We start from the raw sequence: 55,863 nt of genomic DNA on the forward strand, positions 1-55,863 counted from the left end.
CCAGCACCCCGGACCACTCGTTGATGAACTCCACCAGCTTGTCGCGGCCCTCGGACCGCATCTCCTCGCGGATCTGCGCGCCCGGCGTCTTGGAGAGGTCCGTGCCGGCCGGCCACATCTCCTGCTGGAACACCTTGCCGTCGCGGAACAGCTGGTTGAGGCGGTGGCCCTCGCCGGAGTCCTCCGGGATCGACACCGTGTAGCCGCGGCCGGTGTAACCGGTCGCGATGTCCAGCGCGCCGCCCGGACTCGCGGACGCGCCGGAGACCTTCTCCAGGCTGTTCACGAACGGCATCAGCGGGCTGTTCTCGATCGCCGCGAAGTCGGCGGCGACCTTGATGTCGGTGTTCGTGTAGTCGGCCGCCACCTGATAGAGCGTCTGCCCGACGTCGTCGAAGCGCTCGCCGGCCAGGCTCGCCTCCTTGGCCCGATCGGCGACCGCCTCGGTCCACTGTGACTTCCACTTGTCCGACCAGGTCAGCCGACCCCAGGCGCCGTCCGGCACCGCGCCGACGTGGGTGACGTAGAACTTGATCGCGTCGCAGGCCATCGCGTCGCTGTATCGGCCGGACGCCTGCCGCACCAGCGCGGCGGCCTCGACGCTGAGCGTGGTCACCAGGCACCGCCCCAGCGCTGGAACAGCCGCTCCGACGTCTTCGCGTAGTCCGTCACCGCAGCCACCAGGGCGGCGCGGATCTCGGCGATCAGCTGGTCGCGGGTCAGCTCGCGGAAGGTGCCGGGCTCGATCGTCACGCTGATCTCGCCGCGCTGGTCACGGCGCACCTCGACGAACTCGCGGGGTGACCTCCCGCGGACCGGGCTGGCGTCGAGCTCCGCCCGGAACTGCTCGATCTGGCTGGGCATGGTCGGCATCTCCTCACAGCAGCCCGATGGCGGCGTTCGCCAGGGCGTTGGCCTTGTCCAGCGTCCGGGTGCGCAACTCGTCCGGGGTGGCGTCCTTGTCGGCCCAGTGCACGATCACGCTGACGGCGGTCTTCTCCGCATAGGCGCTCACCTGCATGGAGGCCTCCTGCTCGTTGCGCAGGGCGTAACACGACTGGCCACTGGGCAGCGCGGCGTCGGTGCCCGGGGTGCCCTCGCACTCGGTGGCCGCGCCGTCCTTGGCCCAGTCCGGCAGGGCGTCGCCCTCGGAGCTGTCGAAGTTCGGGCGCAGCAGATAGACATAGGCATAAGCCACCGCGGGCGGCTTCGTGCCGGCCGGCGGTGCGAAGGTGCACTCGACGCTGAGCGGGTCCGGTGAGGCCGGCCGCTCCGACGTGGCCGGTGCGGGCGCCGGCATGCCGAGGCCGGTGAGCGGTTCGACGAACGCGGCGCAGGCCGGGAGCGGCTGGTCGAAGGTCAGCTTCTCCGGCCCGTTGTCGCAGCCGGCGGCGACCGATGCCACCAGCAGCACGGCGGCGACGGCCGGAGCTCGGCGGATCACCGGTCCGCCTGGGCCCGAGCCTCCGCCACGGCCTCCTCGATGGCTCGCTTCTGCTCCTGCCGATAGGCCGCGAGGGTGACCCGGGCGGCCGCGGCGACCTGCCGGGCCAGCGCGGCCTCGTCGTGCGTGCGCAGGGCGTCGTCGCTCAGCTCGACCTCGACGCCGCCGCGACCGCCGAGGGTGATCGTCACCGACCGGTCCGGCGACCGGCCGACCGCCTTCATCGCGTCGTATGTGCTCGCAAGAGAGCTCACTGAACCCCCGCACCTTCGGCAAACATCCCGTCCACAGCCCCCGAGCATAGACATCGACGGACATCGCGGGTGCCCCGTGACCGCCGCGGGGGTCGACAGCAACAAGTACGCTGCCCGACTGGATCATGCGGACAGCGGAGGCGTGGGACTGTGATCGACGAGCGACCCGGCGGGCACACCCCGCAACATCGGCGCCGCGGCGAGGCCTTCCGGGCGGCCCTCAAGGTGTGCCTGGTGGCGGTCGTCGCACTGGTCTTCGCCGGCGGCATCTACGTGGTCAAGGGCCGCTTCGACATCCCCGACTTCGAGGGCGACGGCACGGGCGACGTGCGGGTCACGATCGCCGAGAAGTCGACGCTCACCGACATCGGCGAGACGCTCTCCGGCGCCGGTGTCGTGCGCAGCACCCGGGCGTTCGTCGCGGCGGCCGAGGACGAGCCCCGCGCGCAGAGCATCCAGGCCGGCACGTTCCGGCTGCGCAAGCAGATGTCCGGGACGGCGGCCGTGCTGCTCCTGCTGGACAAGAAGTCCCGCGTCGTCGACGGCGTCACGGTCGAGGAGGGCAAGACCACGTTCCAGGTGTACGAGATCCTGAGCAAGGCCACCGGCGTCTCCTACGACGACTTCACCGAGGCCGGCAAGGATCCGGTCGCCCGGGGCGTGCCGAAGTCCTGGTTCGCCGGCAAGAAGGGCGCCCCCTCGATCGAGGGCTTCCTCTTCCCGGACACCTACGAGTTCAAGGCCGGGATGACCGCCGAGAAGATGCTCGAGGAGATGGTCGAGCACTTCCTGGCCGTGACCAAGAAGATCGAGTTCAGCGATCGGGTGCGCGCGGAACGCGGGATCAAGCCCTACGAGGCGCTGACCGTCGCCTCGCTGGCCCAGGCCGAGGCCGGGAACAACGACGACCTCGGCAAGGTGGCGCGGGTCGCCTACAACCGCGTCTACGGCGACTTCCCGTGCAACTGCCTGGAGTTCGACGTCGGGATCAACTACTACTACCAGCTCACCGGGCGGCCGCCGAAGCCGTCGAAGGACATGACCCGCGCTGAGTTGCGGGACACCCGGAACCCGTACCGGTTGCACGGCAAGGCGGGTCTCACGCCGACGCCGATCAACAATCCCGGCGCCGCCGCGCTGAAAGCGGCGATGGACCCGCCGGACGGGCCGTGGCTGTTCTTCGTGGCGATCGACAAGGAGAAGCACTCGGCCTTCTCGACCACCGTCGAGCAACACGAGAGAGACAAGGCGCGCGCCCGCAAGAACGGTGTGCTTTAGGGTCTGCCGGGGTATTGAACCCGGAACCATCGTGCCCGTCGAGAGGACTCCGCTCGTGACCGACGAACCGCTGTACGCCCAGTGGGGCTTCACCGACTCCGAGTGGGGGCTGCTGGTCGGCCTGCCGCAGGCGGTGCTCACCGCGGCCAGCGCGGCCACCCCGGACGGCGCCCGCAAGACCCGGGCGGAGAACGAGGCCGGCCTGGAGAAGGTGTCCGAGGCCCGGGCGTCGGCCAGCCCCCTGGTGGCCGCGGCCGCCCAGGAGGCCCTGGCGGCGGCCGGCGACCCGGAGCTGGGCGAGGAGCCCCCGGTGATCCAGCCGGCCGACCCGATCGGCTACGCCGAGGACGTCCTCGACCGCGCCGCCGAGGCCGCCGCGCTGCTGGCCACCAAGGCGACTCCGGCGGACGCGGAAACCTACAAGCACTGGCTGGTCGAGATCACCGACACCGTGGTCGGCGCGGCCAGCAGCGGCGGCGTGCTCGGCCTCGGCGGCGAGACGGTCACCGACAGCGAGCGCAACTTCCGCGACCATCTGGCCAAGGCGCTGGCCGACTAGCCTGGGCTGATGGCGGTCAACGAGCATGTGCGGGGGCGGCCCTCGCCGGCGTTGCGGCCATATGTCGAGGGCTATTCCGGCTATCGCAGCAGCGGCAACCCGCCGGGCTTCCACCGCGGGTTGCCGTCACCCTTTCTGACCCTGATCGTCACGCTCGACGACCCGCTGGTGATCCGTGCGCATCCGGACGAGCGTCAGGCTCCGGGCCGCTACGACGCGCTGCTCGGCGGTCTGCACCTGCGCCCGGCGCTGATCGAGATGGGCGGCGATCAGTCCGGCATGCAGGTGTCCGTGCTGCCGCTGGGCTGCCGGGCGCTCTTCGGCCTGCCCGCCGGCGAGCTCGGCCACCTCGACGTGGACTGTGCCGCCCTGCTCGGGCAGCGGGTCACCGACCGGCTGCGCGCGGCGATCCTGGCCGAGAGCACCTGGCCGCGGCGGTTCGCCGCGCTCGACACCGCGCTGGCCGGCCTGCTCGACCACGACCGCCGGGTGCACCCCGACATCGGGTACGCGTTCCAGCGCGTGCTCGACTCCGGTGGCACGGCCACGGTCCGCGCGGTGGCCGCCGAGGTGGGCTGGAGCGAGCGGCACCTGACCAACCGCTTCCGCGCCGAGACCGGACTGGGAGTCAAGGAGGCGGCTCGCGTGGCGCGGTTCGACCGGGCCCGGCGGCGGCTGCGCCCCGGCGTGCGGCTGGCCGACCTGGCCGCCGCCACCGGCTACTACGACCAGGCGCATCTGGCCCGCGAGTTCACCGCGCTGGCCGGCGTCCCGGCGAGCCGCTGGCTGGCCGAGGAGTTCGATTTTGTCCAAGCGTCGGCCGCGATGCCGGACCACGATGAGTGACATGACTCAGCAACCGCCGCCGCAGGTGTGGCCGACATTGAGGGCGCAGGACGCCCGCGCCCTGATCCGATTCCTGGTCGACGTGGTCGGCTTCGAGGAGACCCTGGTCGTCCCGGACGGCGACCTGGTCAGCCACTGCCAGCTGAGCTGGCCGCCGGGCGGCGGCATCATGCTCGGCTCGGCGGGCGGACGCGGCAAGGACGACGCGTGGGCACTGCGGCCGGGCTCGTTCGGCTGTTACGTGGTCACCGACGAGCCGGACAAGCTCCACGAGCGGGTCAAGGCCGCGGGCGTGACGATCACGCAGGAGCCGCACGACACGGATTACGGCTCCCGGGAGTTCGCGATGCGCGACCCGGAGGGCAACCTGTGGTCCTTCGGCACCTATCGGGGCGAGCCGCGCGACGGCTGACTCCGGGGGCTGAGCAGGCCGCGCTCGAAGGCGGCCGCCACGGCCGCGGCGCGATCACGGACGCCCAGTTTGGCGTACACGTGAAGCAGGTGGGTTTTGACCGTCGCCTCGCTGATGAACAGCTTGGTGGCGGTCTCCCGGTTGGTGCCGCCCTGGGCGATCAGCGTGAGCACCTCGAGTTCGCGCTGGCTCAGCGGCTCCTGCGCGGGCGATCGCAGGCGGCCCATCAGCCGGCCGGCCACCGCCGGGGAGAGCACCGACTCGCCGCGGTGGGCCGCCGACACGGCTCGGAAGAGCTCCTCGCGCGGGGTGTCCTTGAGCAGGTAGCCGGTGGCGCCCGCCTTGATCGCGGGCAGCACGTCGCTGTCGGTGTCATAGGTGGTCAGCACCAGCACGTGGGCGGTCGAGCCCTCGGCCTTGAGCGCCTCGATGGTGGTGACGCCGTCCATGCCCGGCATCCGCAGGTCCATCAGCACCACGTCGGGACCCACCGACCGGGCCACGGCCAGCGCCTCGCGCCCGTCTCCGGCCTCGCCGACCACCTCGAAGCGGTCGTCCCCGGCGAACATGCCGCGCAACCCGTCCCGCACGACGGGGTGATCGTCGACGATCAGCAGCCGGATCGTGCCGGTCATGCCGCGGCTCCGCGCAGCGACATGGCCGGCACGCAGGCGGAGATCGCGGTGCCGCTGCCCGGTTCGGACTCGACCTCCAGCGTGCCGGCGATGCGCTGCAGCCGCTCACGCATCGCGGCCAGGCCGAAGCCGCCGGTCGCCGACGGGGTGCGCGGCGCCTCCGGATCGAAGCCGGCGCCGTCGTCGCGGACGTCCAGCGACACCAGATCCTCCATGTAGGACAGGGTGAGGGCGACCCGGGACGCGTCCGCGTGCCGGGCCACGTTCGCCAGTGCCTCCTGCGCGGTGCGCAGCAGGGTGGTCTCGATCTCCGGCAGCAGCCGCTGCGCGGTGCCGGTGGTGATCAGCTCGGCGCTGACCCCGCTGATCGTGGACCAGCCGTCCACCACCTCCGCCAGCGCTTCCGGCAGCGCCGCCTCGACCAGGGGTTGCGGGCTGAGCGCCTGCACCGACCGGCGCGCCTCGGTCAGGCTGTCCCGGGCGAGTTGCCGCGCCTGGCCCAGGTGGCGCTGCCAGTCGTCCGGCCGGGTGGCCGCCGCGTCCGCCGCCTCGAGCTGGGTGACGATGCCGGTCAGGCCCTGGGCCAGGATGTCGTGGATCTCGCCGGCCAGCCGCTGCCGCTCGTCCAGCGCGCCCGCCTCCCGGGCCTGGGTCAGCAGCTGCGCGTGCAGGCCGGCATTTTCGCGCATCGCCGCGGCCAGCCGGTCGTTCGCGTCGGCCAGCTCCTCGATGGTCTTGCGCCGGCGCTCGGACTCGTTCTCGGTGGCCGCGGCGAGCGTGGTCATCGCCACCCCGATGCCGACGTTGAAGGCCAGCACGATCGCGAAGATCGGCAGGATCGCCGGGTGGGTCAGCGCGGCGAAACCGCCGATCTGCGAGGTGGCGCCGAGGAAGGCGACCGCCGACGCGCCGAGGATCACCCAGCGGCCGGGCAGCGCCTGCGACACGAAGAGATAGCCGGTCCAGGCGAAGAACGCGAACAGCGGGTGGCAGACGATCAGCGCGGTGGTGCCGATCAGCAGGCCGGCGAAGAACAGGCCCATCATCGGCCGGCTGTGCGCCCAGCCGGGATGCAGCGTGATGAACCAGAACATCCACAGCAGAACGCCGGCCACCACCGCCAGCGCCACCGGCGTCGGCGCGGCGCCCGGCGGCACCCAGTCGCGGGACATCAGCACCAGCAGGGTGGAACCGGCCAGCGTCGCATAGGGCAGCCACTGCACCACGCGGTCGATCCTGGTCTGGTAGGTCGGCCCGTCCGCGGTCATGCTTCGAGCCTCGCACTCCCCCGCCCGGCGCGTATCAACCGGTTGGTGGATCAGACCTGCGCCACTGCCTCCTCGGCGGGCTTGCCGCGCCCGGTGACCGTCGCGTAGACCGAGCCGAGCTGCGCGGCCACCCGCTTCCACGAATAGGCCTGCCGCGCCCGGTCCACCGCCGCCGTGCCGTAGGCGAAGCGCCGCACCTTGTCGTTGACCAGCCGGCGCAATGCCCCGCCGAGCACGCGCGGGTCGCGGGACGGGACCAGATCGCCGGTCAGGCCGTCGACGACGGTCTCGGTGAGACCGCCTTCGGCACTGCCGATCACGGGTACGCCGCAGGCCATCGCCTCCAGCGCGTACTGGTCCTGCCAGGCCGCGGCGACGAGCAGGTCGGCGCTGCGGTACCACTTCGGCATGTCCCGGGCGGACACCCCGCCGACCAGCCGGACGCGGTCGGAGACCTGGAACCGCTCGGCCAGCGCGCGCAGCTTTGCCGACTGTGGATCGACGGCCGACGGCGGGCCGATCACCACGCACTCGGCGCCGGGCACGAATCGCATCGCCTGGATGACGTCGCCGAAGCCCTTGGGCTCGACCAGCCGGCCGACGGACAGGATGCGGGGACGATCGGGGTCGCGGTCGGCGGCCGGGCCGTCCGGGGTGAAGTGCTCGCTGTCCACGCCGGCCGGGACCACGGTGAGCTGGGTGCGGGGCACGCCGATGCGAACCAGGCCGCGCACCTCCTCCTGGCTCTGGGCGACCACCCGGTCGACCGCGCGGCCGAGGGCGCGCTCATAGCCGGCGCGGGACGGGCCCTTGCCGCTCAGGGACATGTCGCCGAGTTCGTGGAAGGACTGGACGACCGGGATGCCGACCTGGCGGGCGGCGGTGACCGCGGCGAGCCCGCTGGTCCAGAAGTGCGCGTGGGCCACCTCGGGCCGCCAGTCGCCGTTGGTCCAGGCGCCGCGCAGCCACTGGGCGAAGTCGCCCATGTGGGAGAGCAGCAGCTCGGGGGGCAGCAGCTCCTCGGGTCCGGCGGGCACGTGCACCACGCGCACGCCGGTGGTCATGCCGACCGTGTCGGCCAGCCCGGGCCGGTCCCGCCGGGTGTAGACCCGGACGTCGTGGCCGAGGCCGGACAGGGCGCCGGACAGGTCGGCGACGTGTCGACGCTGCACTCCGCCGGTGGCGTCACCACCGTCGGCGAGCGGGCTGGCGTGCTCAGAGATCATCGCGATGCGCAACGGGGTTCCTCCTCCAGCTGAGTTCCGGGAGAAAGATCCGGAGAGACTGGTGAATACGCGGTGGAGCATGCCCGACGCCCAAAACCGTAAACATGAGGGTTAGTTAGACCTGGTGGATCCGCGGGTATGGGCAGGTTGTGGCACTTGTGAAGCGTACCGTTCCGGCCGTTCCGAGCCGGGTGTTCGCCGTTCTCGCGGACGGCTGGACCTACAGCGACTGGGTGGTGGGCACGGCGCACATCGTCAATGTGGACGAGGGCTGGCCGGCCGTCGGCTCGCGCGTGCACCACAAGGCGGGGCCGTGGCCGTTCTCGCTGCGGGACAAATCGACGGTGGTGGCCGTGACGCCGGACCGGGAGCTGATCCTGGAGGCCGGGCTATGGCCGCTGGGCCAGGCGCGCGTGCGGATCACCCTGGAGCCGGTCGGCTCGTCCGCGACCCGGGTGTCGATGGAGGAGCAGTTCGACAAGGGGCCGTTGCTGCTGCTCCGCAACAAGCTCAACGACGTGGTCCTGCACCAGCGCAATGTGGAGGCCCTCCGCCGGCTGTGCGACCTCGCGGTGGGCAACCGGGTGGCTCAGCGATAGACGGCGCGGTGCGCGACGTCGATCACCGCCCGATACATGCCGCCGGTCAGCGCCCGGTCGCGGGCCAGCGCGGCGTGCGCCGCGTTCGCGCCGGGGGCGCCGTGCACGCCGCCGCCCGGATGCGCCGACGAGTTGGCCAGGAAGAGCCGGTCGACCGGGGTGTCCGGGCGGCCCAGGCCCGGGATCGGGCGGAGGAAGAGCTGCTGGAAGGCGGCCGCGGTGCCGCCGCCGAGCGCGCCGCCGACCAGCGCCGGGTTCTCCCGCTCCAGGTCGGCCGGGGCGAAGACGTTGCGGGCCGCGACCAGCTCGCCGAAGCCGGGCGCCTGCGCCTCGACCACCGCCTCCATCCGCTGCACGTGCGCGGCGATCTCGTCCTCGTCCCAGGACGCCCGGTGCGGCAGATGCGTGTAGGCCCACGCCGACTCGGTGCCGGCCGGTGAACGGGTCGGGTCGGCCGTCGTGGTCTGCCCGAACAGCAGGAACGGGTCCTCCGGGACAGTGTCGGTGGCCAGGTCCGCGGCATAGTGGGTGAGGCCGTCGAGATCCTTGGCCAGGTGCACGGTGCCGGCCGGGGCGGCGGCCGGGTTCGTCCACGGGATCCGGCCACGCACCGCCCAGTCGACCTTGACCGTGGCGCCGTCCCAGCGGAAGTGCTCGAGGTCCTCGACGACCCGCGGCGGCAGCCACCGGCTGCCGACCAGGTCCAGATAGAGCGCCGGCGCGGGGACGTCGGCGAGCACCGCCCGGGTGGCCCGCCGATCCACGCCGTCCGCGGTGCGCACACCCATCGCCCGTCCGCGCGCGACCAGCACCCGGGTCACCGGCGCGTTGTAGACGACCCGTCCGCCGCGCGACTCCAGACGGCGGACCAGCGCCGAGGTGATCTCCTGGGCGCCGCCGATCGGCACCGGCCAGCCGACCTCCTGCCCGAGCATGGCCAGCAGCCAGCCGTAGACGCCGCCGCCGGCCTCCTCGGGCGACAGGTCGGTGTGCAGCGTGCAGCCGGCCAGCGCGAGCTTCGCGCCCTCGCCGCGGAACAGCTCGGCGCCCAGCTCGCGGACCGACAGCACCAGGCGGCGGCCCATCCGCAGCGCGCCGCCGACGCCGAGCTGCCCGCCCAGCCCGAGGCCGCTCCGCACCGGCGGGAACGGGGTGAACAGGGTGTCCAGCAGCCGTGGCGAGAGGGCGCGCCACTCCTCGAAGGCCCGGCGCCAGCGCTCGCCGTCGCCCGGGGCGAACTGCTCCATCGAGGCCATCGTGCGGTTCAGGTCGCGGCTCACGGTGGCCGCGCGGCCGTCCGGCAACAGGTGCGTGAACACCTCGGGGGCGTGCGTCCAGCGCAGGCCGAACCCATCCAGTCCCAGGTCTCGCATGACCGGCGAGGCGTAGCCCAGGGGGTAGAACGAGCTGAAGAGGTCGGAGAGGTAGCCGGGGGCGGTCACGAAACCCGATCGGACGGCGCCGCCGGGGTGCGGGGTGGCCTCGACGACCTCCACGTCCCAGCCGGCGTCGGCGAGCAGGTTGGCGGCCACCAGGCCGTTGTGTCCGGCCCCGATGATGATCGCGTCTGCGGCAGTCACGCTGTGAACGTACCCAGGAAAGGCAGTTTGTCTCTGAGATGCGCGGGCAGTTCACAGTCATGGGAAACGACAAGAGCACAGTCACCGAGTCCATCGACGTGGAAGTCCCGGTGCGGACGGCCTACAACCAGTGGACCCAGTTCGAGGAGTTTCCGCGCTTCATGAGCGGAGTGTCGGAGATCCGCCAGCTGGATCCGACGACCACGCACTGGAAGACCGACATCGACGGCGTCAAGCGGGAGTTCGACGCCAAGATCACTGAGCAGTTGCCCGACGAGCGGGTCGCCTGGACCTCGGTCGACGGCGCCAGGCAGGCCGGGGTGGTCACCTTCCACCGGCTCAGCGACACGAACACCCGGGTCACGGTCCAGATGGACTTCGAGCCGGACGGCCTGGTCGAGAAAGCCGGCGCCAAGCTGGGCTTCCTGGACCGTCAGGTGAAGGGTGACCTGGAGCGGTTCAAGACGTTCATCGAGGAGCGCGGCGGCAACGAGACCGGCGAATGGCGCGGTCAGGTCGACCGGCCGGGCATCTGAGTCTCACCTGATCGTGAGGGTTCCCACGCCCGCCCTGAGGTGGATCGCGTAGCGGTCGCGCGCGTCGATCCACCCGGGCGCGGCCAGGATCTCCCCCGCCGCGGTGCCGTTGTTCGCGGTCCACGGCGTGACCACCGACCCGGCGCCCGCACTCAGCGACACCCGCATCGGCACACCGGCCGGCCCGGTCACCACGACCGCGCCGGCCCCGCCGCGTAAGACCACCGGCACGGTGCCGACCGGCTGCGGCAGTTCCATCTCGACCAGCCCGGAGGCGCCCAGCTCGACCCGGGCGACCCGGCCCGCGGCCAGATCGAGCCGCTGCTCGCCGCCGCCGGCCGGGAGCCGGATGTCCCACCGCACCGAACGGTTGAGCAGGATCTTCACGGTGTCCGGCCCGCTCTGCGCGGTCGGCTGCAGCCCCACCCGCACGAGCCCGCGGCCGCCGGTCACCCGAGCCGCCAGCCCGGAGTCCGCCGGGGTGCTGATCCGATAGAGCAGTCCGGGCAGCTCGACCAGTTCCACCTCGACCCGCGAGGCGGCGTTCGCGACCAGCAGATGCGCCCCGGTGCGGCCCCGCAGCGTTCCGGCCAGCACCCGTTCGGCGGCCGGCGGCACGTTCGCCGGCGGCGGACCGGGCGGCCGGGGCGGAAGTGGCGTGCAGGCGCTCACGGTGAGCAGGGTGACCAGCGCGATCGGTAGATACGCTCGAATGGTTGAGTGGCCTTGACTCAGCGCTGGGGGCACCAACGGTCAACTGAGAATCGGCCGAACGGGTGACGGCGTTGCGTCCGGATCGAGCCAGACTGTCCGGATGCGATCCGACGGTTTCCTCTCCGAGCGTCAGCGCCGCTTCGCCTGGCTGGGCTTTCTGCTCGTCGCGTTCCAGGCGCCACTGGCCGCGATCCTGATCGACGACGCGTCCTGGCTCTTCGCGGTCGTGGTCGCGCTGGTCGTCGCCACCGTGATCCTGGCCGACGACGCCGCCCGCCGGCGCCCGGAGCGAGCCGAGCCGGCGGAATAAGTTCAACCGGCCTGCACCGGTCGGGAGAACCGTTGGCTACCCCGGGCTCCCTACCGTTCTGTTCTATGAATGGCCTGTTCAGCGGCGCTGCCGCTCGCGCTGCCCTGCGCTCCGCCCACGCTTCCCTCGACGAGCTGATGGCTTCCGTCGGTGTCTCCGGTCTGGCCGCCTCGGCCGACTCGCCGGGGCTGCTGGCCACCATCGATCAGCACGCCGCCGGTGTCCGGGACAGCCTCTCCGCCGACGAGCGGGCGCTGACCCCGGTGATCCTGGCCGCCTATGCGGAGGGGGTCCGGGACGCCGCGTTCAAGCACGGCTGGACCCCGCCGGTCGGCGAGATCGACTGGACCGGGAGCGACTGGGTGCTGCGCCGCCTGCTGGCGGTGTGCTCTCTGACGCACACGCTGACCAGCTGACCAAGCCCACCTGACAGGCCGAGGGCCGGCACCCCGCGCGGGGTGCCGGCCCTTTCTCACCGCTTCTTCCCGACGCCCGGGTCGGTGGGCGTGTCGTCGTCCGGCAGCACCTGGGTCGCGTCGGGCGGCGGCAGCGGCGGGAGGACCTGCGTCTTCTCGCTCTCCGGCTCGTCCCGGTCGAACCCGGGGATCAGCGACGGCCGGCCGTCCACCGGCTCGACATCGAACGCGGTGTCGGTGGCCCGGCGCGGCCCGCTGGTCTTCGGCGACGAGATGACCTGCGTCTCCTCGGCGGCGGTGGCGTCCAGCGCGCGCTGCCGGGCGGCCTCGTCCTCGGCCTTGCGGCGGGCCGCGGCCTCGGCCTCCTTGACTCGCTGCGCGGCCTCGGCCTTACGCACCTCGTCGGCCTTGCGGGCCTCTTCGGCCTTCCGGGCCTCTTCCGCCTTACGGGCCTCCTCGGCCTTGCGAGCCTCTTCCGCCTTGCGAGCCTCTTCCGCCTTGCGCGCTTCCTCGGCCTTGCGCGCTTCCTCCGCCTTGCGAGCCTCTTCCGCCTTGCGGGCCTCCTCGGCGATCCGGGCCTCTTCGGCGCGGCGGGCCTCCTCGGCCTTGCGGGCCTCTTCGGCGCGGACCCGCTCGTCGGCATAAGTCCGGGCGTGCTCACGGATCACCGCCGACTCGGTGCCGGCCCGCTCGAGCCAGGTGTCCCAGCGCTGTTGCATCGGCTTGATCAGCCCGCCGCCGACACCCACGATGATCACCCCGGCCACGGTGGCGAGCACCGCGATCAGCACCGGCCCGGTCACCGCGGTGGCGATGTTCACCTGCTCCAGCGCCGCGATCACGCCGAGCGTGATGATCAGCACAGAGGCGATGCGGGCCAGCAGCCGGCCGTACGCCAATCCGCCCAGCGCGCTGGCGATCAGGTCGTGCGCGGCGTTCGCGATGGCCGCCGCGACCACGATGATCACGATTGCCACGAAGGCCCGCGGGAGCCAGCCGATCAGCGCGGACAGCAGATCACTGACCGGGTTGGGGCCCCAGACGCCGAACGCGAGTTGCAGCGCGAACAGCAGCACCGCATAGAACGCGATCTTGGCGCACAGGTCACTCGCCGTGATCTTGCTGCCGCTCAGCGCCTTGCCCACCGGGCCACGATCCACCGCGCGATCGAAGCCGACCCGCCGCAGCCCCTTGCCCACGAACGTGCGCAGCAACCGAGCCAGCACATAGCCGATGACCAGGATCACCACGAAGGCCAATGCGGCCGGCAGGAACAACAGCACGGAGCGCCACATGTCGCTCAGTCCTTGGCCGAGGCCGTCGCCGGTCATCGCCCCTCCTCGCGCTCGTCCGCCGGGTCGGCGAGCGCCGGCCCCCAACGACCATAGAGCCCCGCGCCACAACCCGCCGAACGAAACGGTCCGCCGTGGATCCGGGCACGGGGTACGCAACCGGCCTAGCCCCTCGTACAGTCAGGAATCGGACGGTCGGCCAGTGCGGCATCGTCCAAACGGACGAGGCGGGCTAGGCTCACAGCATGGTCGGCACGGGAGGCGGAACCCCTTCCGCAAGCACCGCGCTGTCCGCCCGGGCAGGCGCGGCGACCGCGCTGTGTGCCGATCTGGTGCGCGACTTCCCGTGGGAGCAGACCTCGCTGGGCCCCGCCGACCAGTGGGATCCGGTGGTCCGGGCCACTGTCGACCTGGTTCTGGCCTCGCCGGTGCCGATGGCGCTGGCCTACGGCGACACCTATCTGCTGATCTACAACGATGCCTATGCGGCGGTGCTCGGCGGCAAGCACCCGGACGCGCTGGGCCGGCCCGCCGCCGACGTCTTCGGCCGGCTCTGGCAGGCGCCCGGCGTGGGCGCGGTGATCGACGACGTCTATCGCAGCGGCCGGCCCTATCTCGAGGCGGAGACCCAGGTCAGCGTGCCGCGCGGCGTCTCCGGCGTGGAGCTGGCGTCGTTCACCCGCGGCCACTCGGTGGTGCGCGACCGAGACGGCCGGGTGGTCGGCGTGCTCACCGTCGCCGCCGAGACCACCCAGGTGACCCAGCGGCTGCAGAGCCTCGGCGAGCTGACCGCGCGGCTGGCCGGAGCGATGACCATCGACGACGTCACCCGCGTCGTGCTGTCCTATGCGATCTCCTCGTTCGGCGTCGACCACTGCGTCTTCGCGATCGACGACGGCGGGGCCTATCGATATGTGCGGCGGGTCCGCGGCGAGATGATCGACGAGGCGGACGAGCGTCTGCCGCCGGTGTGGAAACGGGTGCCGCACGGCCACCCGGAGGCGCCGCTGGTCGCCGCCGCCGAGTCCGGCCGGCCGTCATACGAGGCCGACGGCACGCCGCTGGCCGAGGTGGCCACCGACCGGCACGAGCGGCGGGTCCGCTCGCTGGCCGCGATCCCGCTGCGCGCGCCGTCCCTGCGCGGCGCCCTGACCATGGGCTTCACCTCCGCGCACGCCTGGCTGCCGGCCGAGCGGGCGCTGCTCAACGCCACCGCCGAGCTGGTCGCGCAGGCCGCCGAGCGGGCCCGCCGGTTCGAGGCCCAGCACGGCACCGCCCAGCTGCTGCAGCGCAGCATGCTGCCCGAGCACCTGCCAGAGCTTGAAACGTTCCGCATCGCCGCGCGCTACGACGTCGGCGTCGACGGCAATGCCGCGGGCGGTGACTTCTACGACGCGTTCGTGCTGAGCGACGGCCGGCTGGCCATGGTCCTCGGCGACGTGGCCGGGCACGACGTGCGGGCGGCCGCGGTGATGGGCCAGGTCCGGGCCGCGCTGCGGGCGCTGGCGCTGACCGACCCGGCGCCGCCGAGCGTGCTTGCCGGGCTCGATCGGCTGGTCGGCTCGCTGGGCGCAGAGTCGCGCAACGAGGAGATCTTCGTGACCGTGGTCTACGGTCTGCTCGACCCGGAGGACGGCACCATCACGCTGGCCAGCGCCGGGCATCCGCCGCCGGTGCTGCGCCGGGCCGGGGTCTCCGGCGAGGCGCCGACCGCCGAGCTGGTCAAGGTGCCACCCGGCGCGCCGCTCGGGCTGGGCGGACGCTGGCAGACCGGCCTGGTCACGCTCGAGCCCGGCGACACCATCCTGATGTTCAGCGACGGCGTGGTGGAGCGTCGTGGGCGCCCGCTCGCCGACGGGCTCGACGACCTGGTCGCCGCGGCGGCCGGCGCGTCCGGCGGCGACCCGCGCAACATGTGCGCGCTGGCCACCTCGGCGGTGGCCGGGCAGACCGACGACGACGTCGCGGTGCTGGCCGTCGAGCGGGCGCTGGCGCTGAGCCGGTCCGCGACCCTGCAGGCGGCGGCCGAGCCGACCAGCCCGAGCAAGGTGCGCGCCTGGATGACCGCCAAGCTGCGCGACTGGCAGGTGCCCGAGCCGGTGATCGGCGCGGCCATCCTGTGCACCAGCGAGCTGACCACCAATGCGCTGCTGCACGCGGGCACCCCGGCCCAGGTGCGCATCGACCTGACCGCCGAGCGACTGCTGGTCTCGGTGGCCGACACCGGCACCCGCGGCAGCGTGACCCGGGCACACACCGACGCGCTGAGCAGCCGGGGCCGCGGCCTGGGCCTGATCGAGGAGCTCAGCGACAGCTGGGGCACCGATCCGACGGTCCGCGGCTCGACCGTGTGGTTCGAAATGTTGATCCCGGCCTGATCGAGGGCACAGAAGGCCCGTGCAGACGTCCGACCTCGTATTTGCCCTTTTCGGTGTGGGCGCTCTGCTGGCCGGCATCCTCCCCCGCGTGCTCGAGCGCCGCCCGCTGTCCATGCCCATCGCGTTCCTCGCGCTCGGCATGATCGTCTTCGCGCTGCCTCTCGGCCTGCCCGACATCGACCCGCTCGCCACCCCGAAGCTGACCGAGCACCTCACCGAGATCGGCGTGATCGTCGCCCTGATGGGCGCCGGCCTCAAGATCGACCGGCCGCTCACCCGCCGCGGCTGGGCGTCCACCTGGCGGCTGCTGGCCATCGCGATGCCGGTGACCATCGCCGCCGTGGCCTTCCTGGGCTGGTGGTGGGCCGGGCTGGTGCCGGCCGCCGCGCTGCTGCTGGGCGCCGCGCTCGCCCCGACCGACCCGGTGCTCGCCTCGGACGTGCAGGTCGGCGAGCCCACCGACGAGGAGGACTCGGAGGACGAGGTGCGGTTCGCGCTCACCTCGGAGGCGGGACTCAACGACGGGCTGGCGTTCCCGTTCGTCTACGCCGCGATCGGCATGGCGACCGTGGCCGGGCTGGGCTGGGTCGGCGATTGGTCGCTCGAGCACGTGCTCTATCAGGGCGTGGTCGGGGTGCTCGGCGGGCTGTTGATCGGCAAGGGGCTGGGCCGGCTGTTCTTCCGGGCCAAGCGGGAGTCGCTGCGGCTGTCCCGGCACTCGGAGGGGTTCCTGGCGCTGGCCGCGACGTTCCTGGCGTACGGGCTGGTCGAGGTGGCCGGCGGCTACGGCTTCCTGGCGGTGTTCGTGGCGGCGCGCGGCATCCGGGCGGCCGAACGCTCGCACGACTTCCACCAGGTGCTGCACGACTTCGCCGAGCAGACCGAGCGGCTGCTGACCGTGATGCTGCTGTTGCTCTTCGGCGGCGCGGTGGTGAGTGGACTGCTGGCACCGCTCACCTGGACCGCCGCGCTCACCGGACTGGCCCTGATCGTGGTGGTTCGTCCGCTGGTCGGATTCGCGTCGCTGATCGGCGCGCCCGGGCGCCCGGCGGAGCACTGGATCATCGCGGCGTTCGGCATCCGCGGGATCGGCTCGTTCTATTACCTGGCGTATGCGGTGACACACGCCGAGTTCGCCCACGCCGATCTGCTCTGGGCGACCGTCGGATTCGTCGTACTCGTGTCCGTGGTTTTGCATGGAATCGCGGTCACACCAGTGATGCGGTTGCTGGATCGGTCGAACAAACGAACACGCACCGTCACTGAAACTCGATAATTTCCGACATTGAACCCTCAGATGGTGGCGGAGCGTATTGATTGCCGTAAGGTGTTCGGCAGTTGGCGACGTCCACGATGGAGCGATCATGCGGATCAGAGGTTTCGCGCCGGCGGCACCCTGCTGGGTCGAATTGGCCAGTGCAGAGCCGGGCCGGGCACAGGATTTCTACGCGTCCCTGTTCGGCTGGGAGCCCGCGGGCGATCGTTTCAAGCTGCGGGGCCGCGCGGTCGCCGGCCTGACCCGCACCCGCCCGGGCCGTCCGGCCGGCTGGCTGACCTATCTGGCCACCGACGCCCTGGGCGCCAGCGTGCAGCGCTTCGCCGCGGCCGGCGGCCGGTGCCTGAGCGGCCCGATGAACGGCCGCGGCGGCCAGGGAGCCGTGGTGTCGGACCCGTCCGGCGCGACGCTGGGCCTGTGGCAGGCGGGGGACTTCGCAGGCGCGCAGATGGCCGGCGAGCCGGGCGCGATGTCGTGGCCCGAGCTGCTCACCGATGACGCGGCCGCGGCCGAGCGGTTCTACGGCGAGGCGTTCGGCTGGTTGCTGCGCGACGGCATCGAGTGGCTGACCCCCGGGCACGACGCGGTGGCCGGCCTCGCGCCCGGCGGCCGGGTCGCCCGGTGGCGTCCGAGCTTTCAGGTGGCGGACTGTGCCGGCAGCGTCGCTGCGGCCTGTGACCTGGGCGCCGAGGTGGTGATCGCGCCGACCGACATGGGTCTCGGGCTGATCGCCGAGCTGCGTGACCCGTGGGGCACACAGTTCGCGGTGACCGCCCCGACCACCCGTCCGGTGGACCTGATGTTGTCCTTCAGCGCACTGGCCGGCATGGAGCTGACCTTCCCTGGGTAGTGGAACTGGTGTACGAAGACCAGGACCGAGGAAGGTGGCATCATGACTGAGCCCGGGTCGAACACGATCAAGGACCCGCAGGACTGGACGACCGGCGACGAGCCGGCCACCGGAGCGCAGGAGTCATATCTGCACACGCTCGCCTCGGAAGCACACGAGGACGTGCCGGACGAGCTCACCAAGGCCGACGCGTCCCGCATGATCGACGAGCTCCAGGAGAAGACCGGCCGAGGCCGGTAGAAGTTCTTTCGAAGGGCCGCCCGTGATGGGCGGCCCTTTTTCTGCGTCAACTTAGGTTGACATCACCGGTCACGTCAACGTAGGTTGACAGCCATGACCGAAGCAACCGACCTGGCCGCCGCCGCCGGCAGCGCCGATCCACGGGTCGGCCTGCGCGCGGTCGTGGCGCTGCGCCGCCTGCTCGAGGGCCTCGAGCATCTGCAGGTGGCGAACGCCCGACGCAAAGGCTGGTCCTGGCAGGAGATCGCGGACGCGCTCGAAGTGACCCGGCAGGGCGTCCACAAGAAGCACGCCGGCCGCATGCCGGCCGACGACCCACGGGGAGGTTGAGATGTTCGAGCGATTCACCCACGCCGCCCGCGAGGCGGTGGTCCGCGCCCAGGAGGAAGCACGCCGGCTGGACCAGAAACCGATCGGCACCGAGCACACGCTGCTCGCGTTGCTCGCCGACGCGGACGGCCCGATCGCGGTGGCGCTGCGGGTCGACGAGGTCGACGCGGACTATGTGCGCGCCGAGATCCTGCGCCGGGTGGGCGCCGGCCCGCGCGCCGCGAGCGATGTGCGCAGCGAGGCGGACGCCGAGGACGCGGCAGCGCTCAAGGCGATCGGCATCGACCTCGACGCGGTGCGCCGCGCCATCGAGGAGAATTTCGGCCCGGGCGCGCTGCGACTCCCCCGCGAGACCGGCCCGAAACGGAAAGGCCGCCTGTTCGGCCGCTTCTACGGCACCGGCGGCGGGCACATCCCGTTCTCGCCGCGCAACAAGAAGGTCCTCGAGTTGTCGCTGCGCGAGGCGATCCGGTTGAAGCACAACTACATCGCGCCCGAGCACATCCTGCTCGGCATGCTGCGCGAGGGCGAGGGCCTGGCGGTGCAGATCCTGGTGGAGAAGGGCGTCGACCTCAACCGCCTCCGCGCCGCCGCGACGACCTCGCTGCACGACCCGGCCGCTTAAGCCCAACCGCTTAGATTGGCGCCGCCGCGGGTACTGGGCGGCAATGAGTTACCGGGTGGAATACAACGGCGGTGACCTCGAGGTCATGACGCTGGACGCGGCGTTGGACAACGCGAAGAACGCGATCGCCGCGGACATCGGCCCGATCAGCGGCTGGAGCGTCGAACACGACGAGACGATCAACGACTGGTTCGTCCAGGGCGTGCTCAACGGCGAGGCGGTGGGCCCGACCGCGGTGATCTCCGGCCCGGAGCCGACGATGGCCCCGGTCGCGGCCCCGCATCACCCGTCGCGCGACACGGACGGCTGGGTGCAGCGGGTGTCGTTCGCCGGCCCGACCGCCGCGGACACGTTCGCGTCGGCCACGAACTGGCTCGCCAACCGCGCGTCGGTGGTCCGAGTCAGCGCCGTGAGCTGGGACGACGGCCGCCTGCGCATCTATTTCAACGACGGATCATAAAGACGATGTCGTAGCCGGGTGGGTGGTCCCGGCCCGCAGCTCACGCCGAGGACCGCGCGGGCACATCAAGGCCGCGACGCGTCCAAACCAATGCACCCGCACGGCGACGCCCGTGCCCACCACCCCCGCCGCTGCGCGGCCGCACCCCACCGCCCGGCCACACCCCACCTGGCCTGGCCCGGGCCGGGCCGGCTAGGGCAAGCCGGGCCGGGCCGAGCTGGGCCGGGCCGGGCCGAGCTGGGCCGAGCTGGGCCGGGCTGGGGTGGGCCAGGCCGGCTGGGCCGGCTCCGCGCAGGGGTGTTGGGTATGTGTGTGCAGAGCCGCTCTGCACACACATACGCAACACCCCCAGGCGACGGGCGTTCGGCTTATGGATGTCGCGGCGGTGCTAGGGACGGCCACGGAGGTGGTGGGGCGGTGGTGAAGAAATGCAGGAGGTCCAGCAGCCGCGCGAACGGCGGCGCGCTCCAATGCCGGCCGTCGTGGGGTGTCGGGTTCTCCAGGCGGCCCAGCGCCCAGGACAGGCGGTGCCACAGGACTCTTCGCTCCCACGGGGAGTCGGTCGCGCCCGCCTCTCGGTAGCCGGCCAGCGCGGCGGGGACCAGTGTGAACGGCAGCTTGGCGAAGTCGGTTGCCGGGTCGGCGATGGCCGCGTCACCCCAGTCGATCAGGCCGGCCAGGGTGCCGTCGGGGGCCACCAGCAGGTTTTGCGGGGCCACGTCGCCGTGCACGAGTGCCCGTGGCGGCTCGTCCGTGGCCAGCCTGGCGAACCACTCGCCCAGCCAGCCGGCCGAGTCTGCGTCGATCGATCCGTTGGCGCGCAGGCGATCCAGCAGCGCGTGCGGGTCGGCGGCCGCGTCGGTCGGGACCTCTGGCGGCGCGGACGTGATGCGGTGGAGCTTGGCGAGTTCCCGCCCGGCCTGCCTGGCGACGGTGTCGGGCACGCTCCCCGATGCCGTCGTGGTCTCCGACAGATGCCGGCGCCGGTCGGCCGGCTCGACGTGCCCGGAGACCTCGGTGGGCCGATTTTCGAAGTGGGCGTCGGATCCGGCCGCGGCCAGTTCGGTGCCGTGCACTCGTCTGGTCACCAGATAGTCGGTGCCGGAGGCGACCAGCTCGGCGGTCCGCACGCCGGCCGCGGTCACCAGTGGGAGGAGCGCCGCCTCCTTGCGCAGGTCGGCCGCGAACTCCGGCGATCGGGGCATGCGCAGCACCAGATCGGGGCCGAGACCGTAGGCCTCGTTGGCTGCGCCGCCCGGCATCGGGGTGAGCTGATCGGGGGCAAATCCCAGCGACGCCGCGATGGTTTGGGAGCGGAGCGACTGGGCGTTGGGATCACGCACGTCGCCGTGAGGACGGCCGCGGAGCGGAGCGTGCGGCCGCCCGGAGCGGCCCCGGCGGGAGCTGCGATTCGGGCCACCCACCCCGCTACGACCTGGGGCTCTTGATCGTGAAGGGGTGTTCGGCGGTGAAGCCGAGCAGCTCGCGGGCCGGGGTCAGGTCGATCGGGACCGTGCGGCCGGGGAAGTGCGGGCGCGGCACGCCCGGGTGGAAGCGGTCGAGCAGGTCCTCGGTCGGTTGCGGGGCGAGGGTTTCGGGGGCCGCCAGATAGAGTGCGTGGCTGCCCGGGGTCGCCGGGGTGAGGGCCAGGACCAGAGCGCGGGCGGCATCGCGCGCGTCCAGATAGGACCAGACGTCGTTGACGCCGCGTTCCGGATTGGTCTCGAAGACCTTCGCCGTCTCGCCCAGGCGGCCCTCGGCCGTGCCGACGAACGGCAGGCGCAGCGCCACCGTGGTCATCCCATAGCGCCGGTGGGCCATCGCGGCGGTCTCCTCGTCGGCGCGCTTGGACAGCGCATACGGGTCGGTGATCTGCAGCGGCATCGCCAGGTCGATCGGCAGATAGGGCATCCGCAGCCGCCGCACCGCGAACGGCAGGCCGCAGATCGCGTAGCTGCTGGCCAGCGCCACCTGGCGGATGCCGGCGCGGCCGGCCTGGTCGAGCACCGTGAAGGTGGCCAGCGTGTTGCGCCCGAAGACCACCTCGGCGGGATCGCTGAGCGGGGACGCGATCGCGGCCAGGTGGATCACCGCGTCGGCGTCGCGCAGGGCGTCGGCGACCACGGCCGGGTCGGTGGCGTCGCCGATGACCACGCGGTCGCAGGGCAGGTGGGCCGGTTCCAGGATCAGCGCGGTGACCGGGATCAGCGCGGCGGCCAGGTGCTCGACCACGGCCCGGCCGATGAGCCCGGCGGCGCCGGTCACCACCACTCGTCTCGTCACATCAACCTCGGGGTGCGCACCCGTCGCACGCTAGCCGAGGGATCCGGCACATCACTGGTATTTCAGATTTGAAAGAGTTATCGTCAGTGCCATGGCCGAGCCGTTGACAGAGCGCCAGCAGCAGAGCTGGCGGGCGTTCATCGAATCGTCGTGGGTGCTGCACGCGCGGCTCGACGACGAGTTGCGCGCGGCCACCGGTCTCAGCATGTCGGATTATCACGTGCTCGTGGTGCTCTCCGAGACATCGGGCCACCGCCTTCGGATGGGTGAGCTGGCCGACCGGCTGGTGTTCTCGCCGAGCCGGTGCACCTATCAGATCTCCGCGATGGTCAAGCGTGGCCTGGTCCGCAAGCAGGCCTGCGCGGACGACGGCCGCGGGCAGGAGGCCGTGCTCACCGAGCACGGCATGGCCGCACTGGTCGAGGCGGCGCCGCTGCATCTCGAGACCGTGCGGGACAGCTTCATCGATCACCTGGACGACGAGGAGCTCGCCGTCATCGGACGCGTCTTCACCAAGATCAGGAAGGTCTGACATGCCCGCCATCACCGTCGACGACGTTCTCGTCCTGCCCCGGCTGCCGAAACTCGACGAGGCCGCCACCAAGCACCGCCCGGTGCGCCGGCTGACCACCGCCCCGAGCGGGTTCGAGGGTGAGGGCTTCCCGGTGCGGCGCGCGTTCGCCGGCGTACCGGTCAATGAGCTGGACCCGTTCATCCACCTGGACCAGATGGGTGAGGTCGACTATGCGCCGGGTGAGCCCAAGGGCACACCGTGGCACCCGCACCGCGGCTTCGAGACGGTCACCTACATGATCGACGGCACCATGGACCACCAGGACTCGAACGGTGGCGGTGGCACGATCACCAACGGCGACACGCAGTGGATGACGGCCGGTGGCGGGATCCTGCACATCGAGGCGCCGCCGGAGAAACTGGTGATGAGCGGCGGGCTGTTCCACGGCCTGCAGCTCTGGGTCAACCTGCCGCGGGTGGCCAAGATGATCGCCCCGAAATACCAGGACATCCGCGGTCGCGAAGCGGCGTTGCTCACCACGCCGGACGGCGGCGCCCTGATCCGGGTGATCGCCGGCTCGATCGCCGGGCACGACGGCCCCGGCTCGACGCACACGCCGATCAACCTGGCACACGTCACGCTGCAGCCCGGCGCCCGCCTCGAACTGCCCTGGCAGGCCGACTACAACGCGCTGGTCTACATCATGTCCGGGCACGGCACGGTCGGCGCCGAGGCCCGGCCGATCCAGACCGGTCAGCTCGCCGTGTTCGGCGCGGGCGACGCGATCCGGGTCTCCGCTTCATCGGAGCTGGACCTCTTCGTGCTGGGCGGCAAGCCGATCCGCGAGCCGGTGGCGCACTACGGGCCGTTCGTGATGAACACCCGCGAGGAGCTGATGCAGGCGTTCGAGGACTACCAGAAGGGCCGCCTCGGCGTGATCCCGGCCGAGCGGCTGCCGCACACTGACTGAGTGCGTGTCCTCGTCCTCGGCGGCACCGGCTTCGTCGGCCGGGCCATCGCCGCCCTTTTGGATTCCCCGGCCTTGTTCAACCGCGGCACCGATCCGTCCATGCCCGGACTGGTCGGTGACCGCGACACCGGCGACTATTCAGCTCTGCGCTCCGGCGAATGGGACGCGGTGGTCGATTGCAGCGGCTACATCCCGCGGCACGTCTCCGGCGCGATCGACGCGCTGGGCGATCGGGTGGGGCGCTACCTGTTCATCTCGTCGCACGCCGTCTTCGACGGCGGTTCTTCTGGCCTGCGGCCGGCCATTTTCGATGCTTCGCCACCGCTCACGAACGACACCTACGGTCCGTCCAAAGTGGCCTGCGAGCAGATCGTCACTTCCCGGTACGGCGAGCGCGCGACGATCGTCCGTCCGGGGAAGGTGGCCGGTCCCGGGGACAACCAGCCCGGCCTGACCGACTGGGTCCGGCTCGCTGCCCGTGGTGGCGAGGTTCTCGTGCCAGGATCGGTCGCCCAGCCGGTGCAGCTGGTGGACAGCCGCGACGTGGCCACCTTCGTGGTGCGGTTGCTTGCCTCGTCGACCGGCGGCGCCTGGACGGCCGTCGGTGACACCACCACCCTGGGCTCGCTGATCCTCGCTTGCGCCGCGGCCGCCGGCACCTCGGTCGACCTACGCGAGGTTCCGCTGCGGCCCGGCCCGCTCATCAAGGACCCGGCGCTCTGGCCGACGCTGCATCGCGATCCGGCGCCGGCCCGCGCCGCGGGTCTCCCCAACACTCCCCTGGCGACCACCATCGCCGACGTGCTGGCGACTATCTGAGGTTCTCCGCGCACCACTCGCGGAAGGTGGTCGGGCTGGACGTCTCCGGGGTGCGGGGGACGGCGTTGTCCAGGCCGTCGTTCTTCGCCTCGGCCATCTCGAGCATGCTCTGCGCCATCGGCTCGGACATGCCCGCCTTGATCAGGTTGTCCCTGAAGGCCGCGCCCGGGATCTGCTGGAATCGGACCGGCCGGCCGAGCACCTCGGACATGATCCGGGCCATGTCGGCCGGCGAGAGGTCCTCCGGGCCGAGCACCGGCACCTCGGCCTGGCCGGTCCACGAGTGGTCGAGCAGCAGGGCGGCGGCCTTCACGGCGATGTCCTTGGTGGCGACCAGCGGCACCTTGCGGTCCTGCTGCTGCGGGCCGTAGAACACGCCTTGGCCCTTGATGGCGTCTGCCTGCCGCCGGGTGTTGTCCATGAAGGACGGCATGGTCAGGGCCCGGTAGTTCACGCCGGATGCGGTGATCAGGTCGTCCATCGCGAGCGTGGCGGTCACGTGGCCGGCGGGCTTGCGGTGGCCGCGGCCCAATTGACCGCGGCCCAGTTGACCGCGGCCCAGTTGACCGCGGCCCAGTTGACCGCGGCCCAGTGCGGAGATGCCCACCACCCGCTGCACACCGTGGTCGGCGAAGGCCGCGACGGCCGGGCGGGCGAAGCCGGAGTAGGCCGCCTCGGCGCTCGGCGCACGAGGGTCGGAGGGCACCAGCCAGAACACCGAGTCGGCGCCCTCGAAGGCCTTGTCGACGACGTCGGGATCCGCGTGCGAGCCGGGCACGATCTCGACGTCCGCGGTGACCGCCTCGGGGCGCCGGGCGATCACCCTGATCTCCTCGCCCCGGAGCTCGCGCAGGAGGTGGCGGCCGATCTGGCTGGTGGGTGCGGTGACAACGATCATGGGTCCAGTCAAGCCCCGGCGCCGGCAGACCTGAAGGACCGATCCGATCCGCATTGATACCGTGGGGATATGAGTGACCTGGAGGTCCGGCAGCTGCGGTACTTCGTGGCGGTGGCGGACGAACTGCACTTCGGGCGGGCGGCGGCGCGGCTGAACATGGCGCAGCCGCCGCTGTCCCGGGCGATCCGCGAGCTGGAGCACCAGCTGGGCGTCACGCTGCTGGAACGCACCACCCGCCAGGTCGCGCTCACGCCCGCCGGGGAGGTCTTCCTGCATGACGCGCGGATCGCTCTGGATGCGGTGGCCGCGGCCGGCCGGCGGGTCACCGCGGCCGGGAAGCTGCGGCTGGCGATGAAGGCGGACTACGACGCCGGGCTGCTGCCGAAGATCCTCGCGGCCTACCAGGAGGATGCGGCGGCGCTGCCGGTGGACCTGACGCTGGGCGGGCGCGGCGAGCAGGCGCCGGCGCTGCGGGACGGGCGCGCGGACGTGGCGATCCTGCCGCAACCGTTCGACGACCGCGGCCTCGACTCGGAGCCGCTGCTGGTCGAGCCGCGCCTGGTCGCGCTGGCCGCGGACGATCCGCTGGCCGCCCGCTCGTCGCTGCGCCTCTCCGACCTGGCCGGGCGGTTGCTGCCCGACGGCCGGCGCGCGGACCGCGAGGATCTGCCGCCGGCGCCCGGCGCCGGGCGCACCGGCCTCGACCTGGCGCAGATCTTCAACCTGGTCGAGCTGGGCACGATCGTCTGGTACGCGCCGCAGTCCCTCGCGCGGCTGCACCGCCGGCCGGGCATCGCCTATCGGCCGGTCCCCGAACTGGCCGCGTCCACACTGGTGGTCGCCTGGTCGGCCGGCTCACACTCGCCGGCCGTCGCGGCCTTCGTCCGCGCGGCCACCGCCGTCAGCGGTTCATACTCGACCCGTCGACCGGACCCGGCAGAGTCCGCCAGCCATCCTCATATGCCGTGAGCCGGCGGAGGATCTCGGCGATGTCGTAACGGGGAAACAGAACGAAGATCAGCCCCAGCTTGAACTTCGACTGGCGCTTCACGTCGAAGGTCGCGACGTCCATCGGCCGCGCCGAGACATCCCACGAGTCGGGCGCGGCCCAGTGGTTCATCCGCAGATAGAAGGCGTCCCGCGGGCCGGCCTGGGCGAGCGCCGTCAAAAAGGTGAGGCCGTCGTCGACCGGGAAATCGACATACGCCCAGTCGAGTTGCCTCTCCACGACCGCCCGCATGTGCGGCAGCCTCTCGCCCCAGCTCGCGTTGCTCTCTCCGGCGTTCTGGCAACTGGTCCAGGTGGTCAGCCCGAGCCGCCAGATCACCTCGACGACCGGCGCCAGGTCCTCATCGATGTCGGCGCTCTTTTCGCCGACGGTGACGCGGCGCACCGGGTGCAGGTTGTCCACGGCCCGACGCTACGCCAGGGGTTGCCCTCTTCGCGGTGGCATCCACAGCCGGGACCTTACCGTCGCGCTAGATCGTCGCGCAGTGAGTCCACCGCACGACGCACCACGTCATCGACCAGGCTGAGATCATGTTCCACCTGGAGAAGCAACGCCCGTGCGATGTCACGACCCAGGACGGGGTCCGCGGCTACCGCCGAGGTGATCTCCAGATAGGGAGCATGGTTGCGCTGGAAGTCGACGGCCTTCAGGCAGGCGACGATTGACTGCAGATCGATTGGTAAGAAGGTATGGGCTTCGGTGGCGAGCTGCCGGACCAGCAGATCACGCTGCCGTTGCGGCAGGGTGCCCAAAAACGACAGCTTGTAGAGCAGAGCACGCACGTCGACCAGATCGCCCTCCGGCGCCAACAAGAGCCGCAGGAAAGCAGCCGTGTCCGACACCGGAAACGGCTGGTCGAACGAGCGCAGACCGGACGATCGGTAATCCCGCCAGAGCGGAATCATGTCGTAGAGCAACTCGCGAATGTCATGGGTGGTCTGCACGAACGCCGAGCGACGCAGCGACCTGCCGAGCGCGCCTTCGGGTGCCACCTCGGCGTCCGGCGCCCACGCGGTTGCCCGGTCCTCCGCGCTCAGCGTGGGCGGACGCTCGTCCGGCGGCCATGGCAGCGACTCATAGACGCTTACGTCGGCGCCGTCCTCCGGACGGATCTCCAGCCGGGTCGGGTCGGTGTCCAAGCGCCACGCCACCCGCAGCCTCTGCCACAGCCGCTTGCGGTCCTCACCGTCGAGTTGGCTCTGCCACAGCAGTGCGAGCCGCCGCCAGTTGTCGACGACCGGCTCACCGACCAGCTCGGCCGCGTCCACCGGCTGGTCGCTCAGCAGCACCGCGAAGCAGACCAGGTTCGCCGAGAATGCCGCGTGCCGCACGGCAGGCGGCGTGCGCCGCGGCTCGTAGCTCGCTTTTGTCCAGGTGGGATGCGGATACCCGGCATCCGGCAAGAGCTCGAGGACCAGCTCGCGGCAGATTTGCCGCTGCCCGGCGTCGAGGTTGTCGAGCAGCCCGCGGCAGAAGTCCCACAGCGGCGCCCGCCGGCCGATCGTCACGAACGACGTGGCCGCATACAGGCCGCCAGGATCGATGACGCCGCGACGGCGGCGCTGGTGAACGCGCTCCTCAGCCAGGTCGACCAGCTCGCCGACGATGTGCCGGGCGGCCAGAAAGTCGCCGAAGGTGGCGTGCAGGAACTCGAAGCTGCGTTCGGGAGCTTCGGTGTCGCGGGTGGCCTGGGACTCATGGATGAAGAAGAAGCGCCCGACCATCAACTGCGCGGCGGTCAGGGCTCGATTCGCCGAGTCGGTCCCGGCCAGGCGCAGGTCGTCGGCCGCCAGCAACCGCGGGAGGTCGCTGTTCAGCTCAGCGTCGAGGATCACGTCGCCGCCGCGGTTCAAGATGGCCACCGCGACCGCGCTGAGCCGACGCCACTCCACGTCGATGTCCGAGGCGCGCTGGTCGTCGGTGCATCCGCGGCCCTGCTTGTCGACCTCTCGCTCCACGAAATCAGTGAACAGCCGCTCATAGAGGTCAACGCTTCGCAGGTCCGAACCCGCGGACTGAAGAGCGTTCGAGCCGGCGTCATAGAGCGCCAGCAGCAACAACAGCAGCGGCTGACGGGCCAGCTCGCCCTGCGCCAGCGCGGTCCCGGCGGACAGCGGCCGCAGACCCCGGGCGGCGAGACCGGCGGCGTTCAGACCGTTCCACACGTCGAGCCAGGCGTGCACCTGCTCTTCCGCGAACGGTTCCAGCCGCAGCACCACCGTCCACTCCGGAAAGCGTGCCCGGTCCGCCACTACGGTGCGGCTGGTGACCAGCACCGCGGCGGGCCGGTCAAGCTCGAGCTCCCGCTGCTGGAACTCGCGGATCTGTTCCAGATAGTCGGCCCGGTTCGTGCCGGTGGCCTGCAACAGCTCGTCGAACCCGTCGAGGATGATCACGGGCAGCGCGTCGCCCGCCCGGCGGGTCAGCTCGGGCCAGGAGACGCGTTCGCCGAGCACGTCCAGCAGCGCCGCTTCGATCTGCGATTGGATCGAGGCGTCCGCGGCCACGTTGCGCAGCTCGACCCGAACTACCAGGAAGTCCGTGGCGGGCAGCTTGGCGGCCAGCGTGCGGGTCATCGCGGACTTGCCGGAGCCCGGCTGGCCGAGCACCACCAGCGTACCGGTCACCGCGCCCGGCGTGGCCAGATGCGCCAGCAGGAAGTCCTGGACGTTCTCGACCGGCCGGGAATCCTCCCAGAAGGTCTCGGTGGCCGGCAGGTCGAACGGCCCGGCTTCGGCGACCCGGCCGTGCGGATCGAGGTAGCCCGCGCCGAGGCTGGGCAGCACGACATGCGCCGGCGCCTGAGCGGCCTCGAGGATCGGCCGGTCCAGTGCGGCCCGATAACGTTTGCCGAGTCCGGAGAGGACGGCGTCCACGGCCGCGGCGCCGGAGAGAGAGCGCAGGTCGTCCAGTTGCCGCGTCAGGTCGGCCACGGACTCTCGCAACAGCTCGCGAGTGGCCTCGGCGTCCACCATGCCGGCCCAGACCCCGAACTCAGACGCCTGCGCGATCAGCGAACGATAGGCCTCGGGATATCGGGTCATCGCCTCGTGCACCAGGTCGTCCTCGATGGCCGCCAGCCCGTCGACGCCCCGCTCCCGCAGGTAGTTCCGGAGTTTGATGGCCGCCGTGTCGTAGAAGCTGTAGACACTGTCAAGGTTCGACTCGAACGGCCGATGCGGCGCGGGCATCGGCGGTGGGGTGTCGACCAGCGTGGCCACGAGTTCGGCGTATCGCTGGGCCGGTTCGGTCGAGGTGGCGATCGCGACCTGCTCCGCGGCGGTCAGCGGGGTGTTGCTGAGATCAAGTTCGGGATGGGCCGCCACGACGATGTCGAGGGCCTCATAGAACGCCGTCACCACGACGATGCCGTGCGCCGCGACCAGCCGCTGCGTGCGATCGAACCGCTTGACTCCGGTCAACCGCTCACGCAGCCCGGTCACCACCGCGTTTCCCCAGTTGATCATCTCGCCCCGCAGGGCGAAGAAGTCGTTCCCACCGAGACTGCCGAGTGTGACCACCGAGGCGGCGGCCCCGCTGACCGCACCGAACGCCCTGGTAAACGGACTGTCGGCAACCCCGAGGAGTCGAGCGGCGTCGCGAAAACTGAGCGGCCGGTAACCCATCACCCGCCGCACGCTAGTGCAGCCGCCAGCCCGCGACAACGCACCGAACGTGCGGCTCTTCAGCACCGGATCGAGGGGGTGTGCGTCCGCAAGATCCCCTGAAAGAATCCATCCACGTCGGACAGAGTGGCCGGATCGGAGTGGCGATGGCTGCGGCATGGATGGTGCGCGCCGGGCGTGCGGGCGAGCGCGAGGACGAGGCGCTGACCGCGGGCCTGGTGATCGGCGGCTGGCCCGAGCTCGGTGATCTCTCCGGCGTGCGGTCACGCCGCACGTTGCAGGCGATGGTCCGCGAGGCCTACCCGCACCGATCCCGGACCGTGGTGGCCAACTGGACCGGTCAGCTGTGGCGGATGACCCGGGTCATGGAGATCGGCGACTACGTGATCACCCCGCTGCGGCACACGCCGGGGTGTGTCGCGCTCGGGCGGATCGCGAGTGATTACCGCTACCGCGCGGACGCCGAGCCGGGTCGGCGCCACGTTCGCGAGGTGTTCTGGAAGCGGCCGGCGCTGCCGAGAAGCGCCATCCAGCAGGACCTGCTCTACAGCCTCGGTTCGTTGCTGACGATCTGCGCGTTGCGCCGGAACGGCGCGGCCCGGCGGATCGAGGTGCTGGCCGAGACCGGCCGCGACCCCGGGCCGAGCGAGGACGAGTTGCCGGGCGGTGACCTGGTCACCCCGGAGGCGCTACTGGCCGAGATCGCCGAGTCACCGACCGGCCGGCACATGACGGTCCGCGAGTTGCTCAAGGCGTGGGGCGCGAACCGCCGGACCAGCCAGGCGGTGACCCGGATCAGCGACGATCTGGCCGAGCACGCGCTGACCACCGCACCGCCGTTCACCGAGGGCTGGATCGACACGGCCATCCTGGTTGCCAAGTCCGGTGCCGAGGCCGATGACTCCACCGTGGAGACCGTGCTCGAGAAGGTCGCCGAGGCGAGCGGCGCCGGCGAGGACGAAGAGGCCGAGGACGCCAAGCCGTTCACGCTGCGATTCGGCAATCTGCTGCCGCACGATGTCCGGCTGGCCGCGGTGAAGCCTGGCGACTCGATCGTCAGGGCGCGGACGATCATGTTGCAGCACAACTACTCACAGCTCGCGATCATCGATGCGGCCGGCGTCTACTACGGGGCCGTCAGCTGGGAGTCGATCGCCAAGGCGCAGATGGCACACTCCAGCACCCCGACCGCCCTGCAGGCCAGGCGTATTGCGCCGGAGGCTCAATACGACGACCTGGTGCTTCCGCGCATCGATGACATCGCCGGGCAGGGGTTCATCTTCGTGCGTTCCAAGGACCGGATGAGCATGGCCGGCATCGTGACCGCCGCCGACCTGGCGAATCGGTTCGGTGAGGTGGCCAAGCCGTTCACGATGATCGAGGAGTGTGAGCGCCGGCTGCAGCGGCGGGTGCGGGAGACCTTCTCGATCGAAGAGATCAAGAAGCTCACCAAGACGAAGGACGTCGAGTCGATGACGTTCGGCAGCTATGGCTGGCTGCTCAAGCAGCCGGACCACTTCGCGAAGCTGGACTGGCCGCTGGACCACGCGGCGTTCATGGCGCAGCTTGAGCAGGTGCGGCGGCTGCGCAATCGGATGATGCACTTCTCGCCGGACCCGACGCCCAGCGGAGAGTGGAACGCGATCGACGGGCTGCTCGCCATGCTGCACGCCGTGGATCCGCTCAGCTGAGGGCCTACTGCATGAGGAGCATGGCTCCGACGCCGAGCAGGACCAGCAGCAGGACGGCGATGAGCAGGCCCTTTTCGGCGGCCATGGCGGGGTCTGCGGTGATCGGCTGAGAGGTGATCGGCTCGGAGCTCATTGCGTACCTCCGGAGGGGAGCGGGAGTGATCACCGGCTTCCGGGGTGCGGAACCCGGGAACCCGGCTTACGGTGAGGGCTTCGTCGACCTCGGAAGGGCTGCTCGTGCCGCTGACGGACTGGTTTCTCACCGCAGAGGAGCGCGGCAACCCGGACACCTCCATACCCACCTGGACGGCCGGAAACACCGCCGAACCGCTGATACACGGTAAAACGTATTTCGACCGGTTGGTGGCCGAAGTCGAAAGCCTGGGTGCGGGGGATCTGCTCTTCTTCACGGACTGGCGGGGCGATCCGGATCAACTGATGCGCGACGACGGTCCGACGATCGCCGAGCTGTTCTCGGCGGCGGCCAAGCGCGGGGTGATCGTCAAGGGGCTGCTCTGGCGCTCCCACCTCGACAAGATGGCCTACTCCGAGGAGGAGAACCGCAATCTCGGCGACGATATCCGGGCGGCCGGCGGTGAGGTGCTGCTCGACCAGCGGGTGCGGCGCGGCGGATCGCATCATCAGAAGCTGGTGGTGATCCGGCGCAAGGACGATCCGAGCCGGGACATCGCGTTCGCCGGCGGCATCGACCTGTGCCACAGCCGCCGGGACGACGCCGACCATCGTGGCGACCGGCAGGCGGTAACGATGGCCAAGGCGTACGGCGAGCATCCGCCCTGGCACGACGTCCAGCTCGCGTTGCGGGGGCCGGTGGTCGGCGCGCTCGACCTGACCTTCCGCGAGCGCTGGCGCGACCCCGCGGACCTGGACCAGCACGGCCCGATCTCCACCGTCCAGGACAAGCTCCGGCACGCCGACATGAGCGCCGACAAGCTGCCCGACCAGCCGCCCGATCCGCCGGCCGACGGGCCGCTCGCGATCCAGGTGCTGCGGACCTACCCGGCGATGCGGCCGGCCTACAAATTCGCGTCGATGGGTGAGCAGACCGTCGCGCGCGGCTACACCAAGGCGATCAAACGGGCCCGGCGGCTGATCTATCTCGAGGACCAATATCTGTGGTCGACCGAGGTGGCCCAGCTCTTCGCCGACTCCCTGCGCCAGCACCGTGACCTGCATCTGATCGCCGTGGTGCCGCGGCATCCGGACGTCGACGGGCGGTTCGCGCTGCCGCCCAACCAGGTTGGCCGGCAGGAGGCGATCAGCCTGTGCGCGAAGGCGGCGCCGGACCGGGTGCACGTCTTCGACGTGGAGAACCACGAGGGCACGCCGGTCTATGTGCACGCCAAGGTCTGCGTGATCGACGACGTGTGGGTGAGCGTGGGCAGCGACAACTTCAACCGCCGCTCCTGGACCCACGACAGTGAGTTGTCCTGCGCGGTGCTCGACGAGCGGGTGGACGGGCGCGCGCCGGCCGATCCCGCCGGGCTCGGCGACGGCGCCCGGCGCTTCGCCCGGGAGCTGCGGTTGGATCTGCTGCGGGAGCACCTCGACGCGGGCGACGACGAGGGCTTGGTGGACCCCGCCGAGACGGTACGCACGGTGAACGCGAAAGCCAACGCACTGCGTGACTGGCACCGTTCCGGCCGCAAGGGTCCTCGCCCGCCGGGCCGCCTCGTGCCGCACGAGACCAAGAAGCTGCCGCTGTGGCAGCGGATCTGGGCGGTGCCGGCCTATCGCCTGGTGTACGACCCGGACGGCCGCCCGTGGCGGGCCCGCCGCGCCGGCGACTGGTAGTGCTGGGCATACCCCGTTCGTAGTGCTCGGCGGCTGGGATCGGATGCCGCGCCTTTCTACGGTGATGCACATGACCAGCATCTGGCCGGCCCTGAAATCCCGGCGCTTCCTGCTCACCGCCTGGCCCTGGCGCGTGCTGCTCCACGTGTTCAGCACCGCGATCGTGGCGGCGCCGGTGGCGGTCGCCGCGTGGCTCGTCGCGCTGCCCTGGCTGGTGCTCGCCGACGACCTGCGCTCAGGTGCCCTGCCGGACACCGCGCACCTGGTGTTCCTGGTGCTGAGCGTCGGCGTGCTGGCCGCTTTCGGACCACTGGTGGCGGTGCCGCTGGCCGTGCTCGAACGGCATCGGCTGGCGCTGCTCGACGGCCGCCCGATCCGGTCCGGCCACCGGCGCACCCCCGCCGACCCGGTCGCCTGGCTGCGGATCCGCTACACCGAGGCGGCCACCTGGCGCGAGGTGCTCTACGGCCTGCTGCTCTCGCTGGTCGCGCCGCTGGTCTACGGGGTGCTGGCGCTGATCGCGGGGCTGGTTGTCGGCCTGCTGTTCGCGCCGGTGCTGATCACGGCCGACGCGGCGGACATCCAGTTCGGCAACCTGACCGTCGACAGTCCGGCCGAGTCCTGGCTGGCCGCGCTGGGCGGCGCGCTCCTCGTCGTACCCGTCGTGTATTTGATCTCGGCGGTGGCCGGCGGGCACGCGACCGTCGCGCGGGTGCTGCTCGGCGACCGGGCCGACGGGGAGCTGCGCGAGGTGGCGCGATCGCGGGCCCGGCTGGTGGACGCGTTCGAGGCGGAACGCCGGCGCATCCAGCGCGACCTGCACGACGGCGCGCAACACCAGCTGACCAGCCTCACCCTGCAGCTGGGCATGGCCCGGCTGGACCTGCCGCCGGACTCCCCCGCCGCCGAGCCGCTGGACCGCGCGCACACCCAGGCGAAGGACCTGATGGTGATGCTGCGCGACATCGTGCACGGGATCCGGCCGCAGGCGCTCGGCGATCTGGGCCTGATGCCGGCGCTGCGCGAGCTGGCCGGTCGCGCCCCGCTGCCGGTGCTGGTGTCCGGCCCGGACGTGATCACCAGGCCGCCCGAGCAGGTGGAGACGACGGCCTACTTCGTGGCGTCGGAGGCGCTGGGCAACGTGGCCAAGCACGCGCTCGCCGGTGCGGCTTCGGTGCACGTGTCCTGGTCCGGAGCAGAACTGATTCTCGAGGTACGCGACGACGGCGCGGGCGGCGCGGATCCGGCGGCGGGCAGCGGCCTGACCGGGCTGGCCGACCGGGTCGCCGCCGCCGGTGGGCGGTTGCTGCTGGCCAGCCCGCCCGGAGGTGGCACCCTGGTGCGCGTGGAACTGCCGTGCCGATGGTGAGCGTCGTCCTGGCGGAGGACGGCGTCCTGCTCCGCGAGGGGCTGGCCGGGCTGCTCGACCGGTTCGGCTTCCCGGTGCTGGCCGCGGTCGGCGACGCGGACGCCCTGGTCGCGGCGGTCGGCGAGCACCGGCCCGGCCTGGTGATCACGGACATCCGGATGCCGCCGGGCAACACCGACGACGGCCTGCGCGCCGCGGTGGCCCTGCGCCGGTCGCAGCCGTCGCTCCCGATCGTGGTGCTCAGCCAGTACGTGCAGGAGGAGTACGCGTCCGCGCTGCTCGACACCGGCTCGGGTCGCGGCGTCGGCTATCTGCTCAAGGACCGCGTGGTGGAGGTGGCGGACTTCGTGGCCGCGCTGCACACGGTCGCGGCGGGCGGCACGGTGATCGACCCGGAGGTGGTGCGGCGGCTGCTCAGCCGGCCCCGGGATCCGCTGGACGCGCTGTCCGCCCGTGAGCGGGAGGTGCTGGCGGCGATCGCCGAGGGGCACTCGAACTCGGCGATCGCGGCGAAGCTCTTCGTCAGCGAGGCGGCGGTCGGCAAGCACGTCGGCAACATCCTGACGAAGCTGGATCTGCCGCCGGCCGAGGACACCAACCGGCGGGTGCTGGCGGTGCTGGCGTTCCTCAGAGCCGCCAGTTCGCCGGAACCCAGATCGGGGCGTCCGGGCGGCCGGTCAGCGCGAGGGTGACCTGCCAGCCGCGCATCGGCGGGCGGCCGGCGGCGTCCCAGCGCTTCAGGATGTCCGCGGCGTCGTTCGCGTATCGCTCCGAGTCGCCGCCGCCGGCCAGGATCGAGCCGTCCGGCAGGATCGTCGCGCCGCCGGTGCGGTCCTCGTCGAGCAGGATCAGGCCGCTCTGCTCCATGCCCGGGATGGCGCCGTAGGTGGCTCGGCGATGCCAGACGCCGGCCGCGTACCAGAGGTCGCGGTAGCTCGGCGCGTCCAGCGGTGGGTCGAAACGCGGCCCGTCGACCGGGTTGAACGCGGCCAGCTCGCCCGCGGCGACCGGCGCCGGATGCGCGAAGGGGTGCCCGGCGGTCAGCGCGCCGGCCGCGGTCATGAAGCTGGACGGGCAGATCACCGAGGCGGTCACCGGGCCGTCGGCGGCGCCCCGGACGGCGAGCACCGGGTGGGTGCCGGCGTGCTCGACCGGCACCACGGCGACACCGCCGGGGTCGAGCTGGCTGAGCCAGCGCGGGGACAGGCCGGTCACCCCGACCGTCACGATCACCCGGTCGAAGCGGTGCCCGGGAGCGCCCGCGTAGCCGTCGCCGTGCTGGACGCGTGCGCCCTCGATGCCGGCCCGGGCCAGCGCCTGGGCCGCGCGGTCGGCGACGTCGGCCTGGACGTCGACGCTGACCACGTCGGCGCCGAGCGAGCTGAGCAGGGCGGCGTTGTAGCCGGTGCCGGCGCCGATCTCGAGCACCCGCATGCCGGGCTCGACGGCCAGCGCGGTCAGCATGATCGCCATCAGCGACGGCTGGCTGGACGAGCTGATCGGGATCCGGTTGTCGAGCTTGGTGACCAGCACGTCGTCGCGGTAGACCGCGTCCAGGAAGCCGGCGTCGGTGGGCCGGATCCAGTGGCCGTCGCGGCCCTGGAAGCCGTGGCTGACGAACGCCTCCCGCGGCACCGCGGCGAACGCGGCCGCCAGCTCGCCGGTCAGCGGCACGGCGTGCGCGATCTCCTCGACGAATCGCTCGCGCCGATCACTCCCGGTCATCCGTCCACCCTACGGCGGCGACCGCCCGGGCCAGCCGATCGGGCACGTCACCGGCGTGATACGGGTGCTCGGCCGGTTCGATGTTGGCCAGGAAGTTCGCATAGATCACCGCGCGGCGCAGGTGGAAGATCGGGCGCATCAGCTCGGCGGCGAGTTGCGGATCACTCTCCGGGCATGCGGTGCGCCAGCGCAGCGCCCACGACGCGGTCAGCTCCTCGGCCTCGTTCGCCGTCAGACCCTCGGTGAGCCGCAGGATGTCGTCGGCCGGGTGCCCGACGGTGGCGTCGCCCCAATCCATGATCACCGGCTGGCCGGCGCCGATGCGCGCGTTGCCCGGATGCAGGTCGCCGTGCACGATCGTGTCCGGCAGCCGGCACGCGGCGATCCGCTCGAGGCGGCCGGGCAGCTCGGCGATCAGCTCGGCGAGGCCCGGGATGTCCGCCAGATGCGGCCGGGCGACCTGGTCGAACGGCGGCACCGCGAGGCGCGCGTCGGGCATGCCGGTGGCCAGCAGGTCCTCGATCCGGCCGGCCAGCGCCTCCTGCACCGGGTGCCACTCGGCGGCGATCTGCGACCGCACGTCGAGGCCGGCGCCGAAGCCGTCCTCGCCGGGCACGTGCGCGAGCAGCATGCGACCCTGGGCGCCGGCCGCGAGCAGCGGCGGCACCAGGCCCGGCGCGATCCCGGCGACCAGGCCGAGCACGGCCGGCTCGTGCGCGAAGAAGGACGGCACCTGCTTGAGCCAGGCGACCGGCTCGCCCGCCACGTCGAGCCGCCAGATCGCCGAGAGGTTCCAGGTCTTGCGCTGGGTGGCGACCGCGTTGCCGGTGCCCAGGGCGGACAGCGCGCCGATCGCCCAGCGCACCGACGCGTCCGGGCCGCCGGGTTCCGCATATGGCGCCCGGTGCGGCTGCGGCGACAGATCGGGGTCGGCGGGCTCGACCGGCACCGGCGGCGACCCGGCGAGCTGGGCCAGGTAGGTGACCGTCCCGCCACCGTTCATCGCCTCGCCGGTCGCGCTGAGCAACCGCAGCACCTGGACGTCCACGCCGTATCGCCGGCGCGCGCCGGTCACGACCTCCTCGACCTCCGGCCACCACGGGACCTCGACGTCGAACGGCGGCAACGCGCCCAGCGGAACGCCGAGCGTGTCGAGCAGAATCAGCTTCACTGTGCGACCCACGCCGGAGACCGTAACGTGTGCGACGTTTCCGCGCTCCCCTACCGGGATACCGTGTTGCCGTGACGGACATGACTCAGGTCGGCTGCCTTCTCACCTTCGACGTGACGACGGCGGCGGAGATCATGTTGCGGATCGCCGCCGACCGCCCCACGACCGAGTCGCTGATCGCCCCGGTGGAGGTCGAGGAGCTGCGCGGGCGGCGGCACTACCTGCGGGTTTCCCCCGGACGGGTGTCGATCAGCTATTCCGCCCAGGTCGGTCCGCTGGACGCCACGCCCGAGGTCACGCTCGCCGATCGGATCGACGCGCTGCTGCCCAGCCGATACTGCCCGTCGGACCGGCTGGGCGGCTTCGCGGCGACGCAGTTCGGGGGTCTGCCGGACGCGACGGCCACGGTCCGGGCCATCACCGACTGGGTCTTCGAGCACCTGGCATACGAGGCCGGCTCGAGCGGACCGACCACCGACGCGGTCGACACGCTGCTCGCCGGGGCCGGCGTGTGCCGCGACTACGCGCATCTGGTGGCGACGCTGTGCCGGGCGCTGAACATCCCGGCGCGGGTGGCCGCGGTCTATGCCCCCGGACTGTCCCCGATGGACTTCCATCTGGTGGTGGAGACCGCGCTGGACGGCAGGTGGCGGGTGTGGGACGCGACCCGGCTGGCGCCGCGGCCGACCCTGATCCGGATCGCCACCGGGCGCGACGCCGCGGACACCGCGCTGGCCACCACCGTCTCCGGCCTGCTCACCATGCCGGAACTGCAGATCACCGCCGTGGCGGCCGGCGACCTGCCGCTGGACGACCACGTGGAGCTGGTGAGCCTGCCCTGAGCGTGGCCCGAGCCCAGAGCACCGGCCAGCCGCGCGGCATCCAGCTTTGTGGGACCAACACCTGTTCACCGTCGGTGGGGACGCCGCCGAGCTCGGCTGCGGCCTTGCGGGCGGTGTGCCACGGGTCTCCGGTCGTGTCCAGGTCCGGCACGGTCGCGCCCGCGGGGAACAGCACGGTGGCTGCGAGCGCCATGGCGCAGAGCATGGGCGCTTCCGGGTGGGTGGCGAGGTGGCGGGCGAGGTGGGGGTCGTCAGCGCTGATCAAGCGGCCCAGGGCGGCCCGGACGCGCAGGGCGACCAGGTCGGCGGTGCGGGCGGCGGCGACCTCGGGGACGCGGGCGAGCGGGCGCAGGTAGCCGGCCAGGGGTGCGTCCACGGTGAGTGGGGAGAGGCGGTCGGACATGCCGTCCAGGGCGGTGGCGAGGGGGCGGTCGGCGGTGGCGTGCCAGATCTCGGTCAGGCGCGGGCCCTCGTTCGAGGCGAGTGCTCGGCGGCAGACCTCGGTCAGCGTGGCGGGGGCGGCTCGGCGCAGGGAGGTAGCTGCTTCAGGGCCGCGGGTGTTCGGCGCGAGGCGTACCCAGAAATCGGTTTTGATCTCGCGCAGACGCTCGCGCAACTCGGGGCCGGCCTCGCGCAGGGTGCGGGCCGCGGGGGTCGGGCGCCGGACCGTCCTTTTCGGACGGATGCCGGGACGAGGTGGCTCGGTTTCGACTTTCGGCTTGCGTGTGGAGAGTTTGGCGGCCCAGGCGGTGACGTGGGTGAGCTGGTCGGGCTCGGGGTCGGCGTTGAAGCGCGCGCGGATCTCGTCGATCCGCCAGCCGCCGGTGCGGCGCAGAAGCTCGACGTTGAGCACCACCCGGCCGTCCCGGTCGCGCAGCGCGAGGAGCACGCTGCGGCCGACCTCGGCCTCCTCGGTGTAGTAGTCGCCGGCGATGCAGTTGCCCATGTAGGCGCCCCAGGCGGCGAGTTGGCGGCCGGTGCGGGCGATCTCGACGCGCAGGCCGGTGCCGGGGACCTCGGTGCCGTCGGTGGTGGCGATCTCGGGTGGGACCTGGAAGACGCCGGTGAGGGCTTCGGCGATGGCCGCTGTGGCGAAGAGGGCTCGGATGAGGCCGGGCCAGTCGCGGGGTTTGGTGCGGACCCGGCCGCCGAGTTCGGCCAGTTGGACGGCGGCGGTCACCGCGGCGGTGATCGGGCCGGCCGGGGGTTGGAGGGGATCGGGGTCGGGGGTCAGGTCGGGGAGGATGTTGGGGCGGCTGCCGAAGAAGGTGATCTCGGCGGCCGGAACGCCGCGGAGGCGGGCGACCTGGTCGCCGAGCTCCCCGAGCCAGAACAGATCGTTGACGAGCTCGATCCCCGCGGCCGCGGCCTCCTCCCCCTCCCCCTCATGCGGTGTGGCGGTGGTGTCGAGGTGGGTGCGAATGCGGCCGGCCAACGGGGTGGAGTCGGGGTGGCGGTGGCCCCACGTGGTGAGGCGGTCGGGTGAGAAGTAGCCGGCCGTCGACCGCCACTCGGCCATGCTCGCGGCGCCCCAGCTGGCCACGGCTTGACGGGCGAGTTCGTCCGTGACCTCGTGGAAGGCCTCGAACAGGAAGTCGTCGACCTCCTCCAGCAGCACCTCGCCCCAGTCGCGGGCCCGGGCCACGCGCTTGGCCACGGACGCGAGGTTCTTCGGGGTGAGGTCGGGGACCTGCCGGACCTGACGGACGATGTCGCGCACCCAGACGGCAGGCCGGGCCGGCAGCGGGTTCATGCCCTCCGCCCCAGCGGTGGCGAACTTGATCGCCGCCGCCGTCGGCATCCCGGCGACCACGGCCAGCGCCGGCAGGTGCCGCCGGAGCGCCGCGGTCAGGCCGATCATGGCCGCGTCCTCCGCGACCCGCCCCAGGACGGTCGCCGCGAGCGCGTCCTCCAGCAGCCGCCGGGCCCGCGTCTTCCAGCAGTCATCGGGCAGGTGCCACCGGGCGAGCTGAGCGGGCGACGGGTCCTCGCCGAGTTCCTGCCGGGCCTTGGCCAGCACCTCGTCGTCGTGCAGGCGACGGTATCGCGCTTGCAGCTCACCGCTGTCCGCGGCACCCTGCGCCCGGCGCAGGTGCTCGCGGCGGACGGCGGACTCGCCGTGCTCGCAGGCCTGCCGCCACAGGTCGGTCAGCAGCGCGAGCCGCCGCGGCCCGGGCACGCCGTCGAGCAGCCGCCGCAGGTGCGCGGAGATGTCCGAGGCGAGGCCCGCACCGAACGGGTCGACCTCGGCCGGAGCGGTCAGGCGCAGGATCTTCTCGAGCTGTTCGGGGCCGAGCACATCACTGGCCGCGGCGGCGAAGCGCAACACCGGCCAGTTGCCCGCGGCGATCGCTTCCCGGGCGGCGGCGCCGACGCGCTTGGTGGCGGAGGGCCCGAAGAGCCCGGCGAGCAACGCGGCCGGCGGGCCGAGCTTGGAGTCGTCGGTGGTGAGCGCGGCGAGCAGGCAGTCGCGCCGGTCACCGCGGCCACCGTCGATCCGCGCGGACCGGAACCCGTGACCGAGGTCGACATCCCCACCGGCGGCCAGCACGCCGCCGGCGCGGACCAGGGCGGCGAGGGCTTCGGCGGCGGCGCGGACGTCGGCGGCGGGTGCGTCGGCCGGGCCCACCGCGACCGGGGTCCCGGGAGGGGTGTGGTCATCGGCCTGCGCGGCATCGATGGCGGGTGCGGCGGATCTGCCGGCCGGCGCGGCGAGCCAAAGCTCGCAGCCGGTCGGCGGCACCACACCACCCGCCAAACGAACGTTCACGCCAGACATGATCGCGCGCCCGGGCAAACCCGCCAAAGGACTTTCCGCAGGACGCGGCCCACATCCACGCGGCGCGTTCCCGGGCGTCTCCTACGGCGATCGCGCCGTGGCCCCTCCTCCATCGTGACCCCGCCGCGGCCGTCCCCACCGCGACCGCGGCGCCGGGCGGGTCAGGTCAGGGCGTCGAAGCGGGAGCGGAGGAAGGCCGCGCTCTGCTCGTCGAGGCGGCCGTGCAGCCGCAGGCGGGCCATGCCGCCGTCCGGGAAGATGTCCATGCGCACGTGGCTGGCGGCCCGCGCCGGACTGATCCGGAACCGGTGCGGCGTGTCCGGCGCCAACGGCACCGGCTCGAGCAGGTCGAACCAGGCGGTCGGGTCCTCCACCGAGCCACTGCGCGCATCCACCCCGCGCAGCGAAGCAAGCCCCGGCGCATTTCCCTTGAAGTGGCTGGTGTCCAGGTCGGCGAGCTCGATCACGGCGGGCGCGGCGAGCTGGACGATCACCCAGTCGTTGCCGTCGTCGCGGCGGCGGGACGTCTCCCAGCCGTCGCCCATCGACGCGGCCAGGCCGGGCATCAGCATGTTGTGCGGGTGGCCGAAGAACATGTTGCTGCACCCGGTGACCCGCGCGCCGTATTGCGCCGCCGCCACGTCGAACACCGCGGGCAGCAGGTCCGGATCGGGAACCACCTCGCCGTGCACCCGCAGCCGCGCCACCCCGCCGTCGGGATAGATCGTCAGACGCACGTGCGTGAACCGGCGCGGACTGTCCACAGTGAACAAGTTCTGGCTGTCTCCGGTCAGCGGCGACCGGGACACCAGCGGCGTCCAGGTGGCGGCCCGCAGCTGCGCCGCATCCGGATAACCGGGCACCGAGCAGCCGTCGACCGACGCGTGCGGCGGGTAGTTGCCGACGAAGAACGACGTGTCGACGTCGATGCCGCGGATCACCCCGGGCGCGCCGAGCCGCACGATCGCATGGTCGTGGCCGGGTTGCCGGCGACGCCGCGACTCCCACCCGTCGTAGACCTGACCGCGATGGTCGAAGGTGCGCGGCGTGAACACCGGCGCCGCCGGCGAGATCAGGTGGTCGGCCGCGGCGAAGAACTCGTCGTTGACCTCCACGATCCCGCCGCCGAAGGTGCGCGACGCCAGGTCGGTCAACGTGCTGAAGTCTTCCATCAGACCTCCCGCTCGAGAAAACGGCCGCCCGGCACGTCGCCGGTCACCCGGCGTCCGCGCAGCCAGGTCGTGCGGACCACGCCGTCGAGGTTCTTTCCCGCGTACGGCGTCACCGGGTTGCGATGGTGCAAGGCGTGCGGGTCGACGGTGAACGTGGCATCGGGGTCGAACGCCACCAGGTCGGCGTCCGCACCGACGGTCAGCCGGCCCTTGCGGGTCAACCCGACGAGGTCGGCCGGCCGCCGCGCCATCCAGGACACCACGTCGGCCAGCGCGAAGCCCCGGGCGCGGGCCGCCGTCCAGATCACCGGCAGGCCGAGCTGCACCGAGGCGATCCCGCCCCAGGCCGCCGCGAAGTCACCGGACTCGCGCTGCTTCAGCTCGGGGGTGCACGGCGAGTGGTCGCTCACCACGCAGGTGATCAGGCCGTCGGCGAGCGCCGCCCACAACTGGTCGGCGTTGGCCGCCTCGCGGATCGGCGGGCAGCACTTGAACTCGGTGGCGCCGGCCGGGATGGTCTCGGCGTTCAGAGTCAGGTAGTGCGGGCAGGTTTCCGCGGTGACGCGTACCCCATCGGCTTTGGCCTGAGCGATCAGCGGGAGTGCCGTGGCCGCGGAGAGGTGCAGGATGTGCACCCGGGCGCCCGCGGCGCGGGCGGCCTCGATCGCGGTGGCGACCGCCGCGTGTTCGGCGTCGGGCGGGCGGGAGGCGAGGAAGTCGGCATAGGCCGGGGAGGACGCGGCGTCGTGCAGGTGGAACGGGTCTTCCGCGTGCACGACGAAGCGAGCGTCCACAGCGGACAGTGCGAGGGCCAGTTCGTCGGCGCTGACCGGCGGGAACTCGGGCACCCCGGAGTCGGCCAGGAACGCCTTGAAGCCGAACACCCCGGCCTCGTGCAGTCCGGGCAGGTCGCCGGAGTTGCCGGGGATCGCGCCGCCCCAGAAGCCGACGTCGACGTGGCACTGGCCTTCGGCCGCGGACCGCTTGACCCGCAGCGCGTCGGTGTCGACGGTGGGCGGCAGGCTGTTCAGCGGCATGTCGATGATCGCGGTCACGCCTCCGGCCGCCGCCGCGCGGGTGGCGGTGGCGAAGCCCTCCCACTCGGTGCGTCCGGGCTCGTTGACGTGCACGTGCGTGTCGACCAGGCCGGGCAGCAGGGCCTCGTCGCCGAGATCGACGTCCTCGGCGGCGTCGATCACCTCGGCATAGCCCGCGATGGCCACGATCATGCCCTCGGCGACCACAACGGCGGCCGGGCGCTCGCCGTCGGAGAAGACCACGCGGCGGGAGCGTACGACCAGATCGACCATGGCACCGAGCCTAACCGTCACTCAGGCCAGCGCGAGGAGTTCGGCGCGGCTGAAGCCGACATCACCGAGCGCCCCGCAGTCGAGGCCGCGCAGCAGGAACCCGGCCAGCGCCCGAGCGGTGGCCGGCTCGTCGGCGATGCCGCCGGACTGCCGGTCGAGGTAGCGTCGCAGCCGGCCGACCGCGGCGTCGCGCCCGTCGGCGAAGAACCCGTAGGTCGCCGCATAACGCGTCGGCAGATGCCCCGGATGCATGTCCCAGCCCTGATAGAAGCCCCGCTCCAGGGAACGCCGGACCAGCCGGTGGTGCAGCGCCCAGGCCGCCTGCACCTCGTCGGGCGACCCGACCGGCAGCACGTTCGTCGACCCGTCGGAGAGCCGCACCCCGGTCTGCGCGGCGGCGGCCTGCATCACGGCCTTGGCATGGTCGGCCGCCGGGTGGTCCATCGACTGGTACGCCGCCGCGACCCCGGCCGCCGCACTGTAGTCATATGTGCCGTAGTGCAGCCCGGTGCAGCGCCCGTCCGCCGCGGTGATCAGCTTTGCCACCGTGGCGGCCCCGTCCGCACCGAGCACGGCGGCGGGCAGTTCGACCTGGATCTCGAAGGTGAGGCGGCCGGCCGGCAACCCGTACCCCCTCTCGAGGATCTCGCAGAGGGCGACCATCGCGGTGACCTGGTCGGGCCCGCTCACCTTGGGCAGCGTGATGATGAAGGGTTCGCCGAAGGCGGACAGGAAGAGATCGAGCGTGCGCAGCGCCCGGCGACGCGTGGCCGGCTCCAGCGACTTGATCCGGATGCCCGCGAAAGGTGGCCGCACCCCCTCGTTGAGCGCCGCCGCGGCCGCCTTGACCGCCGCGTCCTCCTCGGCGTCGTCCCGCACGCCGTAACCGTCCTCCAGGTCGATGCGCAGGTCCTCGATCGGCTCGGCGCGCAGCTTGGCGGTCACCTGCTCGGCGTAGCCGAACCGCCACTCGTGCCCGGACATCGTGGCCAGCGCATCCGCCCGCCACACGTCGACCAGATCGGGGTTGACCTGGTCGGCGGGCACATAGACGGTGTGCACCGGCTGCCGCCCACCGCGATCCCCCGGGTAGCGCGCCTTCAGGAACGCGTCGTGCGCGGCGAGCCGGTCGTCGATCCCCTGGTAATCCCCGTCGGTCAACCGCATGTCGTCCTCGCAGTGCGGCCGAGCCGCCTCCTGCAGCCCGGCCGCATCAATCGATGCTGTCGTAGGCCGCCGTGGTCAGGAAGTCGGCGAAGTCGTCGGCCAGCGCGACCCGCTCGAAGAGCTTGCGCGCGTCGTCGAACCGGTTGCCGGGGAACGGCTCCAGCTTGGCCAGCTCCTCGTCCTCGATCCGGGCGACCAGCTCGGCGGTGATCGGGGTGCCGTCGGGCAGCGTGACGCCGTTGTGGATCCACTGCCAGATCTGCGAGCGGGAGATCTCGGCGGTCGCCGCGTCCTCCATCAGGTTGTTGATGCCGACCGCGCCGTTCCCGCGCAGCCACGCCTCGAGGTATTGCAGACCCACCGAGACGTTGCCGCGCAGGCCGGCTTCGGTCACTTTGTTCTTTTCCGCGCCCTTCTGTTCCGCGCCCTTCTGTTCCGCGCCCTTCTGTTCCGCGCCCTTCTGTTCCGCGCCCTTCTGTTCCGCGCCCTTCTGTTCCGCGCCGACGTCGAGGAGTTCGGCCGCGGTCACCGATACATCATCGCGGCGACGGTCGAGCTGGTTGGGCTTGTCGCCGAGCACCCGGTCGAAGATCTCCCTGCAAACCGGGACCAGGTCGGGGTGCGCCACCCAGGAACCGTCGAAGCCGTCACCGGCCTCGCGCTCCTTGTCCTCGCGCACCTTGGCCAGCGCGACCTCGTTGACCGCCGGATCACGCCGGGACGGGATGAACGCCGCCATCCCACCCATGGCGAACGCGCCGCGGCGGTGGCAGGTGGAGACGAGCAATTCCGTGTATGCCCGCATGAACGGCGCCGTCATCGTCACCGACGCACGGTCCGGCAGCACCATCGACGGGTTGTCGCGGAAGTATTTGATGATGCTGAACAGGTAGTCCCACCGGCCCGCGTTGAGCCCCGAGATGTGCGGGCGCAGCGCGTGCAGGATCTCGTCCATCTCGAAGGCGGCCGGGATCGTCTCGATCAGCACGGTGGCGCGGATCGTGCCGTGCGGGATGCCGAGCGTCTCCTGCGCGTAACTGAAGACGTCGTTCCACAGCGCGGCCTCTTTGTGGGACTCCATCTTGGGCAGATAAAGATATGGCCCGCTGCCCCGCTCGATCAGCTCACGCGCGTTGTGGAAGAAATAGAGCCCGAAGTCGACCAGCGCGCCCACGGCCGGCTCGCCGTCCACCGGCAGGTGCCGCTCGTCGAGGTGCCAGCCGCGTGGGCGCATCACGATCGTCGGATAGGGGCCGCCGCCCAGCTCATAGGTCTTGGCCTCGGTCTCGAGCGAGATCGTGCGCCGGATCGCGTCATAGAGATTTTGCTGACCGGAGACCACATTTGACCAGTGCGGGGTGTTGGCGTCCTCGAGGTCGGCCAGCCACACCTTGGCGCCCGAGTTGAGCGCGTTGATGGTCATCTTGCGCTCGGTCGGCCCGGTGATCTCGACACGGCGGTCGGTGAGATCCGCCGGGGCGGCCGGCACGGTCCAGTCGCCGGCCCGGATGTCGGCGGTCTCGGGCAGGAAGTCCAGCGCGGCCCCGGCGGCGATCGCGGCCCGGCGCTCGGCGCGCGCGGCCAGCAACTCGTTGCGGCGCGGCCGGAACCGCCTGGTCAGGTCGGTCACGAACGCGACGGCCTCGTCGGACAGAATCTCGGTCACGGTCGGTGGCTCCCCTCGGGCTGGCTTCCTGAGGACCACCGTATCCGCCTTGGGCGGTCGCGGCTCGGGGCTGTGGATAACCGGGGGCGGGCAGTGACCTCCGCGAGACCGGAGTCCCTGGGGATGCGAAGGTCACTGCCCGTTTTATCGGGGAACGGTCCTCAGAACTGAGCCCCTCAGAACTGGCCGAAGCTGTTGCACTTGGCCTTCTGGGTGATGCAGTTGCGCACCCGCTCGGCGAGCGGCTTGGTCTCCCAGGCGTTCATGAAGTCGCCGTGCATCGAGGAGGCCATCCCCGAGGCGAGCTGGAAGCCGGCCTTGCTGCCGCTGGTCGGGTAGCCGATCACGAAGGACAGCGACGGGATCGCGACCGGGAACTTGCCGGACTCGCAGGTGCCGTCCGGTCCGGTGCCGCCGACATGCGACTTGTGGTCCGGGCTGTCCAGGTGCTTGCCGTCCCAGCAGTCCGGGAAGGTGAGCTGGTAGGTGATCTCCGCGGTGTTCGCGCAGACCGGCCAGTTGCCGTCGTCGCTGCGCCCGGTCTGGCCGCCCCGCCCGGCGCACCAGAACTGGGCCGGCGCCCCGTCCGGCGTCGCGACCTGACGCTTGGCGTCGCCGACGATCATCCGGAAGCCCTCCGGGAACGGCACCACGGTGGTCGCGTCCTCGAGCCGCGAGCCGTAGTAGACGGTCACGCCGTGCGGGTCGACCGGCTTGCCGTTCTCCAGCAGCGTGGGGACCCAATAGGCCGAGCGGTCCTCCGGCGGGTCACAGCTGGTCGCGAGGCTGCGGAACAGCGAGGCGTTGGTGGACGTCGCGCTGGTGCTCTTGTTGCCCCAGAAGGTGTGCAGGTGCGAGGCCCCGGCCATGCCGGGGAAGACGATCGGGTCGTCCGGCAGGCGGTGGCTGATCTCGCAGGAGGCATTGAATTCCGGTACGCGGACATTGCCGGCCGGCACGGGCTCGGCCTTGGTGGCCCGGTACTCGGCCAGCTGAGCGGCCCATTTGGCGGGGTCCACCTCCACCCAGCCGCCGCTGTCGGCCGGCGGAGTCGTCGTCGACGGTGGGATGCTCGGTGCCGGGGCCGCCGTGGCGGCGCCGCCGAAGGTGAACCAGTTGACGTTCACGAAATCGCCACGGCCGGTGCTCTTCAGCACGGCGAAGACGGTCTGTGGCGCGGCCGGCGGGGTGGCGATGGTCGCCGTCCTGGTGACCCACTTCTGCCAGCCGCCGGTGGACGTGACGGGGAAGGATGCGACCACGGGACCGGTGGCGGAACCGGTGTGCAGCTCGACCGCGCCACCGGCCCTGCTGTCCGACGCGATCCGGGCGCTCACCTCACCGCCGATGGTGATCCCGTCGAACCGCAGCCAGTCACCGTTGGCCAGCCACCCGACGTTGTTGCCACCGTCGGCGTCCGCCGTGCGCTCGACCTGCGCGCCGGACTGCGCGTCGAAGTCCTCGGCCTGCGTGCGCCCAGGCACCTCCGCGGCGCTGGCGTTCGCGACCACGATTCCACTGACCGCCAAAGCACCCACAATCGTGGTGGCGAGAATGATACGAGTCTTTCGAATCGGCATTGCCGTTGTCCCTCCCAGGCGTTCTCACCAGGGAGTATGCGAACTCGATAGACATGCTTCAAGCTGTGGAGAAAGACTTATGAATCGTCATTTCCGGCGCTGCTGGTGGCCGCGATGTCCCTTCTGGATAACATTTTCTCGGCTCGTGTTCCTTAAATTTGCTTAAAGAGGCGCGGTGGCGACGGGCCGGTGCGTCGCAATATGCCTTGTGGCCCGGCCCGGCCCGGTCGGCCGGTTCGGCCCGGCTAGGCCGGACTCGGCCCGGCTCGGCCCGGGCTTGTGGGTCTGCCCGGCTCGGCCCGGCTTGTGGATCGGCCGGGCGGGGCCCAGCATGCCTCGTTGATCGGCCGGGCGCCAGCCCGCCGCGCGGCCGGCACCAGCCCGCCGCGCCACGTGCCGGCCTTGCGCCGAGCCCTCGCGCCGCCGGCCCGGCTCAGCGGGCTTTCATGATCTTGCGGTGGGCGCGGCGGGCGGCCCGGGTCAGTGCCTCCTGGTCCGCGTTCACCAGAGCGCCACGCTCCACCACCGGCTTGCCGCCGACCAAGGCCAGCTCCACTGTGGCCGGTGGCCCGAAGACCAGCGCCGCCACCTTGTCGTCGATGCCGTCGTGGCCGAGCTCGTCCAGTCGCCACATCACCAGGTCGGCCAGTTTGCCCTGCTCGATCGAGCCGATGTCGCCCTGCCGGCCCAGGCAGACCGCCCCGCCCATGGTGCCGATCCGCAGCGCCTCGCGGGCGTTCATCGCCTGCGGACCGCCGCGCAGCCGCGCCGTGAACAACGCCTGCCGCAACTCCGAACCCAGGTGCCCCGCCTCCTGCGACGCCGCGCCGTCCACCCCGAGACCCACCGGCACCGAGTGGTCGAGCAGCTCCCGGACCCGCGCGGACCCGGCGCCCAGCCGCGCGTTCGAGCTCGGGCAGTGCGCCACCCCGGTGCCGGTCGCGCCCAGCTTGGCGATCGCCGCGTCGTCCAGGTGCACGCCGTGGGCCAGCCAGACGTCGTCGCCGAGCCAGCCGAGCCGTTCCGCGTAGTCCACCGGCGTGCAGCCGAACCGCTCCTGGCAGAAGTCCTCCTCGTCGTCGGTCTCGGCCAGATGTGTGTGCAGGCGCACGCCTTTGCGCCGGGCCAGGATCGCCGCCTCGCTCATCAGTTTCGACGTCACCGAGAACGGCGAGCACGGCGCCACCGCGATCTGCAGCATCGCGTCGGGCGACGGGTCGTGCCAGCGGTCGATCGCGGCCTCGGTGGCGGCGAGCGCGTCGTCGGTGTCCTCCACCAGGTGGTCCGGAGGCAGGCCGCCGTCCTTCTGGCTCAGGTCCATCGAGCCGCGCGTCGGGTGGAACCGCAGCCCGATGCCCTGTGCCGCCTCGATCTCCGCGGCCAGCACATCGCCGCCGTCTCGCGGGAACACGTAGTGGTGATCCATGCTGGTGGTGCATCCGGACAGCGCCAGCCAGCCCAGGCCGGCGCCCGCGGCGGCGCCCACCACCTCGGCGTCCAGCCGGCCCCAGATCGGATAGAGCGTGGTCAGCCAGCCGAACAGCGTCTCATCGAGCGCCAGCCCGCGGGTCGCCCACTGGTAGAGGTGGTGGTGGGTGTTGATCAGCCCCGGGGTGAGCAGACAGCCGGTGCCGTCGATGCGCCGCTGCGAGCCCTGGTAGCGACCCGCATGACCCGGCCCGACCGCCCTGATCCGGCCGTCGTCGCCGATCACGACGTGTCCGTCGATGTACTCCGTGCCGGCCGCGTCGACCGTGGCGACGGCGACGTTCTCGATCAGGATCACAGGTACCACTCCGCCTCGGCCGGGGGCACGTCGTCGCGGGTCACGGTGCCCTCGATCAACCCGTACGGCCGGTCGCCCGCATTGAACACCTCGTTGAGGTTCTCCAGACCGAACGGCTCGAGGTCGACCAGGTAGTGATGCTTGTTGGGCAGCGCCAGCCGCACCTCGCCGATCTCCGGCCGCGTCTCCAGCACGCGGCTGCCCATCGAGAACAGCGTCTGCTGCAGGGAATGGCTGTAGGTGTTCACAAACCCGGAGGTGAGTGCCTCCAGCGCGCCGGTGAACGAGGCGCCGAAGTCGCCGGCTGCGGTCAGGTGCCGCCACTTCGCTTCGACGGCGGTGGCGAGGATGCGGTCGGTGGTCTCCGGCAGCGTCGTGTAGCGGTCCCGCGGAAACCCGTGGAACTCCGAGGCGGTCGAGTTGAGCAGCACCAGACCGGTGAGCCCGGACACCACCTGGGCGCCACTCTCGGCGACGGTCACCACGCAGGTGCGCGTGTAGGCGCCCTGCCGCTGGAACGAGTGCGGGCCGAGTCGATCCCACCCGTACGACTCGACGCCGACCCGGGCGGCGTGCACCTGACCCTGGGTCTTGACGAAGTGCTCGCCGAGCAGCAGCGCGAAGTCCTCGGGCTGTCCTACGCCGTGCTCCTTCGCGAACGCGTACACCGTGTTCTTCATCGTGTCGGTGGGCAGCACGCCGCTGTTGTCGCCGGTGTAGTGGGTGGCCTCGAGGTCGCCGGAGAGCGCGACGCTGACGTTCAGGTCGGCGAGGCGATGCGTTTCGCCGTCGCGGACGACGCGGACCAACCGCACCTCGGCCTTGCCATACCGGTTCGGTCCCAGGACGATCGCCACTTCCGTCAGCTCCCTCGGTAGGTGGTGTAGCCGTACCGGCTCAGCAGCAGCGGCACGTGGTAGTGACGGGCCGGGTCGTGCACGTGGAACGCGATGGTGATCTCCGGAAAGAACGACTCGCCCTGCAGATAGGGCTCCACGTAGAACATCAGCCGATAACCACCGGCCTGCCAGTCGTGCACCGGCACCTGGAAGCGCAGCCGGCCGTCGCCGTCGGTCTTCCCCTCGCCGATCGTGCGCCAGCCGTCGGTGTCGTGCCGCTCCAGCCGCACATAGACCTCGCGCGCCGGATCACCGGTGGTGGTGTCCAGAATGTGCGTGGAGATCCGCGCGTGGATCTGCGCCTCCGTGCCGTCATTCGAGGGCATCGAGCAGCCTCTCCAGCCGCAGCAGGGCGATCCGGCGCAGCTGGTCGGCCACGATCGCGTGCTCGGTCTCGTCATCGTTGGACAGCCGCTCGCGGGCAGCGGCCAGGATCTCGGACTGGCTCTTCCCGCTCGCGAAGATCAGAAACACATGCCCGAATCTGTCCTCATAGGCCCGGTTGGCGGCGATCAGCGCCGTGCGGGTCTCGTCGTCCGCGCTGTCCGCGGCCGCCGACTGCTCCCGCCGCGACCACGCCGCGTCGCGCGACGATCCCTCGGCCCGCTCGCCGATGCGCGGATGCGCGGCCAGCCCCTTGGTGACCTCCGCCCAGCTCAACGCACGTGCGGACGCTTCCGCCGCGGCCATCAGCGCGGCCCGGTCGGCATAGGGACGCCCGGCGGCGACCTCGGCCGCCCACGCCGGCGCGGCGCAACAGGCGAGCAGGTCGTCCTCCAGCCGGTCGGCGGGCATCGCGTTGACCACCTCGATCGCGCCCATGCTCACCCCCTCGCCCATTGCCGCCCAGTCAAGCAAAAGCCCCGGTCCACACGCACGCCTTTCCTCGTTAATTAACACGCCCATCACGGATGCGTCGCGAGGCGGTCGGTGGAGCCGTCCTCGAGTGCCTTGCCGACATGATCCAGGCCGCTCCGGATCAACGCGCCGTATTCATCATCCGGAAGATCGGCGACCAGCGCGCGGGCGGTCGCGAGGTGCCGCCGGGCCGACTCGTCCCGTGACAATCGGCGATGCACGTCGGCGAGATTGAGATGCAGCGACGGCAGGAACGCTCGAACCTGAAGCGAACCGTCGAACTCCCGCGCCCGCTCGTCGGTGAGCGACTCCACGGCCGCCAGCGCGCGCTCGTCCCAGACCAGCTCGTCGGCCGCCGACTCCTGCAGGTCGGCCAGGTAGTGCGCGAGCGTGCACCGATGCAGCGGGTCGCCGTCGGCGCCCAGGTCCGCCCACACGGCGGTGAGCTCCGCGACGGCCCGCGCCCGCTCGCCGTCGCGGCCGCGCTGCACCGCCGTCATGATCCGGGTCATCGTCGGGTCGGCGTCGAGCTGGGTCATGGTCGGGCCTCCGGGTGCCGGTCGTTCGGTCGGGGCACAGCTTGCCGCCTCCACCCGGTAGAGGGTCAAGACACTTAAGTCGATCGAATCAGCGACTTTCGTAGGCAGGCGCCGCGACGCCGATGCGCAAGACTGGGCGGGTGCTGATCACCGCCACCGCGCTGCCCGATCTCCCGGTCCGGGAGGTGCTGCCCGCCGTCGCCGCCATGCTCGCCGAGCGTGGCGCCGGCGTGCTGGTCGCGCCGCCCGGCACGGGCAAGACGACGCTGGTGCCGATCGCCCTGGCAGAGACGGGAAAGGTCGTCGTCGCGGAGCCACGCCGCGTCGCGGCCCGGGCGGCCGCGCGGCGGATGGCGGATCTGCTGGGCGAGCCGGTCGGCCGCCGGGTGGGTTATGCGGTGCGCGGAGACCGGCGGGTCTCCCGCGAGACCGTCATCGAGGTGGTCACCACGGGCGTCCTGGTCCGGCGATTGCAGCGAGACCCCGAGTTGATCGATACGGCGTCCGTGGTGCTCGACGAGTGCCACGAGCGCCACCTCGACTCCGATCTCGCGCTGGCGTTCCTGGTGGAGGTGCGCGAGACGCTCCGCCCCGAGCTCCGGCTGCTCGCCACCTCGGCGACCGCGGAGTCGGCCCGGCTGGCCGAGGTGCTCGGCGCGGAGACACCGGCGCCGGTGCTGACCGCCGAGGCGCGACTCTTCCCGATCGACATCCGGTGGGCGCCGCCCGAGGTTCCGATCAAGCCGGCGCTGGGCCTGCGTGTCGATCCCAAGCTGCTCGACCACGTGGCCGCGACGATCCGTCGCGCATTCGCCGAGGGCGACGGCGACGTGCTCGCCTTCCTGCCCGGCGCACGCGAGATCGAGACGGTGGCCGGCCGGCTGAGCGGGCTGCATGCCGACGTGGTCCGGCTGCACGGCCGCCAGTCCGGCACCGACCAGGACGCGGCGCTGCGCCCCGGCCCGCGGCGCCGGGTGGTGCTGGCCACCGCGGTGGCGGAGAGCAGCCTGACCGTGCCCGGCGTGCGAGCCGTGGTGGACGCCGGCCTCAGCCGGGTTCCTCGCATGGATCACGCCCGAGGCCTCGGTGCCCTGGTCACGGTCCCGGTCAGCCGCGCGTCCGCCACCCAGCGCGCCGGCCGAGCCGGCCGCGAGGCCCCCGGCCGGGTCTACCGATGCTGGTCGCGTGAGCAGCACGACCGCCTCCCCGCGCAGCCCGAACCCGAGATCGCGGTGGCGGACCTGACCGGTTTCACGCTCGACCTGGCCCTGTGGGGCCACCCGGACGGCACCGGCCTGCGCCTCCCCGACCAGCCGCCACCGGGCGCCCTGCAGACCGCGATCGGCACGCTGCAGGACCTGGGCGCGCTCGACCACCAAGGCCGGGTGACCCCGCGCGGCCGGGCGTTGGCCGGCGCCGGCCTGCACCCGCGCCTGGCCCGGGCCCTGATCGATGGCGCCCCGATGGTCGGCGACCGCCGAGCCGCCGAGATCATCGCCCTCCTCGACGAGGACCGCTCCCCCGGCGACGACCTGGTCGCCGGTTGGCGCCAGGCCCGCCGAGGAAACCACCAGTCCTGGCGCAACGAGGTTCGCCGCCTGACCACCGCCACCACCCGAACACCAGAGGCGGCCCCCGAGAGCCCCGAGCCCAAACCAAGGCGAGCGGTGATGCCTGCGGGCGTCCGAGCCGAACCCGATCAGCCGGACGAGCAAGAGGCGAAAAGCGCCGGTGCGGCAGGCCGCCACCCAACGCCTGAGCGGCCCGGAAGCCAACCGCCGCCCGAAGCCGGTGCGGCAGGCCGCCACCCAACGCCCGAGCGGCCCGGAAGCCAACCGCCGCACAAAGAAGGGGCATCCGGAGAAAACCGACGGCCGGCCAAATCCGATGGACCCGCCACCACGCGAGGCACGGCGAGGTCCGCAGGCGTTTCCGAGACCATGGGACCTGAAGGACAATCCGCCAGGGACTCGGTGCGCCTCGAAGGCGGTATCCGAGCCCCGGGATCCGATGGACGGATCGCGCGAGACGCGCCGACCGACGGCAAGCGCGAAAACGCCCGGCCCGAGGAGCGAGCGGCGCAAGACACCCCGGACTTCGACCGCAGACGCGAGACGACGAAGCCCGAGGGACGAGCAGCGCGAGACGCGCTCGTGCCTGGCGGGCGCGGATCAAGAACGCCGGCGGAGAGAGTGGCACGGGACTCGCCTGCGGACGGAGGAAGGCGCGAGGGTGGACGGTCGGGAGAGCTTGCGATTCCGGATGATCTGGCGGCGGGGCTGATTGTCGGGATGGCCTTTCCGGAGCGGGTGGCCCGGGTGCGGGAGGCCGGCGGGCAGATCTATCTGATGGCGGGCGGCACGGCGGCCGATCTGCCTCCCGGCAGCCGGTTGGCGGGCACCACGTGGCTCGCGGTCGCTTCCGCCGATCGGGCCGCGGGGGCGCGCAGCGCGCGGATCCGCACGGCCGCGCCGCTCGACGAGGCCACCGCGATGGAAGCGGCCTCCGCGCTGTTGACCGATGCGACCGAGATCGGGTGGCGCGGGGGCGACGTGGTGGCGCGTTCGGTGCGGCGGCTGGGGGCGATCACGCTGGTGGAGCGCCGGATCGACGACCCGGATCGGGCGCTGGTGCGGGCGGCTCTCTATGAGGGGCTTCGCCAGGAAGGGCTGAGCCTGTTGTCCTGGTCGCGCGGGGCGACCGAGTTGCGGGAGCGGATGGCGTTCGCGCGGGCGGCGCTCGGTGATCCGTGGCCGGCGGTGGACGACGAGGCGCTCGTCGCGGCGGCCGAGGACTGGCTGGGTCCGGACCTCAGCCGGGCTCGGCGACGGGCCGATCTCGCCCGGATCGACACGGCGTCGGCGCTGCGCCGGTTGCTGCCGTGGTCAGTGGCCGGACGGCTCGACGAGGTGGCGCCGGAGCGGCTGGCCGTGCCGAGTGGGTCGCGGGTGCGGGTGTCCTACGCGGATGCCGGGGCGCCGGTGCTGGCCGTGAAGTTGCAGGAGACGTTCGGCTGGCAGGACGCGCCAAGGCTGGCGGGCGGCCGGATCCCGGTGCTGTTGCACCTGTTGTCGCCCGCCGGACGGCCGGTAGCGGTCACGGCCGACCTGGCGTCGTTCTGGCAGACCGGATATCCCCAGGTCCGAGCCGAACTCCGCGGCCGCTACCCCAAGCACCCGTGGCCCGAGGACCCCACAACCGCCGAGCCCACCAGCCGCACCAACCGCCGCGCCCGATAACCGAGAAGCCCTCCCGACAACACCGCTCACGATGACCCCAACACCCACACGTCTGGCCCGTCCGACCCACAAAGTGCGGTGCTCGATGGCCGCGGTCGAGCGCCCGCTCTAACGGTGGCGTCGCTTGATGATCCGGATAGACGCGGGCAGATAGGAGGTGAGGCGACCGTCGCCCACAATGGTTGAGCCCATCCGACACCAACGCCCCAACCGGCGATCTTGCCGGGCCCGGGTGGGCCAGGCAGAGGCGCCCGTTGACCAGGACGCTAAGGGATGTCTCGTAACTCGATCCCCGTGCTGGCCTGTTCAGGTGAGTCGTACCCCGTCGAGGAGCATGGTCAGGCCTCGCTGGTAGTACTCCTGCTCGTCGGGAAGTCCGAGGAAGAAGTCGGCGGTTTCGGTCAGGTGGGGGTAGTCCTGCGGGGGGAGTGACTTCAGCCGCGCGCGCTTGGCGTTGAGCAGGGACTCCCGCAGGGCCGGGTCGGCGACGGCGGTTTCACCCGGCTGGCGGATCACCAGCCCGATCAACGCGTTGAGCAGGAAGATGCTCAGCTGCGCTGCGGCCACCGGCGAGTGTCCCTCGGCGCGCAGCAGTCCGATGACCCGCT

Annotated in this window: 54 protein-coding genes and 2 pseudogenes (2 of these 56 running past the window's edge); 26 read left to right on the forward strand and 30 right to left on the reverse strand. The window is 71.8% G+C overall.

The annotated features are described in order from the left end of the window. The 4 genes in view from ACZ6TI_RS29655 to ACZ6TI_RS29670 are tightly spaced (at most 13 nt apart) and all read right to left on the reverse strand, a layout consistent with a single transcriptional unit that may run on beyond the window. Positions 1-616 carry the beginning of a hypothetical protein gene (locus ACZ6TI_RS29655; RefSeq protein WP_465348457.1) on the reverse strand. Its footprint begins 641 nt before the window's first position, so the window shows 616 of its 1,257 coding nt (coding positions 1-616); the start codon lies at positions 614-616; the stop codon falls past the left edge of the window. Continuing rightward, positions 613-864 (reverse strand): hypothetical protein, encoded by a 252-nt coding sequence (locus tag ACZ6TI_RS29660; protein ID WP_465348458.1) that lies wholly within the window; start codon positions 862-864, stop codon positions 613-615. Before ACZ6TI_RS29660 ends, ACZ6TI_RS29655 begins: the two co-directional genes overlap by 4 nt. 13 nt (positions 865-877) lie before the next feature. After that, on the reverse strand, positions 878-1,444 hold the full coding sequence (locus ACZ6TI_RS29665; RefSeq protein ID WP_465348459.1) for a hypothetical protein: 567 nt from the start codon (positions 1,442-1,444) through the stop codon (positions 878-880). Beyond that, positions 1,441-1,698, reverse strand: coding sequence for a hypothetical protein (locus tag ACZ6TI_RS29670; protein ID WP_465348460.1), 258 nt, complete (start codon positions 1,696-1,698; stop codon positions 1,441-1,443). Before ACZ6TI_RS29670 ends, ACZ6TI_RS29665 begins: the two co-directional genes overlap by 4 nt. 150 nt (positions 1,699-1,848) lie before the next feature. Here ACZ6TI_RS29670 and mltG point away from each other — a divergent pair, with 150 nt between their 5' ends. The 4 genes from mltG to ACZ6TI_RS29690 are packed head-to-tail and all read left to right on the forward strand — an operon-like array spanning position 1,849 to position 4,793. Beyond that, positions 1,849-2,976 carry an endolytic transglycosylase MltG gene (mltG, locus tag ACZ6TI_RS29675; protein WP_465348461.1) on the forward strand — a complete coding sequence of 376 codons (1,128 nt, stop codon included), beginning with the start codon at positions 1,849-1,851 and terminating at the stop codon, positions 2,974-2,976. A 55-nt stretch (positions 2,977-3,031) separates the two neighbouring features. Next, positions 3,032-3,535, forward strand: coding sequence for a hypothetical protein (locus tag ACZ6TI_RS29680; RefSeq protein ID WP_465348462.1), 504 nt, complete (start codon positions 3,032-3,034; stop codon positions 3,533-3,535). Between the two features lie 9 nt (positions 3,536-3,544). Beyond that, complete coding sequence (locus ACZ6TI_RS29685) at positions 3,545-4,381, forward strand: helix-turn-helix domain-containing protein (protein ID WP_465348463.1); 837 nt, start codon at positions 3,545-3,547, stop codon at positions 4,379-4,381. A 1-nt stretch (position 4,382) separates the two neighbouring features. Further along, the gene (locus ACZ6TI_RS29690) at positions 4,383-4,793 is read left to right on the forward strand and encodes a VOC family protein (protein ID WP_465348464.1); all 411 of its coding nucleotides are present in this window, start codon (positions 4,383-4,385) and stop codon (positions 4,791-4,793) included. Here the strand turns inward: ACZ6TI_RS29690 and ACZ6TI_RS29695 are convergent. From ACZ6TI_RS29695 to ACZ6TI_RS29705, 3 genes are read right to left on the reverse strand one after another with little or no spacing between them, the layout of a single operon-like run. Continuing rightward, positions 4,766-5,428 carry a response regulator gene (locus ACZ6TI_RS29695; RefSeq protein WP_465348465.1) on the reverse strand — a complete coding sequence of 221 codons (663 nt, stop codon included), beginning with the start codon at positions 5,426-5,428 and terminating at the stop codon, positions 4,766-4,768. The two genes, ACZ6TI_RS29690 and ACZ6TI_RS29695, sit on opposite strands and share 28 nt — an antisense overlap. Then, the gene (locus tag ACZ6TI_RS29700; RefSeq protein WP_465348466.1) at positions 5,425-6,696 is read right to left on the reverse strand and encodes a sensor histidine kinase; all 1,272 of its coding nucleotides are present in this window, start codon (positions 6,694-6,696) and stop codon (positions 5,425-5,427) included. Before ACZ6TI_RS29700 ends, ACZ6TI_RS29695 begins: the two co-directional genes overlap by 4 nt. Before the next feature lie 50 nt (positions 6,697-6,746). Beyond that, positions 6,747-7,934, reverse strand: a complete 1,188-nt coding sequence (locus tag ACZ6TI_RS29705; protein ID WP_465348467.1) for a glycosyltransferase — start codon at positions 7,932-7,934, stop codon at positions 6,747-6,749. Between the two features lie 146 nt (positions 7,935-8,080). On the opposite strand from ACZ6TI_RS29705, the gene ACZ6TI_RS29710 reads away from it, so the two are divergent. After that, positions 8,081-8,521: an SRPBCC family protein gene (locus ACZ6TI_RS29710; RefSeq protein ID WP_465348468.1), complete on the forward strand. Its 441-nt coding sequence runs from the start codon at positions 8,081-8,083 to the stop codon at positions 8,519-8,521. Here ACZ6TI_RS29710 and ACZ6TI_RS29715 read toward each other — a convergent pair. After that, positions 8,512-10,101: a phytoene desaturase family protein gene (locus ACZ6TI_RS29715; protein WP_465348469.1), complete on the reverse strand. Its 1,590-nt coding sequence runs from the start codon at positions 10,099-10,101 to the stop codon at positions 8,512-8,514. The two genes, ACZ6TI_RS29710 and ACZ6TI_RS29715, sit on opposite strands and share 10 nt — an antisense overlap. A 59-nt stretch (positions 10,102-10,160) precedes the next feature. On the opposite strand from ACZ6TI_RS29715, the gene ACZ6TI_RS29720 reads away from it, so the two are divergent. Continuing rightward, positions 10,161-10,637, forward strand: a complete 477-nt coding sequence (locus ACZ6TI_RS29720) for an SRPBCC family protein (RefSeq protein WP_465348470.1) — start codon at positions 10,161-10,163, stop codon at positions 10,635-10,637. Positions 10,638-10,640: 3 nt separating this feature from the next. Here the strand turns inward: ACZ6TI_RS29720 and ACZ6TI_RS29725 are convergent, their stop codons facing one another. Further along, positions 10,641-11,309: a hypothetical protein gene (locus ACZ6TI_RS29725; protein WP_465348471.1), complete on the reverse strand. Its 669-nt coding sequence runs from the start codon at positions 11,307-11,309 to the stop codon at positions 10,641-10,643. A gap of 142 nt (positions 11,310-11,451) precedes the next feature. On the opposite strand from ACZ6TI_RS29725, the gene ACZ6TI_RS29730 reads away from it, so the two are divergent. Together ACZ6TI_RS29730 and ACZ6TI_RS29735 are read left to right on the forward strand one after the other, a co-directional pair. Further along, complete coding sequence (locus ACZ6TI_RS29730; RefSeq protein WP_465348472.1) at positions 11,452-11,661, forward strand: hypothetical protein; 210 nt, start codon at positions 11,452-11,454, stop codon at positions 11,659-11,661. Between the two features lie 65 nt (positions 11,662-11,726). Beyond that, entirely contained in the window at positions 11,727-12,077 is a 351-nt protein-coding gene (locus ACZ6TI_RS29735; RefSeq protein WP_465348473.1) for a DUF6401 family natural product biosynthesis protein, read from the forward strand. 56 nt (positions 12,078-12,133) lie between these two features. Here ACZ6TI_RS29735 and ACZ6TI_RS29740 read toward each other — a convergent pair whose 3' ends face one another. Beyond that, positions 12,134-13,408 (reverse strand): mechanosensitive ion channel family protein, encoded by a 1,275-nt coding sequence (locus ACZ6TI_RS29740; RefSeq protein WP_465348474.1) that lies wholly within the window; start codon positions 13,406-13,408, stop codon positions 12,134-12,136. A gap of 206 nt (positions 13,409-13,614) precedes the next feature. Between ACZ6TI_RS29740 and ACZ6TI_RS29745 the strand changes: the two genes are divergently transcribed. The 8 genes and pseudogenes from ACZ6TI_RS29745 to ACZ6TI_RS29780 all read left to right on the forward strand — a co-directional run bounded on the left by ACZ6TI_RS29745 (position 13,615) and on the right by ACZ6TI_RS29780 (position 19,528). After that, positions 13,615-15,747: an ATP-binding SpoIIE family protein phosphatase gene (locus tag ACZ6TI_RS29745; protein ID WP_465348475.1), complete on the forward strand. Its 2,133-nt coding sequence runs from the start codon at positions 13,615-13,617 to the stop codon at positions 15,745-15,747. Between the two features lie 55 nt (positions 15,748-15,802). Then, complete coding sequence (locus tag ACZ6TI_RS29750) at positions 15,803-17,023, forward strand: cation:proton antiporter (protein ID WP_465348476.1); 1,221 nt, start codon at positions 15,803-15,805, stop codon at positions 17,021-17,023. An 88-nt stretch (positions 17,024-17,111) separates the two neighbouring features. Continuing rightward, positions 17,112-17,873, forward strand: coding sequence for a VOC family protein (locus ACZ6TI_RS29755; RefSeq protein WP_465348477.1), 762 nt, complete (start codon positions 17,112-17,114; stop codon positions 17,871-17,873). Positions 17,874-17,915: 42 nt separating this feature from the next. Further along, complete coding sequence (locus tag ACZ6TI_RS29760) at positions 17,916-18,113, forward strand: DUF3072 domain-containing protein (protein ID WP_465348478.1); 198 nt, start codon at positions 17,916-17,918, stop codon at positions 18,111-18,113. Positions 18,114-18,206: 93 nt separating this feature from the next. Beyond that, the gene (locus ACZ6TI_RS29765; RefSeq protein WP_465348479.1) at positions 18,207-18,443 is read left to right on the forward strand and encodes a helix-turn-helix domain-containing protein; all 237 of its coding nucleotides are present in this window, start codon (positions 18,207-18,209) and stop codon (positions 18,441-18,443) included. A gap of 1 nt (position 18,444) precedes the next feature. Further along, a pseudogene (locus ACZ6TI_RS29770) lies at positions 18,445-18,657 on the forward strand (Clp protease N-terminal domain-containing protein); the annotation flags it as partial. Between the two features lie 24 nt (positions 18,658-18,681). Beyond that, positions 18,682-19,068: pseudogene (locus ACZ6TI_RS29775) on the forward strand (Clp protease N-terminal domain-containing protein); the annotation flags it as partial. Positions 19,069-19,111: 43 nt separating this feature from the next. Then, positions 19,112-19,528 (forward strand): hypothetical protein, encoded by a 417-nt coding sequence (locus ACZ6TI_RS29780; RefSeq protein WP_465348480.1) that lies wholly within the window; start codon positions 19,112-19,114, stop codon positions 19,526-19,528. Positions 19,529-19,896: 368 nt separating this feature from the next. Here the strand turns inward: ACZ6TI_RS29780 and ACZ6TI_RS29785 are convergent, their stop codons facing one another. Both ACZ6TI_RS29785 and ACZ6TI_RS29790 read right to left on the reverse strand, forming a co-directional pair. Further along, positions 19,897-20,871 (reverse strand): phosphotransferase family protein, encoded by a 975-nt coding sequence (locus ACZ6TI_RS29785; protein WP_465348481.1) that lies wholly within the window; start codon positions 20,869-20,871, stop codon positions 19,897-19,899. Positions 20,872-20,956: 85 nt separating this feature from the next. Next, positions 20,957-21,811, reverse strand: coding sequence for an NAD-dependent epimerase/dehydratase family protein (locus ACZ6TI_RS29790; protein ID WP_465348482.1), 855 nt, complete (start codon positions 21,809-21,811; stop codon positions 20,957-20,959). Positions 21,812-21,902: 91 nt separating this feature from the next. Here ACZ6TI_RS29790 and ACZ6TI_RS29795 point away from each other — a divergent pair, with 91 nt between their 5' ends. Genes ACZ6TI_RS29795 through ACZ6TI_RS29805 form a run of 3 tightly spaced genes read left to right on the forward strand, consistent with a single transcriptional unit; the run spans position 21,903 to position 24,114 of the window. After that, on the forward strand, positions 21,903-22,343 hold the full coding sequence (locus ACZ6TI_RS29795) for a MarR family winged helix-turn-helix transcriptional regulator (RefSeq protein WP_465348483.1): 441 nt from the start codon (positions 21,903-21,905) through the stop codon (positions 22,341-22,343). Position 22,344: 1 nt separating this feature from the next. After that, a complete protein-coding gene (locus ACZ6TI_RS29800; RefSeq protein WP_465348484.1) occupies positions 22,345-23,295 on the forward strand; it encodes a pirin family protein in 951 nt (316 codons plus the stop codon). Continuing rightward, positions 23,296-24,114, forward strand: coding sequence for an NAD-dependent epimerase/dehydratase family protein (locus ACZ6TI_RS29805; protein WP_465348485.1), 819 nt, complete (start codon positions 23,296-23,298; stop codon positions 24,112-24,114). Here ACZ6TI_RS29805 and ACZ6TI_RS29810 read toward each other — a convergent pair. Next, complete coding sequence (locus ACZ6TI_RS29810; RefSeq protein WP_465348486.1) at positions 24,107-25,012, reverse strand: NmrA family NAD(P)-binding protein; 906 nt, start codon at positions 25,010-25,012, stop codon at positions 24,107-24,109. The two genes, ACZ6TI_RS29805 and ACZ6TI_RS29810, sit on opposite strands and share 8 nt — an antisense overlap. 69 nt (positions 25,013-25,081) lie before the next feature. Between ACZ6TI_RS29810 and ACZ6TI_RS29815 the strand changes: the two genes are divergently transcribed. Beyond that, on the forward strand, positions 25,082-25,981 hold the full coding sequence (locus tag ACZ6TI_RS29815; protein WP_465348487.1) for a LysR family transcriptional regulator: 900 nt from the start codon (positions 25,082-25,084) through the stop codon (positions 25,979-25,981). Here ACZ6TI_RS29815 and ACZ6TI_RS29820 read toward each other — a convergent pair. Both ACZ6TI_RS29820 and ACZ6TI_RS29825 read right to left on the reverse strand, forming a co-directional pair. Continuing rightward, entirely contained in the window at positions 25,914-26,423 is a 510-nt protein-coding gene (locus ACZ6TI_RS29820) for a hypothetical protein (protein WP_465348488.1), read from the reverse strand. The genes ACZ6TI_RS29815 and ACZ6TI_RS29820 overlap by 68 nt on opposite strands. A gap of 56 nt (positions 26,424-26,479) precedes the next feature. Continuing rightward, positions 26,480-29,647, reverse strand: a complete 3,168-nt coding sequence (locus tag ACZ6TI_RS29825) for an NACHT domain-containing protein (protein ID WP_465348663.1) — start codon at positions 29,645-29,647, stop codon at positions 26,480-26,482. Positions 29,648-29,793: 146 nt separating this feature from the next. On the opposite strand from ACZ6TI_RS29825, the gene ACZ6TI_RS29830 reads away from it, so the two are divergent. Next, on the forward strand, positions 29,794-31,338 hold the full coding sequence (locus ACZ6TI_RS29830) for a CBS domain-containing protein (RefSeq protein ID WP_465348489.1): 1,545 nt from the start codon (positions 29,794-29,796) through the stop codon (positions 31,336-31,338). Between the two features lie 4 nt (positions 31,339-31,342). On the opposite strand, the gene ACZ6TI_RS29835 is transcribed toward ACZ6TI_RS29830, so the two are convergent. After that, positions 31,343-31,471, reverse strand: a complete 129-nt coding sequence (locus ACZ6TI_RS29835) for a hypothetical protein (RefSeq protein WP_465348490.1) — start codon at positions 31,469-31,471, stop codon at positions 31,343-31,345. Positions 31,472-31,575: 104 nt separating this feature from the next. Between ACZ6TI_RS29835 and ACZ6TI_RS29840 the strand changes: the two genes are divergently transcribed. The 3 genes from ACZ6TI_RS29840 (at position 31,576) to ACZ6TI_RS29850 (ending at position 35,214) form a co-directional block, all read left to right on the forward strand. Beyond that, a complete protein-coding gene (locus ACZ6TI_RS29840) occupies positions 31,576-33,153 on the forward strand; it encodes a phospholipase D family protein (protein ID WP_465348491.1) in 1,578 nt (525 codons plus the stop codon). Positions 33,154-33,223: 70 nt separating this feature from the next. Continuing rightward, on the forward strand, positions 33,224-34,522 hold the full coding sequence (locus tag ACZ6TI_RS29845) for a sensor histidine kinase (protein ID WP_465348492.1): 1,299 nt from the start codon (positions 33,224-33,226) through the stop codon (positions 34,520-34,522). Next, entirely contained in the window at positions 34,516-35,214 is a 699-nt protein-coding gene (locus ACZ6TI_RS29850) for a response regulator (protein WP_465348664.1), read from the forward strand. The genes ACZ6TI_RS29845 and ACZ6TI_RS29850 overlap by 7 nt, the downstream gene beginning before the upstream one ends. On the opposite strand, the gene ACZ6TI_RS29855 is transcribed toward ACZ6TI_RS29850, so the two are convergent. Beyond that, positions 35,150-36,247 (reverse strand): protein-L-isoaspartate O-methyltransferase family protein, encoded by a 1,098-nt coding sequence (locus tag ACZ6TI_RS29855; protein ID WP_465348493.1) that lies wholly within the window; start codon positions 36,245-36,247, stop codon positions 35,150-35,152. The two genes, ACZ6TI_RS29850 and ACZ6TI_RS29855, sit on opposite strands and share 65 nt — an antisense overlap. Further along, a complete protein-coding gene (locus ACZ6TI_RS29860) occupies positions 36,234-37,430 on the reverse strand; it encodes a phosphotransferase family protein (protein WP_465348494.1) in 1,197 nt (398 codons plus the stop codon). Before ACZ6TI_RS29860 ends, ACZ6TI_RS29855 begins: the two co-directional genes overlap by 14 nt. Positions 37,431-37,498: 68 nt before the next feature. Here ACZ6TI_RS29860 and ACZ6TI_RS29865 point away from each other — a divergent pair, with 68 nt between their 5' ends. Next, complete coding sequence (locus ACZ6TI_RS29865; RefSeq protein ID WP_465348665.1) at positions 37,499-38,260, forward strand: transglutaminase-like domain-containing protein; 762 nt, start codon at positions 37,499-37,501, stop codon at positions 38,258-38,260. Here the strand turns inward: ACZ6TI_RS29865 and ACZ6TI_RS29870 are convergent. The 11 genes from ACZ6TI_RS29870 to ACZ6TI_RS29920 all read right to left on the reverse strand — a co-directional run bounded on the left by ACZ6TI_RS29870 (position 38,196) and on the right by ACZ6TI_RS29920 (position 52,016). Beyond that, complete coding sequence (locus tag ACZ6TI_RS29870) at positions 38,196-41,030, reverse strand: hypothetical protein (protein ID WP_465348495.1); 2,835 nt, start codon at positions 41,028-41,030, stop codon at positions 38,196-38,198. The two genes, ACZ6TI_RS29865 and ACZ6TI_RS29870, sit on opposite strands and share 65 nt — an antisense overlap. A 170-nt stretch (positions 41,031-41,200) precedes the next feature. Next, complete coding sequence (gene alc, locus ACZ6TI_RS29875) at positions 41,201-42,211, reverse strand: allantoicase (RefSeq protein WP_465348496.1); 1,011 nt, start codon at positions 42,209-42,211, stop codon at positions 41,201-41,203. Next, the gene (gene allB / locus ACZ6TI_RS29880) at positions 42,211-43,521 is read right to left on the reverse strand and encodes an allantoinase AllB (protein ID WP_465348497.1); all 1,311 of its coding nucleotides are present in this window, start codon (positions 43,519-43,521) and stop codon (positions 42,211-42,213) included. The genes alc and allB overlap by 1 nt, the downstream gene beginning before the upstream one ends. A gap of 21 nt (positions 43,522-43,542) precedes the next feature. Further along, positions 43,543-44,688: a DUF6986 family protein gene (locus tag ACZ6TI_RS29885; protein ID WP_465348498.1), complete on the reverse strand. Its 1,146-nt coding sequence runs from the start codon at positions 44,686-44,688 to the stop codon at positions 43,543-43,545. 46 nt (positions 44,689-44,734) lie between these two features. After that, on the reverse strand, positions 44,735-46,354 hold the full coding sequence (gene aceB, locus ACZ6TI_RS29890; RefSeq protein ID WP_465348499.1) for a malate synthase A: 1,620 nt from the start codon (positions 46,352-46,354) through the stop codon (positions 44,735-44,737). Positions 46,355-46,530: 176 nt separating this feature from the next. Further along, positions 46,531-47,892 (reverse strand): DUF1996 domain-containing protein, encoded by a 1,362-nt coding sequence (locus ACZ6TI_RS29895; protein ID WP_465348666.1) that lies wholly within the window; start codon positions 47,890-47,892, stop codon positions 46,531-46,533. A gap of 475 nt (positions 47,893-48,367) precedes the next feature. Beyond that, the gene (locus ACZ6TI_RS29900) at positions 48,368-49,720 is read right to left on the reverse strand and encodes an 8-oxoguanine deaminase (protein WP_465348500.1); all 1,353 of its coding nucleotides are present in this window, start codon (positions 49,718-49,720) and stop codon (positions 48,368-48,370) included. After that, on the reverse strand, positions 49,717-50,577 hold the full coding sequence (gene pucL / locus ACZ6TI_RS29905; RefSeq protein WP_465348501.1) for a factor-independent urate hydroxylase: 861 nt from the start codon (positions 50,575-50,577) through the stop codon (positions 49,717-49,719). Before pucL ends, ACZ6TI_RS29900 begins: the two co-directional genes overlap by 4 nt. 5 nt (positions 50,578-50,582) lie before the next feature. Further along, positions 50,583-50,945, reverse strand: coding sequence for a hydroxyisourate hydrolase (uraH, locus tag ACZ6TI_RS29910; protein WP_465348502.1), 363 nt, complete (start codon positions 50,943-50,945; stop codon positions 50,583-50,585). Then, complete coding sequence (gene uraD, locus ACZ6TI_RS29915; protein ID WP_465348503.1) at positions 50,932-51,441, reverse strand: 2-oxo-4-hydroxy-4-carboxy-5-ureidoimidazoline decarboxylase; 510 nt, start codon at positions 51,439-51,441, stop codon at positions 50,932-50,934. Before uraD ends, uraH begins: the two co-directional genes overlap by 14 nt. A gap of 83 nt (positions 51,442-51,524) precedes the next feature. After that, entirely contained in the window at positions 51,525-52,016 is a 492-nt protein-coding gene (locus ACZ6TI_RS29920) for a hypothetical protein (protein WP_465348504.1), read from the reverse strand. 122 nt (positions 52,017-52,138) lie between these two features. On the opposite strand from ACZ6TI_RS29920, the gene ACZ6TI_RS29925 reads away from it, so the two are divergent. Further along, entirely contained in the window at positions 52,139-55,255 is a 3,117-nt protein-coding gene (locus tag ACZ6TI_RS29925) for an ATP-dependent RNA helicase (protein WP_465348505.1), read from the forward strand. Between the two features lie 306 nt (positions 55,256-55,561). On the opposite strand, the gene ACZ6TI_RS29930 is transcribed toward ACZ6TI_RS29925, so the two are convergent. Further along, positions 55,562-55,863: the end of a TetR/AcrR family transcriptional regulator gene (locus ACZ6TI_RS29930; protein WP_465348506.1), read on the reverse strand. 346 nt of this gene lie beyond the right edge of the window; the window shows 302 of its 648 coding nt (coding positions 347-648); the start codon falls outside the window, past its right edge; it ends in the stop codon at positions 55,562-55,564.

The sequence above is a fragment of the Actinoplanes sp. NPDC051388 genome, assembly GCF_055586225.1.

Excerpts from the sequence above, each read along its gene's own strand:
- ACZ6TI_RS29660 (WP_465348458.1), bottom strand. The coding sequence starts at position 864 with ATGCCCAGCCAGATCGAGCAGTTCCGGGCGGAGCTCGACGCCAGCCCG.
- ACZ6TI_RS29685 (WP_465348463.1), top strand. The coding sequence starts at position 3,545 with ATGGCGGTCAACGAGCATGTGCGGGGGCGGCCCTCGCCGGCGTTGCGG.
- ACZ6TI_RS29690 (WP_465348464.1), top strand. The coding sequence starts at position 4,383 with ATGACTCAGCAACCGCCGCCGCAGGTGTGGCCGACATTGAGGGCGCAG.
- ACZ6TI_RS29695 (WP_465348465.1), bottom strand. The coding sequence starts at position 5,428 with ATGACCGGCACGATCCGGCTGCTGATCGTCGACGATCACCCCGTCGTG.
- ACZ6TI_RS29700 (WP_465348466.1), bottom strand. The coding sequence starts at position 6,696 with ATGACCGCGGACGGGCCGACCTACCAGACCAGGATCGACCGCGTGGTG.
- ACZ6TI_RS29720 (WP_465348470.1), top strand. The coding sequence starts at position 10,161 with ATGGGAAACGACAAGAGCACAGTCACCGAGTCCATCGACGTGGAAGTC.
- ACZ6TI_RS29730 (WP_465348472.1), top strand. The coding sequence starts at position 11,452 with ATGCGATCCGACGGTTTCCTCTCCGAGCGTCAGCGCCGCTTCGCCTGG.
- ACZ6TI_RS29735 (WP_465348473.1), top strand. The coding sequence starts at position 11,727 with ATGAATGGCCTGTTCAGCGGCGCTGCCGCTCGCGCTGCCCTGCGCTCC.
- ACZ6TI_RS29740 (WP_465348474.1), bottom strand. The coding sequence starts at position 13,408 with ATGACCGGCGACGGCCTCGGCCAAGGACTGAGCGACATGTGGCGCTCC.
- ACZ6TI_RS29745 (WP_465348475.1), top strand. The coding sequence starts at position 13,615 with ATGGTCGGCACGGGAGGCGGAACCCCTTCCGCAAGCACCGCGCTGTCC.
- ACZ6TI_RS29755 (WP_465348477.1), top strand. The coding sequence starts at position 17,112 with ATGCGGATCAGAGGTTTCGCGCCGGCGGCACCCTGCTGGGTCGAATTG.
- ACZ6TI_RS29760 (WP_465348478.1), top strand. The coding sequence starts at position 17,916 with ATGACTGAGCCCGGGTCGAACACGATCAAGGACCCGCAGGACTGGACG.
- ACZ6TI_RS29765 (WP_465348479.1), top strand. The coding sequence starts at position 18,207 with ATGACCGAAGCAACCGACCTGGCCGCCGCCGCCGGCAGCGCCGATCCA.
- ACZ6TI_RS29780 (WP_465348480.1), top strand. The coding sequence starts at position 19,112 with ATGAGTTACCGGGTGGAATACAACGGCGGTGACCTCGAGGTCATGACG.
- ACZ6TI_RS29795 (WP_465348483.1), top strand. The coding sequence starts at position 21,903 with ATGGCCGAGCCGTTGACAGAGCGCCAGCAGCAGAGCTGGCGGGCGTTC.
- ACZ6TI_RS29800 (WP_465348484.1), top strand. The coding sequence starts at position 22,345 with ATGCCCGCCATCACCGTCGACGACGTTCTCGTCCTGCCCCGGCTGCCG.
- ACZ6TI_RS29810 (WP_465348486.1), bottom strand. The coding sequence starts at position 25,012 with ATGATCGTTGTCACCGCACCCACCAGCCAGATCGGCCGCCACCTCCTG.
- ACZ6TI_RS29815 (WP_465348487.1), top strand. The coding sequence starts at position 25,082 with ATGAGTGACCTGGAGGTCCGGCAGCTGCGGTACTTCGTGGCGGTGGCG.
- ACZ6TI_RS29825 (WP_465348663.1), bottom strand. The coding sequence starts at position 29,647 with ATGGGTTACCGGCCGCTCAGTTTTCGCGACGCCGCTCGACTCCTCGGG.
- ACZ6TI_RS29830 (WP_465348489.1), top strand. The coding sequence starts at position 29,794 with ATGGCTGCGGCATGGATGGTGCGCGCCGGGCGTGCGGGCGAGCGCGAG.
- ACZ6TI_RS29835 (WP_465348490.1), bottom strand. The coding sequence starts at position 31,471 with ATGAGCTCCGAGCCGATCACCTCTCAGCCGATCACCGCAGACCCCGCC.
- ACZ6TI_RS29845 (WP_465348492.1), top strand. The coding sequence starts at position 33,224 with ATGACCAGCATCTGGCCGGCCCTGAAATCCCGGCGCTTCCTGCTCACC.
- ACZ6TI_RS29850 (WP_465348664.1), top strand. The coding sequence starts at position 34,516 with ATGGTGAGCGTCGTCCTGGCGGAGGACGGCGTCCTGCTCCGCGAGGGG.
- ACZ6TI_RS29855 (WP_465348493.1), bottom strand. The coding sequence starts at position 36,247 with ATGACCGGGAGTGATCGGCGCGAGCGATTCGTCGAGGAGATCGCGCAC.
- ACZ6TI_RS29865 (WP_465348665.1), top strand. The coding sequence starts at position 37,499 with ATGACTCAGGTCGGCTGCCTTCTCACCTTCGACGTGACGACGGCGGCG.
- alc (WP_465348496.1), bottom strand. The coding sequence starts at position 42,211 with ATGGAAGACTTCAGCACGTTGACCGACCTGGCGTCGCGCACCTTCGGC.
- allB (WP_465348497.1), bottom strand. The coding sequence starts at position 43,521 with ATGGTCGATCTGGTCGTACGCTCCCGCCGCGTGGTCTTCTCCGACGGC.
- ACZ6TI_RS29885 (WP_465348498.1), bottom strand. The coding sequence starts at position 44,688 with ATGCGGTTGACCGACGGGGATTACCAGGGGATCGACGACCGGCTCGCC.
- uraH (WP_465348502.1), bottom strand. The coding sequence starts at position 50,945 with ATGCCCTCGAATGACGGCACGGAGGCGCAGATCCACGCGCGGATCTCC.
- uraD (WP_465348503.1), bottom strand. The coding sequence starts at position 51,441 with ATGGGCGCGATCGAGGTGGTCAACGCGATGCCCGCCGACCGGCTGGAG.
- ACZ6TI_RS29920 (WP_465348504.1), bottom strand. The coding sequence starts at position 52,016 with ATGACCCAGCTCGACGCCGACCCGACGATGACCCGGATCATGACGGCG.
- ACZ6TI_RS29925 (WP_465348505.1), top strand. The coding sequence starts at position 52,139 with ATGCGCAAGACTGGGCGGGTGCTGATCACCGCCACCGCGCTGCCCGAT.